The sequence below is a fragment of the Bradyrhizobium sp. SPXBL-02 genome, from assembly GCF_051853065.1.
GTDB lineage: Bacteria > Pseudomonadota > Alphaproteobacteria > Rhizobiales > Xanthobacteraceae > Bradyrhizobium.
This window is the reverse complement of the sequence record NZ_CP182474.1, coordinates 2553941-2609852: the sequence shown is the minus strand read 5'-3', so window position 1 is coordinate 2609852 and position 55912 is coordinate 2553941. Positions and strand designations below refer to the sequence as shown.

The window sequence follows — 55912 nt, the reverse complement described above, 5'->3', positions numbered from 1 at the left end:
CAGCATCGTCGGCACGGTGGTGCAGCAGCCGTTCGAGTGGGGCTATCAGGGCATGAAGCTGATGGCGAACTACATCGGCGGCAACAAGTCCGGCATTCCGGCCAACGGCATCATCATCGTGCCCGGCAAGGTCATCGAAAAGGCGAATGTCGACGAGTTCATGGCCTCGATGAAGCAGATGCTGAAAAAGTAGGAGATATCCGCGCTGCCCGCCGCGCAGCCTACCATGCCAGAACCGTTCCTCGAGCTGGTCGACATCAGCAAGAGCTATCCAGGCGTGGTCGCCCTCGACCACGTCGGTCTCCAGGTGTCGCCCGGCGAGGTCGTTGCGCTGATCGGCGAGAACGGCGCCGGCAAGTCGACGCTGATGCGCGTGCTCGGCGGGGTCGTGGAGCCGAGCGGCGGCGTCATCCTTGTCGACGGCGTCGCGCGAGGCTCGCTCACCGTGGCGGACGCGATCAAGGCGGGCATCGCCTTCGTCCATCAGGAACTGAACCTCTTCGACAATCTTGACGTCGCCGGCAACGTCTTCATCGGCCGCGAGCCTGTGCACGGCGGGCCCTTGCGGCTTATCGACCGCAAACGGATGTATGCCGGTGTCGCGCCGCTGCTGGAGCGGCTCGGCTGCGATTTCGCGGCCGATGCGCCGCTCGCCGAGCTGTCGCTGGCGCAGCGCCAGCTCGTCGAGATCATGAAGGCGCTTTCGCTCGATGCTCGTCTCGTCATCATGGACGAGCCGACCTCGAGCCTGACGCTCGCCGAGACGGACCGCCTGATGCGGACCGTGGCCGGCCTGAGAGCCCACGGAGTCAGCGTCATCTTCATCACGCATCGGCTCAACGAAGTGATGCAGTGCGCCGACCGCGCGGTCGTGCTGCGCGACGGGCGCGTGGTCGGCGCACTGACACGTGCGGAACTCTCTCCGGCGGCGATGATCCGCCTGATGATCGGCCGCGACCTGAAATCGCTCTACGTTCCGCCGGCCGCGCCACCCGGCGACAGCGTGCTCGATATCGTCGATGCGGTCACCGACACCTATCCCGGCCGCGCCGTGAGCCTGTCGGTCCGCCGCGGCGAGATCCTCGGACTTGCCGGTCTCGTCGGGTCCGGCCGCACGGAGCTCGCGCGCGCCCTCTTCGGCATCGACCGATTGCGCGGCGGCGCGATACGACTCGATGGCGAGCCGATCCGGATCGCAAGCCCGCGGGCCGCCATCGAGCAAGGCATCTATCTTGTTCCGGAGGACCGCAAGGGCGCGGGCCTGCTGCTCGACGTCTCGATCACCGAAAACATCTCGCTGCCAGATCTGGCGTCCTATATGCGCTTCTGGCTGGTGGATAGCGCGCGCGAGAACGAGAATGCGGTGCGTCAGCGCGAGCGCCTCAAGATCCGCGCGCCCGACGTCAAGACCGCCGTCGGCTCTTTGTCGGGCGGCAACCAGCAGAAGGTCGTGCTCGCCAAATGGCTATCGATGCAGCCGAAGGTGCTGATTGTCGACGAGCCGACGCGCGGGGTCGATGTCGGAGCCAAGCAGGAGATCTACGGCATGCTGCGCCGCCTGACCGATGCCGGCGTGGCGATCCTGATGATCTCCAGCGACATGGAGGAGGTGATCGGCGTCAGCGACCGCCTCGCGGTCATGCATGAGGGCGCGATCTCGGGCTTCCTTGATCGCAGCCAGTTCAGTGAGCACAATGTGCTGCAGCTTGCCGTTGGCCACACAATCGCGGCGGAGGGACCTTGAGCAAGAAAGACCTGAGCCTTCTCGTTCTGATTCTGGTGGTCGGGACCGTCGTCGCCCTGATCAATCCGAGATTCCTGTTCGTGGGCAATCTCTCCAACACCGCCAACCAGATCGGGCTGTTCGGCATCTTCTCCATCGCGGAAGCCTTCATCATCATCATCGGCGGGATCGAGCTGTCGGTCGGTTCGGTGATCGCACTGCTGGGCGTCCTGTTCATCGACCTCATCGTCAATCACGACGTCAACTGGGTGGTAGCCCTCGCGATGATCGTCGCGGCCGGGCTCGTGATCGGCCTCGTCCATGGCACGCTGGCGACCCGGATGCGGATCCAGCCTTTCGTGGTAACCCTGTGCGGCCTCCTGATCTATCGCGGCGCGGCGCGCTATTACACCGAGGACGCGACGGCGGGCTTCGGCTTCGGCGCGAGCTTTCCGATGCTGGAATGGCTCGCCGCGGGCCGCACCAACGTGCTCGGATTCCCGCTGCCGCACAGCGTGGTGGCGCTCGCCGTGGTGGCGGTGATCGCCTGGGTGGTGCTTCACCGCTCGGTGTTCGGCCGCTATCTCTTTGCCGTCGGCAAGAACGAGGAAGCGGCACGCTATTCCGGCATTCGCACCAGCCGCGTGATCGTCTCGGCCTATGTCATCTGTGGCGGGCTGACAGCGTTTTCGGCAATCCTGATCGCGATGTATACCCGTTCGATTTCCCCCGCCGTGCACGGCTCGTTCTACGAGCTCTACGCCATCGCAGCCGCCGTGCTCGGCGGCTGCTCCTTGCGCGGCGGCGAAGGCTCGATCATCGGTGTCGTGCTCGGCACCGTGCTGCTCCAGGTGCTGCAGAATCTGGTCAACCTGCTGGGCATTCCGAGCTCGCTCAATTTCGCGGTGATGGGAACGGTCATCCTGATCGGCGTGCTCGGAGATCAGTATCTCGTGCACCGACGCCAACGCGTGGGAGTGGCCAAAGGCCGGGAGCAGGCGAGCGTCGCTGCGGCGCCGCTCGAGCGAGTGAAGGTGGAGTGAAGGCGAGGGTTTCGCGGGCCTGTCGTCGACATAGACGGCCATCCAAGAGAGGACGCTCCAAAATATCTAGAACGTCACCCGCATCCCCGCGTAGAACGCGCGCGGCCGTGCCGGGCTGAGCGAGCGCGGGTCGGTGAAGGCATTGCCGCCGTTGGTGAAGTTGGGCAAGGCCCCGGTATCGAAGAATTGTCCGTAGGTCGCGTAGCGCTTGTCGAAGATGTTGTCGACACGGCCATAGAGCTGGATGTTCTTCGTCACCTGGTAGGAGGTGTTGAGATTGAACACCGTGTAGGACGGCAGTTTCGCGAACTGGTTCGACTCGTCGCCGACGAGATATTGGCTGGAGACGAACAGCGCGTTGCCGCCGACCTTCCAGACGTCGGTCACGGCGTAGTCGACACCGACCTTGACGCGGTGGCGCGGGATCGCGGGGATCTGGTTGCCGGGCCTGACCTGGATGGTGTCGGTGGCAGGGTCTCTGAACGGGCTCTCCGAGCCGAGCTCGAGCGGATCAAGGAAGCGCGCATCGACGAACGCATAGCTCGCCTGGACCTGCAGCGTGGGCGACTTGATGCTGACTTCGGCTTCGAGCCCCTGCCGCCGGGTGCGGCCGACATTGGAGAAATAGCCGAAGCCGGTCCGCCCGACGACAGGCACCGCTACGATGTCGTCATAATTGGTGGCACGGAAGCCGCCGACCTTCCATCCGAGCGTGCCGATGTTCAGCTCCTTGGTGCCGCGAAAACCGGCTTCCACGGTCTTGGAGACGACCTGCTTCAACGGCGGATCCGCGACCAGAAACGCCGCGAGCAGGCAGGGCCTGGCGGGATCGGCGCAGCCGAGCTCGAGCGGCGTCGGCACGCGGTTGGCCTCGGAATAGCCGGCATAGGCGGTCAGCTCGGGCGTGATCTTGTAGGTGCCGCCGATGATCGGGTTGAAGCGGGTGTAGGTGTGATCGCCGTTGAGCGCGGTGCCGAGCTGGTCCTCCAGCGAGATCCGCGCCACGTTGAAGCGACCGCCGCCCGTGATGGCGAAAGCATCCGTGACGTTGAACGTGTCCATCGCATAGAGGCCGTTGTACTGGTTGACGGTCCGCAGCGAGACGGGGCCGGCGACCGGGTTTGCCGTGGGAGTCGGGCCCAGGAAGACGCCGCTGCCGCTGACGACGTAGTTCTCTCCGATCGAGCCGATCTCGGCGGTGGCGTTGTAGCGCGTGACACTGGCATCGTAGGTGGCGCCGATCACGAAGCGGTTGTCGTGCCCGAACAGCTGATCGGTGTTGGTCGCCTGCCCCGACACGCCGAGGGTGGTCGAACGGATCGAGCCCCGGTCGATCTCGCCGAGGATGGTTCCCGGCGCGAAGGGATTGGCGAGTTGCGCGCCACCCGCGTCGTTCGCCGCGGTGGTGTCATCGCCGAAGCACAGCAGCGCCGGATCCGCACCGCACTCCTGCACGTCGGTCGGGTTGCCGTCGACCACCTTCTGCTCGTACCTGCGCACGTGAGCGGTGCCTTCGAACGTCCAGGTCGGCGTCGCCTCGACCTTGCCGGTCAGGTTGAGATAGCCGACGCGATTGGAGGTGGTCTGCGGGGTGGTGTAGGTCGCGCCCCAATATTTGTCGAGCAGCTCGGCCGGGACAGTGGCGCTGGCCCCGAAATCGTTCTTGGCGACGCCCATGTTGGCGTGGAATTCGCTGTCGCCGGCCTTGTAACCGACATCGCCGTAGAAGCGCCGCACCGTCGATTGGGAGAAATTGCGGAAGCCGTTGTCGCGCAGTCCTTCGAGCGCGGCATAGACGGCGTAGTTCTGATCGACCTGCTTGCCCCATTGCGCCGAGCCCTGGATGCGGCCGAACGAGCCGCCCATGAGGTCGAGCTCGGCGCCCTGATAGCTGAAGCCGTCCTTCATTTGCAAGTTGATCGCGCCGCCGAGCGCATTGAGACCGAAGGCCGGGTTGTTGGTCACCAGCGTCACCGACCTGATCGCGGCGGTGGGGATCAGGTCCCAATTGACGGCATCCGAGAATGCCTCGTTGATGCGGACGCCGTTCTGATACACCGCCAGACCTTGCGGCGTGCCGGTCACGGGCGATGCGACAAAGCCGCGGAATTCGACGTCGGGCTGGAACGGATTGCCGGTGACTTCGCTGATGTTGACGCCGGCGATGTTGTCGCGCAGCGCGTCCGTGACGTTCAGCGAGCCCGTGCGCCTGATCTGGTTGGCATCGACGGCATTGATCGCCGACGGGACCTTGTCGACGTCGAGACCGCGGCCGATGCCCGGCGAGGTCGGATAGACGTAGATCCGTGTCCTCGGCGCGGCGGATGCCGGCGCCCCCACGCGCGCAACCGGTCGCGACGGCGCCGCGCGCCGCGTTGCAGGAGGTGGTGCGGAGATCTCGACCGGCGGCAGGTTCTGGACGTTGGTCTCCTCGTCCGGCGCGGCCCCGGCAGGGCTCGCAAACACCAAGCCCGATGCCAGCCCGGTCGACACCGAGGCCATCAACAAACCACGCTTGAACGAATCAACCTTGCCCATCCCCGCCTTCCCATCCGCGACCACCGGCTGTTTTGATTTCCGCCGATTGGTCGAGGCGAGTTTATTCGGCCGCATTGGGGACGCCAGCCACAAAAGGTCGGGTCCAATCCGCACCCATTTTCCCGACCAAATCGGGAATTTTTCCCGATCGCTTCGGGTGCGATCACGTTACCGCCGTCGGCACCAGCGCTTCCACGGTCACACCGCCGTCACCGGAGACCACATTGAGCGTGCCGCCCAGCGCCAGGATCCGCTCGCGCATGCCGACGAGGCCGAAGCCGAGCTTCTGGCCCGGCTCCATGCCGCGACCGTTGTCGCTGACCCGCACCCGGGCGCAGCCGCGGCCACCGGCCTGCTCGACCGGCTCGATGACGACGCTGACCGAGGTCGCGCCGGCGTGGCGGAACACATTGGTGAGCGCCTCCTGCACGATGCGGTAGATGGTGAGATCGGCGGTCTCGCCGGTTGCGCCCAGCGCCGGCGAGATCGAGGTCTCGATCGCGACGTCGGGACGCGACTCCCGCCAGAGCCGCGACAGGGATTCGAGCGCCTGACGCAGGCCGAGCTCGGCAAGACCCACGGGCCGAAGCCGCTCCAGCACGCGACGATTGAACTGCTGAAGTGCATTGATCTGCTCCAGCATGGCGCTGCCGTGTTTTCGCACGGCATCCGCACTCGGCTCGCGTCCGTCCGCCTGCTTCGCCAGCGCGCTCGCATGTGCGCGCAGCGAGAACAGATAGGGCCCGAACTCGTCGTGCAGCTCGCGCGCGATCTCCTTGCGCTCGATGTCCTGCAGCGACACGGCACGCTCGGCAAGGCGCCGCTTCTCCTCGACCGCTTCACCGAGTGTCGCGGCAAGATGGTTGAGCCTGGTGCAGATCGCGGCAAGCTCCGGCGCGCCGCCCGGCGCGACACGGGCCTCGTAATGTCCGCTTTCGAGCTTGCCCATGGCCTCCGCCAGCGACTGCAGCGGTGCCAGGGCACGGCCGACCACCTTCATCATCAGGAAAAACAGCGCGAGCGCGACCACCGAGCCGACCTCGAGCTGGGTCACGATGCCGTCCCAGATCTCGGCGATCTCGTCGTCGGGGTGCGAGGTGATCACGAGCGAGCCGGGCTTGCCGCGGATCGAGACCGGCACGCTGACCGCGGTCTGCTCGGGATGAACCAGGCTGACGAACCAGGCCGGCGGGCCGCGCGCGTCGCCATCGGCGCCAAGCCGGGGCGCCGTCAGCGGGTTCCCACCGGAATCGTGCAGCGCGATGCTGACATGGCGCAGGCGGCTGAGATCGCGGGCGATCTGGTTCAGCCTGGCATCCGGATCGGGCGCCTCGTTGAGATCGGCAACGATCATCTCGATGAATTCGCGCGCGAGGCGGATTACGCTCTGGTCCTCGGCCTGCACGCGCGGGCCGGCCTCGGCGACCTGGCGGCCGATATTGACCGCGAGCCCCAGCGCCAGCAGCAACGCCAGCAAGAGATTGATGCGCCCGCGCAAGGAAAGATTTTGCCACATTGGTCTCGCTCGTGCCTCGCGAAGGGTTGGCCGCGCCTGTCCGATGACGTTGACAGAGCCGAACCGCCCGATATCTAATCGGAAGCGTACAGCAATCCCGGCCGGGTTGCATGAGGCGACACGAGACGCGCGTCTTGTCCGGTCAGCCTCGTGCGGCGCAGAACAGGCAAGCTCCAGGGGACGTGGCTGTCGCGAGGAACGCCCATGCGCATTCTGATCGTCGACGATCATCCCATCGTCGCCTCCGGCTGCCGTGCCGTGCTGGCCGACGAAGGCGAGATCGAGATTCTGGAGGCCGCCGACGCCGAGGACGGCGAGTGCGTCTTCATCGTCGAACGTCCAGACCTCTGCATCATCGACATCAATCTGCCGACCGTCTCCGGATTCGAGCTCGCGCGCCGCATCCTCGAGCGTGCGCCCGAGGCTCGCATCATCATGTTCAGCATGAATGACGACCCCGCCTTCGCCGCGCGCGCGATCGAGTGCGGCGCCAAGGGCTACGTCTCCAAGACCGGCGACCCCGACGACCTCGTCGAGGCGATCCGCGCCGTCGGAAGCGGCGGCACCTACCTTCCGACCGCGATCGCGCGCAGCATCGCCTTTGCGGGGCCGACGCTGGCGCAAAACCCGCTGTTGAAGCTGAACGCGCGCGAGATGGAGATCCTGCGGCTGCTCAGCGCCGGCAAGAGCCTGTCCGAGATCGCCTGGCTGGTGCAATCGTCCTACAAGACGGTCGCCAATACCTCGTCCATCATGCGCCAGAAGCTCGGGGTGAAGACCTCGGTCGAACTGGTGCGGCTGGCGATCGACAGCGGCGTCGCCTGACGACGCCACAAATTCGGTCACACAAGCGTTGCAATCTTGATGTGGTGAGATGCCACGGAGTCTTTCGGCATGACGATTCAGACTGTCTCGACCAACAAATCCCATGGCGGCGTGCAGGGCGTCTATCGCCATGCCAGCCAGGCGACCGGAACCGACATGGTGTTCTCGGTCTATATCCCGCCGCATGCGGACGGCGCCAAGCTGCCCGTGGTCTGGTACCTCTCGGGCCTCACCTGTACGCATGCCAACGTCACCGAGAAGGGCGAATTCCGCAAGGCCTGCGCCGAGCTCGGCCTGATCTTCGTCGCGCCCGACACCTCCCCGCGCGGGCCCGACGTGCCTGGCGATGCCAACAACGCCTATGATTTCGGCCTCGGGGCCGGCTTCTATGTGGACGCCACGCAAGAGCCGTTCGCGCGCAACTATCGCATGTGGAGCTACGTCACGGACGAGCTGCCGAAGCTCGTGGCGGAGAACTTCCCGGTCGATGCCAGGCGGCAATCGGTGATGGGGCACTCGATGGGCGGCCACGGCGCGTTGACGGTGGCGCTACGCAACCCGCACCGCTTTCGCGCAGCCAGCGCGTTTGCCCCGATCGTGGCGCCCTCGCTCGTGCCTTGGGGCATCAAGGCGCTCTCCGGCTATCTCGGGCCGAACAAGGATTCCTGGCGCAACCACGACACGGTGGCGCTGATCGAGGACGGCGCCAAGTTCTCCGGCTTCCTGGTCGACGTCGGCGAGGCCGACAATTTCCTGAAGGAGCAGCTCAAGCCAGAGCTGCTCGAGGCCGCCTGCGCCAAGGCCGGCATCCCGCTGACGCTGCGGCGCCAGGCGGGCTACGACCACAGCTATTATTTCATCTCGACCTTCATGAGCGATCACCTGCACTGGCATGCGGCAAGATTGACGGCGTGATCTTGCTCTCTCCTCCCCCTCTCCCCGTTCTTACGGGGAGAGGCGAAGACCTCATGGCTTACCGTAATTCGGCGCCAGCAGGCGGTTGCGGATGAGGTAGCTCATGGTGCGCGACCAGGATTCATCCGTGTTGCCGCGCATGTCGGCGCTGGCGGCGGTGATCATGTTGCCGGTCTTCACGTCGCGCAGATAGACGTTGAGATTGATGATCAGGTTCGAGACCTTTTGCACGAGCCCGGTGATCTCCAAATCGGCACCGAGCTGCCCGGCGAGCTTGAGGTCGCAGCCGCCGCAGGCCTGCAGGTTGGCGTGACGGGCAGCCTCCCGTACCGGCGCGATATCGAGCACCTGGAACTTGCCCGACTCTGCCAATTCCTTGCGCAGCTGCTCGCTGATGCGCACGAGTCGCGCCTCTTCCGGCTTGGAGCCGTAGAACTCGCCCGGCAGGCTGGTGTCGATCAGCTCGAAATCGAACACCGCGAGTTTCGGCGGGTCGGCGAGCGCGGCCGCGCCCGTCAACAGCAAAGCCGCGATCGCCAACAATGCTCGCATGATCGTGATTCCCGGCCGTGCGCGCGCGGGGACGAAATGCGGGGTTGCATGGCCTGACAATTTGGTCATGCTTGAAGCAGAGACAATTCTTCACCGGCGGTCAAGCCGGGGAGATCGTCTGGAGGAAACATGATCCGATGGTTGGCCGGCCTGATCGGCTTTGGTCTTGCGGCGACGAGCGCGCTTGCGGCCGATCCCGTCACGGTCGGCGTCGGCTATCTCGGAATCGCCGGCACCCGATCGACGCTGTCGCTGGTCGAGCAGCCCGCCGAGAATGACGGCGTCGCCGGCGCGCGCCTTGCCATCGAGGACAACAACACCACCGGGAAATTCACCGGCCAGCGCTTCACGCTGGAGGAGCGCCGCATCAGGGAAGGCGAGGACGTGGCGCAGGCTGCGACCGCGCTCGCCGAGAAGAACGGCTTCATCATCGCCGACCTCCCCGCCGATGCGCTTCTGAAGGTCGCGGACGCCCTGCGCGACCGCGGCACGTTGCTGTTCAACGCCGGCGCGATCGACGAGCGGCTGCGCGAGGCCGATTGCCGTGCCAACGTCATCCACACCGCGCCGACGCGCGCGATGCTGGCGGATGCACTCGGCCAATATCTGGTGTGGAAGAAGTGGTCGCGCTGGCTGCTGGTGGTCGGCTCGCACGACGAGGACAGGCTGTTCGCCGATGCGCTCCGGCGAACCGCGGCGCGGTTCGGCGCCAAGATCGTGCAGGAGCGGATCTTCGAGGACAAGGGCGGCGCGCGGCGCACCGATAGCGGCGTGACGCAGATCCAGCGCCAGATTCCTGTCTTCACGCAACAGGCGCCGGCCTATGACGTGCTGGTCGCCGCAGACGAGAGTGAAGTGTTCGGCGCCTATCTGCCCTATCGCACCTGGGATCCGCGCCCGGTCGCCGGCTCGGCCGGCCTCGTGCCGCGCAGCTGGGACGCATCGCAGGACCAATGGGGCGCGATCCAGATGCAGAACCGCTTCATCAAGCTGAATGCGCGGCGGATGACCGCGCTCGACATGCAGGCCTGGACCGCGGTGCGCATGATCGGCGAAGCCACCTCGCGCACCAATTCCGGCGAGGTCAAGAAGGTCACCGATTTCATCAAGGGCCCGGATTTCTCCGTCGCCGCCTTCAAGGGCACGCGGCTGACCTTGCGCGACTGGAATTGGCAGCTGCGCCAGCCGATCCTCCTGGTCGACGGCCGCATGGTGGTATCGGTGTCGCCGCAGGAAGGATTCCTGCACCAGGTCTCCGAGCTCGACACGCTCGGCTACGATCGCCCGGAGAGCAAATGCAAGTTGAAATGAGGACGCAGATGTTGCGCATGTGGCGTGTGGGGCTTCTGTCCGGGCTGGCGCTCGTCGCATTGCCCGCGCATGCTTTCATCGCCTATGTCTCGAACGAGAAGAGCAACACGGTCTCGGTGATCGATACCGACAGCTGGACCGTGACCAAGACCATCAAGGTCGGCCAGCGTCCGCGCGGCATCGATTTCACCCGCGACGGCAAGTTCGTGATGGTCGCGGTCGGTGACGACGACACCATCCAGGTGATCGACACCAAGACGCAAAGCGTGGTGGACAGCCTGCCCTCCGGACCCGACCCCGAGCTGTTCGCACAGGATGCGGCCGGCAAGATCCTCTATGTCGCGAACGAGAACGACAACACGGTGACGGTGATCGACCTCGAGAAGCGCACCCGGCTCGGCGATATCCAGGTCGGCGTCGAGCCCGAGGGCATGACCATCAGCCCGGACGGCAAGACGCTGATCAACACGTCCGAGACAACCAACATGGCGCATTTCATCGACACGTCGTCGCGCCAGATCGTCGCCAACGTGCTGGTCGACGCGCGGCCGCGCTTTGCCGAGTACAAGCACGATTCTTCGGAGGTCTGGGTGTCCTCGGAGATCGGCGGCACCGTCTCGATCATCGACCCCAAAAAGCACGAGGTGATCGGCAAGGTCACGTTCGAGATCCCGGGCCTGCGGAAGGAGGCGATCCAGCCGGTCGGGATCGGCATGACCAAGGACGACAAGACCGCCTTCGTCGCGCTCGGCCCCGCCAACCGCATCGCCGTGGTCGACGTCGCCTCGCGCAAGGTGACGAAATATCTCCTGGTCGGGCAGCGGGTCTGGCACATGGCGTTCACGCCGGACGAGAAATATTTGCTCACCACCAACGGCGTGTCGAACGATGTCTCCGTCATCGACGTTGCCGCGCAAAAAGTGATCAAGACCATTCAGGTGGGCGAACTGCCCTGGGGCATTGCGATCGCGCCATGACCAGCCCTGCCCCGATCGCCGAACCGCAGCAGACGCCGAGACCGGGAGCGGCCACGGTGCCGGCGTTGTCGATCGAGGGCGTCAGCCATGCCTATGGTCCGCGGCGCGCCTTGACGGACGTGTCCTTCAATGTGCAGCCCGCGAGTTTCACGGCGCTGCTGGGACTCAACGGCGCCGGCAAGAGCACGCTGTTCTCGCTGATCACGCGCCTGTTCGGCATCCAGTCCGGCCGCGTCGGCATTTTCGGGCACGACGTCAGCAAGAGCCCCGGCGAGGCGCTGCGGCTGCTCGGGGTCGTGTTCCAGCCGCGCACGCTCGATCTCGACCTGTCGCTAACGCAGAACCTGCTCTATCACGCCGCGCTGCATGGCATCGGCCGCCGCGACGCCTCGGCGCGCAGCGCCGAGCTGCTCGGGCGCATCGGCCTTGCCGATCGCGCCGCGAGCAAGGTGCGCGACCTCTCGGGCGGACAGATGCGGCGGCTGGAGATCGCGCGGGCGCTGCTGCATCGGCCGCGCCTCTTGCTGCTCGACGAGCCGACCGTCGGCCTCGACGTCAAGGCGCGCGCCGACATCATCAGCCATGTCCGCCAGCTCGTGACCGAGCAGGGCATCGGCGTGCTCTGGGCCACGCACCTGTTCGACGAGATCATGCCCAGCGACGATCTCGTGGTGCTGCACCAGGGAAAGGTGCTGGCGCAGGGGCCGATGAGCCGCGTCGCCGCGGAGGCCGGTGCGCAGGACGTCAACACCGCCTTCATGCGCCTGACCGGCGCGCAAACCATGCCTGGAGGCGGCGCATGAGCAGCATCACAACGCGCGAGGCGCCGCGGGGATTTTCGCTCTCCGAGTACATGACCTGCCTCACTGGCATCGTCTGGCGCGAGGGGCTGCGCTTCCTGCATCAGCGCGAGCGCTTCGTCTCGGCACTGGTGCGTCCCCTGGTGTGGCTGTTCATCTTTGCCGCCGGCTTCCGCCAGGTGCTCGGCATCTCCATCATCCCGCCCTACGAGACCTACATCCTCTACGAGGTCTATATCGCCCCCGGGCTGATGGCGATGATCCAGCTCTTCAACGGCATGCAGTCCTCGCTGTCGATGGTCTATGACCGCGAGATGGGCAACATGCGAACGCTCCTGGTGAGCCCATTGCCGCGGGGCTTCCTGTTGTTTTGCAAGCTGCTTGCGGGCACCGCGGTATCGCTGCTCCAGGTCTATGCGTTCCTGCTGATCGCTTGGCTCTGGGACATCACCCCACCGCCCCAGGGCTATCTCACCGTGCTGCCGGCGCTGATCCTCTCGGGGCTGATGCTGGGCTCGCTCGGCATGCTGATCTCGTCGGGCATCAAGCAGCTGGAGAACTTCGCCGGTGTCATGAACTTCGTGATCTTCCCGATGTTCTTCGCCTCCTCCGCGCTCTACCCGCTCTGGCGGGTGCAGGAGGGCAGCCCCTATCTCTACTATCTGTGCGAGGCCAATCCGTTCACCCATGCGGTTGAGCTGATCCGCTTCGCGCTGTATGGCCAGGTCAACTGGATCTCGCTGGCGGTGGTCGCGACCTGCACAATCGTCTTCATGATCGGCGCGATCCTGGCCTATGATCCCTCGCGCGGGCTGGCGCGACGCGGGCCTGCGGGAGGCGAAGGATGATTGTTCGAGTTCTGGCCAGTGCTGTTCTGGTGCTCGCTGTTGCGAGCACGGCGGCGCACGCCGCCGATCCCCGCTATCCGGACTGGCCGTGCACCCAGGCCAAGGTGCCGGAGATCTCGCTGGCCGCCGTGTGGGCCGGTCCGCCGCTCGACGACGTCCAGAACAGATGGAAGGACGACGCCAGGATCAGCGCGCTCGTCGCAAAGCTGGCGGCGCGCAAGACGCCGCTGGATGAGGCGGAAAAGCTGGTGAAGGAGTTTCTCGCAGGTTCCGCCGCCGACAAGAGTGCGAACGCCAGGCTGCTGTTCGCCGGCCTGTTCGACACGCTCAACGCCCAGCGCTCCCAGGTCATGAACGGGCTCGAACGCGTCAGCCGCAAGCAGCGCGATGCCGCCGACAAGATCCGCGAAGAGACGATTCAGCTCCAGGCCCTGCAAGGGGCCACACCGCGTGACGAGGCGAAGGTCGAGGCGCTCAGCAACGAGCTGATCTGGAAGACCCGGATCTTCGAGGACCGCCACAAGGTGGTGCGCTTCGTCTGCGAGGTTCCAACCTCGATCGACCAGCGCCTGTTCGCGCTCGGACGCGTGATCCAGCAGGAAATGGAATAGCGTCAGCTGGGCTGACGGCTCACGGAAAGTTCCCGCAATCGCCTCAGCAACGTTAACCTTTCGCCGCGCTATCTGCCGGAACCAAATCGATTTATGATGGCTTGTCGAAGTGAACTCCAGACGTCGGGAGGCCTCGATGGGAACCACAAGATTCATGTTCGCGGGCGCCGCGGTCCTCGGCATGCTCGCAACCAGCGCCTTCGCTGACGACATGACCGGGATGATCACGCGGATCGATCGGCTCAACGGCACGATCTCGATCCAGCAGACGCAGAAGGGCACGGTCGGCGCCAGCACCGGCAGCGCCGGCGCGCTGCAGGAGTACAAGGCCAAGGATGCCGCGATGCTGGACGCCGTCCATGCCGGCGACAGGGTGAGCTATTCTGCGACCGAGACCAACGGTACGGGCACGTTGACGAAGTTGCAGAAGCAGAAGCCGTAACACGTCTTTCGTCTCCCGCTTGCAGGGACAGGCAGAGCACTTCGCCCAAACCGTTACTGGTCCGGGCGGGGGTCCGGCTGGGCTTCCTCGGTCGGAAGTTTTGCTCCCTCCCAGCCGTCGGTGCCGTCGGGATACCAGGCGATGTTGGAATAGCCGTAAGCCAATGCGCGCCTGGCTGCGTTCCAGGACATCCAGCAATCGGCGAGGCAATAGATGACCAGCAGCGCGGCCTTGTCGCCGCGCGAGGCGCGCACAAGGCCACGCTGGAGATAATCGTCCACGGCGCGCGGCAGATTGCCGTAGCCGGTGTCCGGCAGCCAGAGGCTGCCCGGAATGTTCCTGCGCGGCGCATCACGCCACACCGTGCCCGCAGGCAGGTTCTTCGGCTTCGGCGGGCGCGGCATCACATCGACGAAAGTGCCGCTGCTCGCGCGCCAGATCGCCTCCGCCTCTCCGGTCGTGAGCACGCGCGCGCCAGCGAGCGTCGCCGGCACCGGCGCGCGATAATTGTCGGTGCGATAGCCCTCGGGCTCGAACGGCTCCTGCTGCTGCGCCAACGCCGGGACCACGAGCAGGGCAACGACGAACGCCGCAGCAAGCGGCCGGCTCATGGCGCCTTCTTGGCAGTCTCCGCGCCGAGCGGCCGATTGCTCTCGTCCAGCAGCGGCACGCCGAAATCGAGCAGGATCTTGTTGATCTCGCCCTGGTTCTCCTGGATGACCCGGTTGAGCTGCCGCTTCCAGTTCTGGTCGGCGGGACGCACGCCCATGCCGATGCGATAGACCAGCTTCGGCCCGGTGGTCTCCTTCACCAGCGGCGTGACGTGCAGCGAGGAGCCGGCCTTCTTCGCATAATAGCCGGCCATCGGTCCCCAGAGCACGCCGGCGTCGATCTTGCCGGCAGTGAGGTCCTCGATCATCGCCTGCGCCGAATTGTCGAAGCGCGTGTCGATCATCAGCGGATAGGGTTTGGCGTCGCCCATCAGGCCTGCCAACGCCATATTCGTCGCCGGCGGCGTGCCGGCGACGATGCCGATATGCTTGCCCTTCAGGCGTGCGTCCTCCAGCGTATCGACGTCCTCGAGCCCGCTGCCGGTCTTCGCGACCAGCGCATAGGTCGTGCGGTAATAGGGATTGGTGCCCTGCACGAGGTCGTCGCCCTGCGGGAAGCCCATGATGACGTCGCAGCGATGTGCGCCCAGCGTCATCCGCACGAAACCGGTCGCTTGCGGAAAGAAGACGTAGTCGAGCTTCTTCTGCAGCTTGTCCGCCAGGAACTCGGCGAGCTTGTTCTCGAACCCCTCGCCCTTCTCGTTGGAGAAAGGCAGGTTGCGCGGGTCGGCGCAGACGCGCAGCACCTTCGGGTCAACCAGCTCGAACGAGAGATCGCCGGTCTCGTTGGTCTGCGCGAAGGCGATATCGCCGAACGCACAGGATGCGATCACGATGCAGAGTGAAAACCACCAGCGACGATGTCGTCCGGCCTGCGTCATCGCGCTTCCTCCTCGTTTTGTTTGAATGTTATCCATGCAACGCATGACGCGCCACGTGTGCCAACTTTTGCTGGCTTTGCTTTGTTGCAGTGCAATGAGGCCGATCCTTTGAACTGAGGCGGAAAAGTGTCTCGCATCGCTCTCGTGATCGCAGCCTTGTCCCTGGTAGTAGCGACGCTAGCACGCGCCGGAGCGGCCGAATTGCCTGTGAGCGAAGTCGCGCCGGGAATCTTCCTACACTCCGGGACCATCGCGCTGATGAGCCGCGAGAATGAGGGCGACATCGCCAATGTCGGCTTCATCGTGGGAGATGACGCGGTGGCCGTGATCGATACCGGCGGCAGCCTGCGCGAAGGCGAGGCGCTGCTGGCGGCGGTGCGCGCGCGCACGCAGAAGCCGATCCGCTATGTCATCAACACCCATGGCCATCCCGACCACGTCTTCGGCAATGCTGCCTTCGTGGCGGAGGGAGCCAGCTTCGTCGGCCACAGCAAGCTGCCGCAGGCGCTGGCGAGCCGCGGACCGTTCTATCTCGACAATTTCAGACGCATCATGGGCGCCGAGTTGATCGATCCCGTGAAGATCGTGCCACCGACCCTGCTCGTGACGGACACGCTGACGCTCGATCTCGGATCGCGCCGCTTGACCCTGAGGGCATGGCCGGCCGGGCACAGCGACAACGATCTGACCGTGTTCGACGAGACCACCAAGACCCTGCTTGCCGGCGATCTCGTCTTTCTCCGCCACATTCCGGTGATGGACGGCAGCATTCGCGGCTGGCTCGCTACGCTGAAGGCGTTGGAGACGATCCCGGCGCTGCGCGTTGTTCCCGGTCACGGCCCCGTGAGCGACTGGCCTGCGGCGCTGAGCGATCAACGGCGTTACCTGTCAACGCTGCTGTCCGACGTCCGCGCCCTGAACAAGAAGGGCGCGCCGATCCGCGCCGCTGCGGACAAGGCGGCCACCGAAGAGCGGCCGCACTGGCAGCTGTTCGAGGACTACAACGCCCGCAACGCAACTGCAGCATTTTCGGAAATTGAATGGGAGTAGCGGGCGCGCTACCCTGGCAGAGATCAGCTTCGCTTGATCCAAGGAGCATGACCATGACGGGATGCACACGCCGCCTGCCCCTGATCGCCCTGCTCCTCGGCATCGCCTTCGCCGTGCCGACGCAAGCGGAAGAGGCCTACGATCCCTGGCCGGGCCTGGTGCAGGACATCTTCAGCAACCGGCCGATGAACGACGGCGCCGAGGTGATCGGCATCGAGATGCCCTATCGCGCCGAGGACGCCGCCATCGTGCCGGTGACGCTGCGCAGCAAGCTGTCGCCCGCAGATAGCCGCCGCATCCGCTCGATCACGCTGGTGATCGACCGCAACCCCGCGCCGATGGCCGCGAAGTTCGAGCTCGGCCCGGACGCCAATGTCACGGAAATCTCGACCCGCGTGCGCGTCAACAATTACACCGACGTGCACGCCGTGGCCGAGCTCAGCGACGGCCAGCTCTACGTCTCGAAAGTCTATGTGAAGGCCTCCGGCGGCTGCTCGGCCCCGGCAGCAAAGAACGTGGAAGAAGCCAAGAACCGGCTCGGCCAGATGCGCTACCGGCAATTCGCCCGTGAGGACGGTCCGGCCAGCCGGTTGCGTGAAGCGCAGATCATGATCGGCCATCCCAACAATTCCGGATTGCAGATGGACCAGGTCACCCAGCTCTATATCCCCGCCTTCTTCATCAACCAGCTCAAGCTGACGCAGGACGACAGCCCCGTGCTGTCGATGGAAGGCGGCATCTCGATCTCGGAAGATCCCAACCTGCGCTTCACCTATGTCTCCAACGGCGCCAAGCGTTTCCGCGCGGAAGCGAAGGACACGGACGGGCACGTGTTCCGCAATGAATGGGACGTGGAGAAGCCGGGGACATAGCTGCGTTTCTCGCTGTCATTCCGGGGCGGTCCGCAGGACCGAACCCGGAATCTCGAGATTCTCAGGTGCGCAATTGCGCACCGTAGTTCGATGCTTCGCATCGTCCCGGAATGACGGTGCTGGGATCAAAAACACCTCACCTCGGCTTCCGCTTGCGCGCGCCTCAGGTCATTCACCGCCGAATTGGCCTGCTCCGAGGTGCGAAACTGCACGCCGAGATTGCCGCGCACTTGCGACATGCTGAGCGCGGTCTCGGCGGTAACATAGCGCTCGTAGGGCATGATCGAGGCGACCACGTCGATCGAGCAGGAACATTGCTCGATCGCGGACCGCGTCTCGCCATTGGCCTTCATGCAGCCATAGACGTATTCGGCGCGCGCCGCGGTGGGATAATCATTGGCCTCTTCGGCCCCTGCCGCGCATAGGCTCGCAGCGAGCGCCGTCAATGCGGCGACAATCGGTCGTAGCCGTCCGGCCAGATTCATGCGCGTCCTCCCGCTGGTTGCGAGCCAAGCTATGCTATGCGTATTGTGCTGAAAAGCACTCTGTCAGAGGAAACGGCTCACAAGGTGATGAGAGTTTTGGCACGAATATTGGCGCTCGCAACGGCGCTGGCGCTAGCCGCGCCGGCCGGCGCCGCGGACACGATCCGCCTTGCGGTGCAGAAGACCGGAACATTCTCGTGGGAGCTGGCCGCGATCCGCAGCGCCGGCCTCGACAAGGAGGCCGGCCTGTCGCTGGAGGTCACCGAGCTCGCGAGCACCGAGGCCGGCAAGATCGCGATGCGCGCCGGCAGCGCCGACATCATCCTGTCGGATTGGCTGTGGGTGTCACGCGAGCGCGCGCTCGGTGCCAAGCTCGCCTTCTATCCCTATTCCAGTGCGCTCGGCGCCGTGATGGTGCCGGCCAATTCGCCGATCAAGACGCTTGCCGACCTCAAGGGCCGCAAGCTCGCGGTCGCCGGCGGGGCGATCGACAAGAGCTGGCTGCTGCTGCAGGCGCGCATGAAGCAGGACGGCATCGACCTGAAGTCGGACGCAACCATCGTCTATGGCGCCCCGCCCTTGATCGCCGCCAAGTCGCTGGACGGCGAGATGGATGCGAGCCTCAACTTCTGGAATTTCTGCGCCCAGCTTGAAGCCAAGGGTTTTCGCCGCCTCGCCGGGATCGAGGAGATCTTGCCGAAGCTGGGCGCCAAAGGCGCGGTCGCCGCAGTCGGCTATGTCTTCGACGAGAGCTGGGCCGCGAGCCATAAGGAGGCGGTCGCGCGGTTCATCGCGATGACCCGCAAGGCCAAGGAGCTGCTGACGACCTCGGATGCGGCCTGGGACAAGGTCGCGCCGCTCACCGGCACGACCGATCCTGCCCTGCTCAAGACCTACCGCGACCGCTACCGCGACGGCATTCCGCGCCGGAGCATCGATGATGAGGAAACGGACGCGCGCGTGCTGTACCGCGTGCTGGCCGAGATCGGCGGACGCGAGCTCGTCGGCCCCGCAGCCGAGCTCGACCCCGGCACCTTCTATCACGCGGTCCCCGGAGACTGAGGTGCTGCGCCTGCTCTCGTTCGCCCTGTTCCTCGCGATCTGGTGGATTGCCGCGCTCCTCGTCGGCGGCGCAAAGCTGCCCTCCCCGCCGGCGGTGCTTCAGGTGATGATCGCGGAAGCATCGAGCGGCGCGTTGTTCCTGCATCTCGGCGCCACGCTGGCGCGCGTCGCGCTCGCCTTCACGCTGGCGATGTCGCTCGGCAGCGCGATCGGCTATTTGATGGGCCGGGTCAAGCTCGCCGACCGGCTCGGCGATCCCTGGCTGATCCTGCTGCTCAACCTGCCCGCATTGGTCGTGATCGTGCTGGCCTATATCTGGGCTGGCCTCACCGAGGCCGCCGCGATCGCGGCGATCGCGATCAACAAGCTGCCGACCGCCATCGTCACCTTGCGCGAGGGCACGCGCGCACTCGACCGTTCGCTCGACGAGATGGCGAGCGTGTTCGCGATGCCGCGCTGGCGCGCCTTCCGCCACGTCGTGCTGCCGCAGCTTGCGCCCTATATCGCGGCCTCTGCCCGCTCCGGCCTGTCGCTGGTGTGGAAGATCGTGCTGGTCGCCGAGCTGCTGGGACGGCCCAACGGCGTCGGCTTCGAGATCGGCGTCGCCTTCCAGCTGTTCGACACGCCGCGGCTGCTGGCCTATTCCCTGACATTCGCCGCCGTCGTACTCGTCATCGAAACCTTGCTGGTGCAGCCGTTCGAAGCCCGCGCAAACAGGTGGCGGCCCCGTGCGGCTTGAGGTCGACATCACGGGCAAGACCTTCCGGAGTGCCGCGGGCGGAACGCACGAGGTGCTGGCACCGGTCAAATTCGCGCTGCAATCCGGTGAGGTCGGCGTGCTGATCGGCCCGTCCGGCTGCGGCAAGAGCACGATGCTGCGCATCATCCTCGGACTGGACCACGACTTTGCAGGCCACGTCGCGCGACCGCCGCAGGCGCGGATCGGCATGGTGTTCCAGGAGCCGCGCCTGTTGCCGTGGCGCTCGGTCGAGCAGAATGTAAGGCTGGCTGCACCCGGTGTCGCCGATGCCAAGCTCGCCGAGCTGTTCAAAATCCTGGAGCTGGAAGCGCATCGCAACCATTATCCCGGTGAACTCTCGTTGGGTTTGGCCAGGCGCGTGGCGCTCGCCCGCGCCTTTGCCGTCGAGCCGGATATTCTCGTGCTCGACGAACCGCTGGCATCGCTCGATGACGCTCTCGCCGGACGCCTGCGCGATGAGATTGCAACGCTCGTCGCGAGCCGGCCAGTGATGACGCTTTTGGTGACACACAGCCTGGACGATGCAGTGCGCCTGGGCGACCGGCTGTTCTTCCTGTCGCCGCGACCGGCGCGGATCGTGGCCGAGGTGCCTATCGGCATCCCGCGCGGCACACGCGGCGAGGCCGAGATTGCGGCGATCAGGGCCAGCCTCGCCCAACGAACTCAAGGCGACCGCACTGAGCGAGATGCCTCATAGCCGCTCGCCTGGCGGACGTGCTAGATTAGGCCGGCGGCGGAGCTGATGATGACACGGACAGTCGCCTTCGCAACGCTTGGTCTTGCAGCGCTTAGCCTCGCACTGGTTGCGATGACGGCGGGCGCGCAGGACATGATGCGTGGCGTCGACCTCACCTCCCCCGCGATGGTCTCGGCTGAAATGACGAGGCCGGAGGTCGAGGCCATGTTGGCCAAAGCGAGCCCAAAGCAGCCTGCCGATTTCACCGGCAAACGCCTGTCGGGTCTCGATCTCTCCGGGCTGGACCTGTCCAACACGGTTCTCCGCGCCGCGCGGCTCAACAAGACAATACTTCGAGACGCCAGGCTGGACGGTGCGATCCTCGATCAGGCGTGGCTGCTGGATGCGGATCTTACCGGCGCAAGCCTGAAGGGCGCCAATCTGTTCGCCTCGCAAATGGCCCGCGCGCGTCTCGACGGCGCGAACCTGTCAGGAGCGCGCATCGCTGCCGACCTCACCGGCGCAAGCCTGGTCGGCGCCTCGATCGCGGACGCGCATCTTGGCGCCGATATGCGCAACCAGTCGATGGGGCTGATGCGCGCGGTGCTGAGATCCGCCAAGCTGGAACGGCTGAACGCGCGCAACGCCGATTTGTCGCGCGTCGACCTCGAATTCGCAGTCCTCAGGGGCGCCGATCTGAGCGGCGCATCACTGAAAAACGCCCAACTCGGCGGAGCCGATCTGACCGGTGCCATCGTCATCGACGCCGATTTCGACGGCGCCGACCTCGTCTCGGCGAAGCTGATCGCACCGAACGGCCTTGACCGCGCCAAGAATTTCGACAAGGCAAAGAACCGCGAGCGCCTGATCAGGGAATGACGGCGCCCTTTGGGAGGACTGGCTGATGCGTGGGGTTCTTGCTTTGATCGCGTTGTTGACGCTTGCCGGCGAAGCCGCCGCGCAGACCAAGAGCAAGGGCATAAGGCTCTGGAATCTCACGACGGAGACGATCTCCGGCTTCCAGCTCTCGCCCGCTGGCAGGACCGACTGGGGTCCGAACCAGTGCCTGAACGACAAGGATAAGGAGGTCGACCACGACGAGCGGCTGCGCATCACCGGCATCGAGCCCGGCCGCTACGACGCCAAGGTCAGCTATCCCAATGCCCGGCAGTGCATCGTCCGCGACATCGAGATCAAGGCCGACGCGGTGTTCTCGATTGCCGACAAGGATTTGAAGGACTGCAGCAAGTAGCGCTTGAATCGATTCTTGCAGCTCACGCCTTGTCGTTCGGGTGCGGATATTCGCAGCGCCACCGCACGGCCTGCCATTTCGGATGCTCGCCGATCCATTGCGCGATATAGGGCGGCGCGGCCATGACGCATTGGCGGGGCGACCCGGAATAGTTGAACACCAGATGCTGCTCTTCGCAGGTCGCAGGCGAGAGCACCGCACACACAGTCACCACCAGGTCAATCGGGTTCATGCCGGAATCCTCTCGCAACGGGCGATGCAGAGATTAGCACATGGAGCTACGCCCCAAGGAGGGGGAAGTTTCAAAGCGCCGAAGCCTCGTCATGGCCGGGCTTGTCCCGGCCCTCCACGCCTTGCCTCGTGGAACAAAGAACGTCGATGCCCGGGCCTTCGCCTCGCCGAAGCGGCTTCGGCGCGCAGGCGGGACAAGCCCGGGTATGACGACCTTCCGCGCTAGAAGTTCACGCCGAACACCAATCGCGCCTGATGCCGCTCGAAATTGACGAGATCGAGATTGCCGCCTAAGCCGGCCGGGCGCCCCCAGGCCTGCATGCTCCAGCTCATGGTGAGCCGGGAGCGCTCGGAGAGCTGGAAATAGGCGGTGGGGCCGACAAACAGGGCCTGGCCCGAGAACTCGCCGAGGCCGATGCCCTCATATTGCCGGAAGTAGCGCATCTCGCCGCCGAGCAGCACATCGGGGCGCACCCGCACCAGGCCGGCAAACGCGGCGCCGATCGTCGAGCTCTTCTCGGATGCCCCTCCAATCTCGAAGCGCGCCCATTCCGGCTGGTAGATCAGGTTGAGGGCGCCGATGGCGAAGTTCGGGATCAGTTCGCGGTCGAAGGCGAGCGTGAATTCGGTACCGTACATCCGCCCTTTCGCGCCGCTGGTCTCGTCGATGCGGTCGCCGTGGAGCTCGGCCGCAATCGTGAGGCCGAATGGCGCGCGCTCGCGGTTGAGCAGGCGATAGCGCAGGTCGAGCGAGACGCCCTGGAAGTTGAACTGGCGGCGATCGTCGATATCAGGGACGCCGGTGATGTCGTGCAAGCTGGCGGTGCCGCCGACTTCGATACGAAAATTCGGCAGCGGCACCACCTCGATCTCGAGCTCCTGCGCGAGGGCGCGATAGGCCACCCCGCCTTTGCCGAAGCGCCCCGTCGTCTGGCTCTGGAATTCGCGCTCGCCGACATTGCCGACATCGGTGCCGATCATGAAGCCGAAGATGTGCTCGGTATCAAAGCCTTCCTCGGCGCTGGTGCGTGCCGGCGCCAGCACGATCGCGCACGCGATCACCAACCAGAACTTGCAGGCTCTGCCGCCCATGCCGTGCCCCAAAGGCGCGCTCCGCTCTGATGCGGCAGCAGCGCTGACCGAGCACCAGCGTAACACACTGCCGCGGAGCATGGTCGAGATTTTGCGGGAGAGAATTGAAGCTCCTGCACATGCGGCTTGGTGTCGATCCGCAAAGCACAGAGCACGGCGAGGCGGTGATCCGACACTGCCACGGCGACGACGGCGTTCGCCATCGAAGCCGCAGCAGGTCGTCGGTCTTACTTGCGCGAAGCGCAGGCGTACATGTTGATTTCCATGCCGACCGGCACTTCCACGATCTTCGGAGCTTTCCAAGCCATTCGGGTCTCCCAAGGTATTGAGCGCGACATCGCGCGGCGAAAAACCTAGGGCTGCCTCAAGGGCAGTTCAAGCCTCGATTCGTCTGCCGAGCGCGTCTGTGCCGATTCTTCGCGGCCACACTTCTCTCTCGGACAAAGCAAGTTCCCTCTTGGTCAAGCACGACCAGCGAGACACTGCTTTGTGCAACGCACCGCGCGTCGAATCGACAAGGGTGTCGTCAGCAGCCCTTGTCGGCCATTTCCGCATTCGGCTTGGCGCCTGCGGCGCGCTGAGCCGCCGTCGGCTCGCTCTGCATTTGCCGCTGTGCATCCTCTGACGATGCCGGCGATTCACCGCTGGCACGATTCATCGTGCTGGTCGGCGGATGCTGGCTGGTATCGCTCGCCGAGCCGGACGTGTGCGATTGTGCGGAGCCCACGGTGACTGGACCAGAACCCGCATCCTTGTCAGTGCTGGCGCTGCCGGTGTTGCACGGGCCGGCGACCGCAATCCCGGCGCTCAGCGTCAGGATTGCGCAGGCAGCAAGAATGGAACGCTTCGTGTTCATCTGCATCTCCTCTTCTCCCGCCGCGCAGCCCCGGCGACGGCAGGACATCCGGAGAAACAGGCCGAGCAGCCCGATGTTCCCGAGCGTCAGACCGGAATGGTCGCAAACATTGCGCCCGTCATGTCCGTTCCATCGCGGCGTTCACCGGAGCAATCGCACGAGCGCGCGACCGGCGCGCGAGTTCAGCTCCTTCGCGTCCAGCGTTCCGTCCTTGTCGGGATTCGCTGCGTTGAAGCGCTGCTCGACCACCGACAAATATTCGTCGAGGGTGAGGGTCCCGTCGCGGTCCGGATCGGCGACGGCGAGTTCTTTCGCGCTCAACCGTCCACGCAATTCGCGTGCATCGAGCGTGCCGTCATGATCGGGATCGAGCTTTGCGAACGTGGCGGCGGCGGCCTTCTTCACCTCGGGAAGATCAAGCGTGCCGTCATTGTCGGTGTCGAACATCTTGACCGCATTGGCGGAGGCCGACCAAGCCGGACCGGCGGACAGTGCAATCACAAGTGCAAGGGCAATTGAGCGAGCCGAAATCATCGAGACCTCCCTGACCTAGAGCCCCCGGATCGATGGGGGCAGAGCCGACATAAATCCACAAGCCGACCTCGGTTCAAGTCCCGACCTGCAACTTGCGCGCGCCACAACCTTCGCGTCGCGGAATTTCTCAGCGTCTGCGCACAAGTTCGAGTTGTCTTTGTCAGGTTTCCGTCAGGTGACCGCCAACGATATCGGCACGCCACGTACGACTTTCGTATTGACGCGTTTTGGTTTCCGACGGAGTGTTGCAGTCGCAGCGTCAAAAGGCGCGCATATTGGGAGGAACGGATGAAACGCTTTGCGATGGCCGCGGGCCTCGTCATGCTTGCGTCAACCTGTGCAAATGCACAAACCACCGAGCAGCTCGTCAAGGGTGCGACCGACACATCGAACGTTCTCAATTACGGGATGGGCTACAATCTGCAGCGCTTCTCGTCGCTGAAGCAGATCAACAAGGACACCGTCAAGAACCTCGTCCCGGTCTGGAACTATTCATTCAACGACGACCGCAGCGAGGAATCGCAGCCGCTGGTGTACCAGGGCGTGATCTACGTGACCTCGCACAACGCGACGATGGCGGTCGATGCCAAGACCGGCAAGCAGATCTGGAAGACCAAGGTCGAGTACCCCGCCGAGACCCCGCGCATCGTCTGCTGCGGCATCATCAACCGCGGCGCCGCGCTCTTCGACGGCAAGGTGTTCCGCACCACGCTCGACGCCCACGTGATCGCGCTCGACGCCAAGAACGGCAAGGAGCTGTGGCGGCAGAAAGCGGCCGACATCAAGGAAGGCTATTCGATGACGGTGGCCCCGCTCGTTGCCGACGGCGTCGTCATCACCGGCATCTCCGGGGCCGAATTCGGCACAAGGGGCTTCATCGACGGCTGGGATCCGGCAACGGGCAAGCACCTCTGGCGGACCCACTCGATCCCCTCGCCGGACGAGCCCGGCGGCGATACCTGGAAGGGCGACACCTGGAAGCTCGGCGGCGGCTCGACCTGGATCACGGGTTCTTATGACACCGAGCTGAACACGGTGTATTGGGGCATCGGCAATCCCGGCCCGTTCAACTCGGCCGTGCGCCCCGGCGACAATCTCTATACCTGCTCCGTGCTGGCGATGGATCCCAAGACCGGCAAGATCAAGTGGCATTACCAATTCTCGCCGAACAACCCGTTCGACTACGACGCCGTGGCCGAGATGGTGCTCGCCGACGTGAACGTCGAGGGCAAGCCGACCAAGGCGCTGATGAATGCCAACCGCAACGGCTTCTTCTACGTGCTCGACCGCACCAACGGGAAGCTGCTCGCCGCCAATCCTTACGTGAAGGTGAATTGGGCGACCGGCATCGACATGAAGACCGGACGTCCGATCGAGACCGACGTTTCCAAGGACGCGCGCGAGGGCAAGAAGGTCACGGTCTATCCGTCGATCCTCGGCGGCAAGAATTGGGAGCCGATGTCGTTCAATCCGCAGACCGGCCTCGCCTATGCCAACACGCTCAATTTCGGCGGCAAGTACAAGGCGGAGCCCGTCACCTTCAAGCAGGGTGAATGGTATCTCGGCATGGACCTGTCCGATCCCTGGCAGTTCGACGATGGTCCGCGCGGCTACCTCAAGGCCATCGACCCCATGACCGGCAAGGCCAAGTGGGAGGCGCCGAGCGACATTCCGCGCTTCTCGGGCGTGCTGTCGACGGCCGGGGGCGTCGTGTTCTCGGGTCAGCTGACCGGCGAGTTCGAGGCCTTCGACGCCGACACCGGCAAGAAGCTCTGGCAGTTCCAGACCGGGTCCGGCATCGAGGGTCAGCCGGTGACCTGGCAACAGGACGGCGTGCAATACGTCGCGGTGACCAGCGGTTATGGCGGCGTCTACTCGTTGTTCTCCGGCGACGAGCGGCTTGCCAACGTGCCGCCCGGCGGCTCGCTGTGGGTCTTTGCGGTCAAGCAGTAACTACGGCACGATGCTGATCGACGTATCACACAAGACGGTGGCGACGATCGCCACCGTCGCGGCGATGACGGTCGCGCTTGCGGCGACCGTCCGCGCCGCGGATGACGCAACCGGCAATCCCTTGCAGGCGCAGATCGACCACGGCAAGTCGACCTATGCCGAGAAATGCTCGCACTGCCACGGCCCCAACCTGATGAACTCCGGCACCATCACGCCGGACCTGCGCGCCATCCCAGACGACAAGACGCGCTTCGTGACCACCGTGAAGAACGGCAAGAACAACAAGATGCCGCCCTGGGGCGACATTCTCAGCGACGACGAGATCGGCAACCTCTGGGCCTTCGTCTCCAGCCGGAGAAAGCCATGAGGAGCCGGCGTGTTGCCTGGAGCGTGGCAGCCTTTCTGTCCACGATGGCGTCGGCCGCTCTGGCGGCCGACGATCCCCTGAAGGTCTGTCTCGACGAGGACCGGCCGCCGCTCTCGGTGCATCACCGCGGCAAGCCGGATGCCGGCTTCGACGTGCTGCTGGCGCAGGCGATCGCCGAGCGGCTGGGACGCCCGCTGAAGATCCAGTGGTTCGAGAGCAAGCTCGACGAGGATTCGAGCCCGCCGCTCGAGGCCAACGCGCTGCTCTCGGACGGGCGCTGCTCGCTCGTCGGCGGCTACGCGCTGACGCAGGATTCGCTCGTCGCACCCGGCATGAAGACGGCGCGCTTGCCGGATTTCGCCGGAGCCACGCGCGACGATCGGCGGCGTCGCGTCCCGCTCGGCGTGCTCGCGCCGAGCCAGCCCTACATCTATTCGCCGATGACGGTGGTGCTGGGGCCGAAGGCGCAGCGGCGCAAGGTCGGCGACATCGGCGATCTCGCCGGCCTTCGTCTCGTCATCGAAAGCGGGTCGCTCGGCGACGCGATCCTGATGACCTTCGACAAGGGGCGCCTGATCGACAATATCACCCACCTCGTCCCCGGCCGCGACGATCTCCTCGGCGCCCTCGAGCGCGGCGACCATGACGCGACGCTGATCGATCTTGCCCGCTTCGACGCGCATCGCGCCGCACACCCGGACACGGCGATCACGGCGTCCGGCTACTATTACCCGATCGGCGCCAATCGCGGCTATGTCGGGCTCGCCAGCGACGGCGCGCTGATCGAGGCCGTCAACAAGGCGCTGACGGAGCTCACGGCTTCGGGCAGGATCGCGGAATTCGGCAAGCAGGCCGGCCTCACCTATCTGCCGCCGCGCGAGCCCGCCATCCTCGGCGATGTCTGGACGAAGATCATCCAGCGGTGACGGTAAGGGCTTTCGTGCCCGGCTGCATCCTCAGTTTTGGAGCATGCATAGCTACATCAACACCGTCGTTGCGAGCGCAGCGAAGCAATCCAGAGTCCCTCCACGGAAAGATTCTGGATTGCTTCGCTGCGCTCGCAATGACGGAGTGTGGAGTAGCGGCAGCGTACCTCTTGCGGGAGTCCGACGGCATCGACTCGCCTAGTGGCGGCCCGAACCGTATGATGCTCGCATTTCATTCGCCATCGGTGCCCCGTGAATTCCCCGGCCATCGCCAGCAATCTGCGCGACCTCCTCGCCCGCGAGATCAAGACCCGCGAGCTCTTGCGCGCGCTGATCGTCGTCGGCCCGATCGTCGCCGCCTATTTCATCGCGCGCGAAACGGCGTTGCTCAATCTCGGACTGGTCGCGGTTTCGTTGCTCATTCCGGCGCTGCGGCTGCGTCTGGCGCCAAAAATCGTTGCGTGGCACTACCTAGCCATTCTCGTCACCTTTGCCGCGCTGTTTCTGGCCGCTCCGATCAAGCCGCTCTTCGTAGCGCTGACGGCGCTCGCCGGCTTCCTTGCGGTGGCGGGGACGCGCCATGGCGAGCATTTCCGCACACTCGGCAATTGGGTGTTCATCCCCGCCGTCTATCTCGCCTGCGAGGTGCGGGAGGGTCTCAGTCCGTCCGAGGCGCTACGCCACGCCGGCGTCATCATCGTCTCCTCTCCGGTCGCGCTGGCGCTGGTCTGTGCCATCCAGATCTATGACCAGCGGCGGCGCGGCGGCACCGGAGCGGCTTCGTTCGGGCCAGCCGCCGCCGAGTGGTTTCTGCCCGCGCTCGCGACCGCCATGGCGGTGTTCGCATCAGCAGCGCTGGTCGAGATCCTCAACCTCGCGCAGGGGCAATGGGTGATGTGGTCGGCTGCAAGCGTCGTCGTCGGCGATCTCGCCGCTTCCACCGACAAGCTGAAGCAGCGCGCGATCGGCGCTTTTGTTGGCGTGCCGCTGGGCTTTGTCACAGGCCTTGCCCTGCCGCAAAGCCGCATCGGCTACGCAGTGGCGGTTCTCGCGGCCACCCTCACGCTGATCTCGTTCTCCCGCTATGTCGTCGGCTTCGGCCTGCGCTGCTTCTTTATCGCGCTGGCGGCGTCCTTTGCCGGCGGCGCCAGCGGGATCGCCGAGGAGCGCATTGTCAACGTGCTGATCGGCGGCACGTTCGGTCTTATCGCAGTAGCCCTGACGGAGATCGTTTGGCCGCGGCTGATACGGAAGGCACGAACCTCCGGGTGATCAGCGAATAGGCACCGCGCAAGCCAATCGAATGCGCCAATCTGTCTCGCCTGCGGCGCATGGCAGCGACGGCCTGATGCAGTAGGTTCGGCAAAAATCCGGGAGAGAATCATGTCCGCCAAGCTCGATCGCCGCCACTTCATCGCCGCCGGCACCAGCGCATTCGCAATGCCTTTCGTTTCGCGCGGCGCCTCCGCGCAAGGCAGCTGGCCGGCGCGGCAGATTCGCATGGTTTGCAGCTATCCGGCCGGCGGCCAGACCGACCTGCTCGCGCGCGCCTATGGCGAGTTCATCTCCAAGCAGGTCGGCAAGACCGTCGTCATCGAGAACAAGCCCGGCGCCGCCGGCGCGATCGGCACGGCGGAGGTCGCCCGCGCCGAACCCGACGGCCACACCATCCTGTGCTCGATTTCGACCACCTACATCATGAACCGGGTGGTGATGAAGAATCCCGGCTACGACATGGACAAGGATCTGACACTCGTCAGCGTCATTCCGGGCGCGGGCCTGTTGCTGGTCGCGAACCCCAAGACCGGGGTCAAGACGCTGGAGGATTTCGTCGCCTTCGCGCGCAAGAGCGGCAAGGTGAACTTCGGCACCTACAGCGCGGGCTCGGCCCCGCACATGACGATCAACGAACTCAACAAGCAGTACGGCCTCAACATCGAGCCGGTGCACTACCGCGGCGAGGCGCCGATGTGGACGGGAATGCTGGAAGGCACCCTCGATGCCGCGATGGGCAGCTACACGGCCGCGCAATCGGTGCTGCAAAGCGACCGCGGCACGGTGTTCGCCGTGCATTCGAAGAAGGTCGACGCGATCCCGAACGTCAAGACGCTGCCGGAACAGGGCGCGACGTCGAAATTCTTCACCGTGAGCGGGTTCACCGGCTGGGTTGTGCCCAAGGCGACGCCGCAGCCGGTGGTCGATCGCATCGCCGAGCTCTGCGTCGCCGCCAACAACGATCCGAAGGTGAAGGAGGTTCTCGCGACCTTCGTGCTCGAACCCGCGATCGGATTCAAGGAAACAAACGCGCTGTACCAGCGCGAGCTGCCGATCTGGATCGAGAGCGCGCAGGCGCTCGGCCTCGAGCCGGCCTGAACTTGGAGACATGGCCAGCACGCCGGCTGCTCCCTCCCCGACCGGAGTCCGACCAAAGCCTAGTGTCGGAGGCGCATTTTCCCGCTATGATTGTGCGCCTCTGCGGACAAGGAAGGTCGATCGCATGACACCGGATGCAGTCGCCGTCGCCGTTATGATCATCCTGCTGTTTCCGATGGGCTATTTCACGCTGGCATCGCCCGCTTTCCTGCTGGTGAGGCTCGATATTCAACCCGTCGCTCAGCTGCTGCGCGGAATGTTCAACGCCCATTTTCTGGTGATGCGCGTCGCCGGCGCCATTGGAACGGTGGCGCTGCTGCTCGACGGCCGCCTGCTTGCCGCCTTCGGCGTCGGCATGATCACGGCCCTGGCGATCTGGGGCCGCCCCTGGTTCATGCAACGGTTCGACGACCAGCTCAGCGCGCGGGACGCCGGTGACGCCGAGGCAGCGCGTCGGTTACGCCGGCTGCATTGGAGCGGAATGCTGGGGAACGCGGTGCTGCTGGTCGCGCTCGTGGCCGGCATTCCCTATGTCGCCATGCCGGCCTGACAGGCGCGACACCATGCGAGCGTTCGCGTGGAGCATTCGCTTGAGAACGTCTAATGCTCGCCCGAGCTCGCCGCGCCCTGCTGGGCCTTGTGGATCGAGGACGGCACCACGCCGAAGTATTTTCGGAACACCCGGCTGAAATGCGATGAGCTGGAGAACCCCCAGGAGAAGGCGACGTCGGTGATGGTCTTGCCGGCGTGGGCCTCGAGCTCCTGGCGGCAGTTCTGCAGCCGCGCCTGCCAGATGTAGTCGCTCACCGTGGTGCCGCGCTCGGAGAACAGCATGTGCAGATAGCGCTTGGAGCAACCGAGCTCGGCCGAGATCTGGTCGATGCACAAATCCGGGTCGCGCAAGTGTTCGCGGATGAAGAACTGCGCGCGCACATACATCGCTTCGGGCCCGACACGATCGAACATCGTGTCGGCCTCGCGCAGCGGCAGCAGCAACAGGTCGATCAGCGAATCGGCGACGCCGACCGCGCTGTTGGCCGACAGCTTTGCCGCCTCGTCGAAGGCGGCATGGACGAAATCGTGGGCGATCCGCCCGGTCCCCGTCTTCGCGGTCAACTTGCAGGCCGGCATCCGCTGCGACGGGAATCCGCGGTCTCGCAGCAGCGCCTTCGGCACGATCACCACGTCGTGACGGGTAAAGGCGGGACTGATGATCGAATGCGGACAGGAGACGTCATAGGCGATGATGTCGCCGGGGTTGATCTCGATGTGCCGGCCTTCTTGCTCGAAATAAGACACGCCGTAGGTCTGGAAGTGGATTTTTATGTACGGGTGTTCATTGGCTTTGGCGCGCGCCAGCGTGTGCGCGATGCGATGCTGGCTGACCTCGATCTGGCAGAGCTTCAGGCGCGAGACCGTGGTGTAATCGATGCGACCTTCGAGCGAGGACGCCTCCAGCGGATCGACGTCGAAATGCCCGCACAGGCTCGTGAGCCCGTCGATCCAGCTCTGGATCTGCCGCTTCGGCGTCATTCCGGTCGTCGAGAGCGTGTGAATGGTGTCGGACATTAATCCAGCCACTGATTTGATCCGGAGATTCGGCGCGAATCGCAACCAGCGCTGCCGGAGCCCTCAGCCGTGATTGCGTGACGTTTACCTCGCATTTGAGCGGTCTCTTGCAACGAGCGCCATCGTTCCATTGCCACTCTTGAAACTTAATCCTCCGCCTTAGTTGCAGCGCCGTCAAGGGGAACCTGAGCGCAGAGGCGGTCTCAAGGACGCACCGAAGCCGCTGAATTCGCTACTGCAAAATCAAAATCTTCACCTCCGTGCGCTGTCGAGCAAACCGCCTTCTCTCTTGGGCAAGTTTCCCGATGGCGAAGCCGTTAGGGATTGCGGCAGGAACAACAAGAACGGGCCGCTCCTGCACGTGGACCCGTGGCTCTCATCAGGAGGAGGAAACAGCACAGCATCGTTTCTGGTCCCAACGTGACCGCCCTGCACGAGCAGACGCCGGACGAGAAGCCCGGTGATTGAGCAATGCTTCGGAAACAATAAACGAGACCAACGGAGGAATAACCTATGCGCAAGGTGCTACTGGCGACCTATCTCGGCTCCGCGGCGGCTCTCGCCGTCGGCAGCGCCTCAGCCAATGACGAGCTGATCAAGATGTCGCAGAACCCGAAGGACTGGGTGATGCCGGCGGGGGACTATGCCAACACCCGCTATTCCAAGCTGAACCAGATCAACGCTCAGAACGTCGGCAAGCTTCAGGTCGCCTGGACGTTCTCGACCGGCGTGCTGCGCGGCCATGAAGGCGGCCCGCTGATCATCGGCAACGTCATGTACGTCCACACGCCATTCCCGAACAAGGTCTACGCCATTGACCTTTCCAACGAGAACAAGATCATCTGGAAGTACGAGCCGAAGCAGGATCCGAACGTCATCCCCGTGATGTGCTGCGACACCGTCAACCGCGGCCTGTCCTACGGCGACGGCAAGATCATCCTGCATCAGGCCGACACTAACCTCGTCGCACTCGACGCCAAGACCGGCCAGGTGGCCTGGTCGGCGACCAACGGCAATCCTGCGAAGGGCGAGACCGGCACGTCGGCCGCGCTGGTCGTCAAGGACAAGGTCCTGGTCGGCATCTCCGGCGGCGAGTTCGGCGTGCAGTGCCACGTCACCGCATACGACCTCAAGAGCGGCAAGCAGGTCTGGCGCGCCTATTCCGAAGGCCCGGATGACCAGATCAAGTTCGATCCGGCCAAGACCACCGCGCTCGGCAAGCCGGTCGGAGCCGACTCCAGCCTGAAGACCTGGCAGGGCGATCAGTGGAAGATCGGCGGCGGCTGCACCTGGGGCTGGATCTCCTACGATCCCGCTTTGAACATGGTCTATTACGGCTCGGGCAATCCCTCGACCTGGAATCCGAAGCAGCGTCCGGGCGACAACAAATGGTCGATGACCATCTTCGCGCGCGATGCGGACTCCGGCATGGCCAAGTGGGTCTACCAGATGACGCCCCACGACGAGTGGGACTATGACGGCGTCAACGAGATGATCCTCACGGATCAGCAGATCAACGGCCAGCCGCGCAAGCTCCTGACCCATTTCGACCGCAACGGCCTCGCCTACACGATCGATCGCGAGAACGGCGAGCTGCTGGTCGCCGAAAAATACGACCCGAAGGTGAACTGGACCTCCGGCGTCGACATGGACAAGAACTCGCCGACCTACGGCCGCCCGAAGGTGCTCGACGCGGCCTCGACCGACAAGGCCGGCGAGGACGTCAACGTGAAGGGCATCTGCCCGGCCGCGCTCGGTACCAAGGACGAGCAGCCGGCAGCCTACTCGCCGGACACGCAGCTGTTCTACGTTCCGACCAACCACGTCTGCATGGACTACGAGCCGTTCAAGGTGAGCTACACCGCGGGCCAGCCCTATGTGGGTGCGACGCTCTCGATGTATCCGCCGCAGGGTGAAAGCCACATGGGCAACTTCATCGCCTGGGACGGCAAGACCGGCAAGATCGTCTGGTCGAACAAGGAGCAGTTCTCGGTCTGGTCGGGTGCGCTCGCAACCGCCGGCGGCGTGGTGTTCTACGGCACGCTCGAAGGCTACCTGAAGGCGGTCGATGCCAAGTCCGGCAAGGAGCTCTACAAGTTCAAGACTCCCTCCGGCATCATCGGCAACGTCACCACCTATGAGAACAACGGCAAGCAGTACGTTGCCGTGCTCTCCGGCGTGGGTGGCTGGGCCGGCATCGGTCTGGCGGCAGGTCTGACCGATCCGACCGCAGGCCTCGGTGCCGTCGGCGGCTACGCGGCCCTCAGCAACTACACGGCGCTCGGCGGTACGCTGACCGTGTTCTCGCTGCCGAACTAAATCCGTCAGCATCGCTCCGGCGCGTGGATCGCTCCACGCGCCGGCTCGTCTCCACCGAATGCCGGCCGAGGGAAAAACTCTTGCGTAAAATCTGCTTTGTCATTGCTGCGACGATCTTGGTTGCGTCCGGAGGAATTGCGGTCGCGGACGGTCCGGGCGATCCGGCTGCCGTGAAGAAGGAAGACGACGGAAAGTGGCTCGATAAGGAGGGCAATCCCACCTACAAGATTTCGGCCGACGGCACCGTGGACTGGTTCACCTATTCCGGATACCGCCGCTATCACTCGGACTGTCACGTGTGCCACGGCCCCGACGGCATGGGATCGACCTACGCGCCGGCGCTGAAGGATTCCGTCAAGTCGATGAGCTACGGCGACTTCCTCGGCGTGGTCGCCTCTGGCCGCAAGAACATCTCGACCGCGCAGGAGAACGTCATGCCGGCGTTCGGCGACAACCCGAACGTCGCCTGCTACATGGACGACCTCTATGTCTATCTCCGCGCGCGCTCCACCGAAGCCTGGGGCCGGCAGCGCCCTTCGAAAAAGGAGGAGAAGACGGAGGCCTACACCAAGGCTGAAGACGCCTGCATGGGCAAGAAATGAACGTTACGAAGGCTGCCAAGACTACTTCTTGGCGTCCGATGCGAATTTGAGGAGCTACCGATGAAGACACGTGCCGCCGTTGCTTTCGAAGCCAAGAAGCCGCTCGAGATCGTCGAGGTCGATCTGGAAGGCCCGAAGGCCGGCGAAGTCCTGGTCGAGATCAAGGCGACGGGCATCTGCCATACCGACGCCTACACGCTCGACGGCTTCGACAGCGAGGGAATCTTCCCGTCGATCCTGGGACATGAGGGGGCCGGCATCATCCGCGAGATCGGCCCGGGCGTGACCTCGGTGAAACCGGGCGATCACGTCATCCCGCTCTACACGCCGGAATGCCGGCAGTGCAAAAGCTGCCTCAGCCAGAAGACCAATCTCTGCACCGCGATCCGCGCGACGCAGGGCAAGGGCGTGATGCCCGACGGCACCAGCCGCTTCTCCTACAAGGGCAAGCCGATCTACCACTATATGGGCTGCTCGACCTTCTCGAACTTCACCGTGCTGCCCGAGATCGCCGTTGCCAAGATCCGCGAGGACGCGCCGTTCGACAAGAGCTGCTACATCGGTTGCGGCGTCACCACCGGCGTCGGCGCCGTCGTCAATACCGCCAAGGTCACGCCGGGCTCCAACGTGGTCGTGTTCGGCCTCGGCGGCATCGGCCTCAACGTCATCCAGGGCGCCAAGATGGCCGGCGCCGACAAGATCATCGGCGTCGACATCAACGATTCCAAGGAGGAATGGGGTCGCAGGTTCGGCATGACCGACTTCGTCAACCCGAAGAAGATCACCGGTGACATCGTTCAGCACCTCGTCGGCCTCACCGACGGCGGCGCCGACTACACCTTCGACTGCACCGGCAACACCACCGTGATGCGCCAGGCACTGGAAGCCTGCCATCGCGGCTGGGGCACCTCGATCATCATCGGAGTCGCCGAGGCCGGCAAGGAGATCGCCACCCGCCCGTTCCAGCTCGTCACCGGCCGCAACTGGCGCGGCACGGCCTTCGGCGGCGCGCGCGGGCGCACCGACGTGCCGAAGATCGTCGACTGGTACATGAACGGAAAGATCCAGATCGATCCGATGATCACCCACGTGCTCAAGCTCGAGGAGATCAACAAGGGATTTGACCTCATGCACGAGGGCAAATCCATCCGTTCAGTCGTCGTGTTCTAGCTCGAAAACGTCACACCAAGGAGGATCGACCATGACTGTTGCACTCCATCCCTCGATCGACAACGGCATCAAGCAAGGCAGCGGCAGCTTCGCCGGCGGCACGCTGGTCTGCAAATGCAGCGACCACCCGGTGAAGGTCAGCGTCAAGGGCGACGTCGCCCACAACCATGCCTGCGGCTGCACCAAGTGCTGGAAGCCGCAGGGCGCGACCTTCTCCGTCGTCGCCGTGGTGCCGCGCCAGAACGTCACCGTGCTCGAGAACGGCGACAAGCTCCAGATTGTCGATCCCTCGGCGGTGATCCAGCGCTACGCCTGCAGGGCGTGCGGCACGCACATGTACGGCCGGATCGAGAACAAGAACCATCCGTTCTACGGCCTCGATTTCATCCATCCCGAACTGTTCCAGGAGCAGGGCTCGCAGGCGCCGCAATTCGCCGCTTTCGTCTCCTCCGTGATCGAATCGGGCGTGAAGCCCGAGCAGATGGCCGGCATCCGTTCGCGGCTGAAGGAGATCGGCCTCGAGCCCTATGACTGCCTGTCGCCGGCCCTGATGGACGCGATCGCAACCCATGTGGCGAAAGCCAAGGCCGCCTGAGAGGGCTGCCCGAGCTGGCCGGCCGCCAGACCTCGGCCACACCATCTGCGGCTCGCTGGCGCCCGTCGCCGCCAGCGAGCCGGACCGGACCCGCGGCGCAATGCCGCCGCTTCTGCACCACGCGTGAGTAAGGGCCATCGGCTCCTCAGTCCTGGTCTCTGAATGACTGCGCAGGACCGTCCGCTTCCTGCTTGAAGTTCGCGGTGTCCTGCGTTCTCCCTCCCTCGACTGAGGCCTACTGCTTCGTCCGTTCGGTCTTGCTGGCGGACGAAGCTTTTTTCGTTGCGCCCATTCGATGAGCAGGCGGCGGGATGACGCGCCCTGCTTTTGACAAACCGTCGATGCAATCTTTTCCCGGTGAGAACACCCGGCTGTGAACGCCGGGTCGGAGCGATCTCTGCTAGGGTCGCGCCGTCACGATGCCGCGCGAAGACAATCAATTAAGAAGAAAACGGGAGGTATCGAGCACATCCAGACATCGCCATCCGCGTTCCTGCCTCCCTCCGGGATTTGCCCGCGCGGGACCACGGCGGGACGTGGCGAGACGACGCACGAACCGTCGCCGACCGGCGGCGGAATTTTGAATTTGGCATGCTTATGAAGAGCGAGGCACGATCATGATCAAGGTGAAGATCAACGGCCAGGAACAGAGCTGGGACGGCGACCCGGATCTCCCGCTACTCTGGTTCCTGCGTGACGAGGCCGGACTGACCGGCACCAAATACGGCTGCGGCCAGGCGCTGTGCGGCGCATGCACGGTCATCGTCGACAAGCAAGCGGTGCGCGCCTGCATCACGTCCGTCAACGATGTCGCCGGACGCGAGGTCACCACGATCGAGGGTCTGCATCCGAATGGCGATCACCCGGTGCAGAAGGCGTGGCGCCAGCTCAACGTGCCCCAATGCGGCTTCTGCCAGGCCGGCCAGATCATGCAGGCTGCGGCCCTCCTGATGGATAACCCGAAACCCTCGCACGACCAGATCCGCGAAGGGATGGCCGGCAACATCTGCCGCTGCGGCTGCTACCAGCGCATCGAGAACGCCGTCCATCTCGCATCGACGGGGGTGTGACATGAACTTCATCGACAATCCCGGCAAGCTGCGCGGCTTCGAAAAGCACAGCAAGGTCGAGAAGGTCACGCGCCGAAGCATCCTGAAGGGGCTCGGCGTCACCGGCGGCTTCGTGCTCGCCGCCCCCGTGATGTCGCGCCAGGCGCTCGCTTATGAGACCGGCGCCGGCAAGATGCCGCATGGCGTCGTGGTCGATCCGCGCGTGTTCGTTTCGGTAGGCGCGGATGGCATCGTCACAATCGTCGGGCACCGTTCGGAAATGGGCACCGGCGTGCGCACCAGCCTGCCGCTGATCGTGGCCGAGGAGATGGAGGCCGACTGGTCCAGGGTCAAGGTGCAGCAGGCCCATGGCGACGAGGTCAAATTCGGCAACCAGGACACCGACGGCTCGCGCAGCACGCGGCATTATCTGATCCCGATGCGCCAGATCGGCGCCTCCGCCCGCACCATGCTGGAGCAGGCCGCAGCCAAGCGCTGGGGCGTGCCGGCGACCGAGGTCAAGGCGGTCAACCATGAGGTCGTGCACAGCGCCAGCGGGCGCAAGCTCGGCTTCGGCGAGCTCGCTGCCGACGCCGCAAAGGAATCGGTGCCGAGCATCGAGGGCCTCAAGCTGAAGGACCCCAAGAACTTCCGCTATCTCGGCAAGGGCCAGATCGGCATCGTCGATCTCCATGACATCACCACCGGCAAGGCGCGCTATGGAGCCGACGTGCGGCTGCCGGGCATGAAATATGCCGTGATCGCCCGCCCGCCGGTGACCGGCGGCAAGCTGGTCAAGTTCGAGCCGGAAGAGGCCTTGAAGATCCCCGGCGTCGAGAAGGTGATGCAGGTTCGCGGCTGGCCGTGGCCGTCGAAGTTCCAGCCGCTCGGGGGCGTTGCGGTGATCGCGCGCAACACCGGCGCGGCGATCAAGGGCCGCGACGCCTTGAAGCTGGTCTGGGACGACGGCCCCAACGGCAAATACGACTCGGTCGCCTACCGCAAGGAGCTCGAGGAAGCCTCGCGCAAACCCGGCCTCGTGCTGCGCAAGGAGGGCGATGCGGACGCTGCCTTGAAGAGCGCCGACAAGGTGGTCGTCGGCGAGTACTACCTCCCGCATCTCGCCCATGTCTCCATGGAGCCGCCGGTGGCGGTCGCGGACGTCAAGGGCGACAAGGCGGAGATCTGGGCGCCGGTGCAAAGCCCCGGCGGCACCCGCGAGGACGTCGCCAAGACGCTCGACATTCCCGAGGCCAACGTCACCGTCAACGTGACCCTGCTCGGCGGCGGGTTCGGACGCAAGTCGAAATGCGACTTTGCGCTCGAAGCCGCGCTGCTCTCGAAAGAGCTCGGCGCGCCGGTGAAGGTGCAATGGACGCGGGAGGACGACATCCACAACGGCTTCCTGCACACTGTCTCAGTCGAACGGATCGAGGCCGGCCTCGACAAGAGCGGCAAGGTGATCGCCTGGCGCCACCGCAGCGTGGCTCCCAGCATCGCCTCGACCTTTGCCGCCGGCACGGTGCATCAGGCGCCGTTCGAGATCGGCATGGGCCTGGTCGATATGCCGTTCGAGATCGCGAACATCTCTTGTGAGAACCCGGAAGCCGCGGCGTTCACCCGCATCGGCTGGTTCCGCTCGGTCTCGAACATCCCGCGCGCCTTCGCCGTCCAGTCGATGGTCGGCGAGATCGCGCAGGCAACAGGGCGCGACCAGAAGGACATGCTGCTCGAGCTGATCGGCTCGCCTCGCATCGTCAAGCCCAACGTGAAGGACCTCTGGAATTACGGCGAGCCCCAGGACAGCTACCCGATCGATACCGCGCGCCTGCGCAAGGTGGTCGAACTGGTCGCCGAGAAGGGTGAATGGGGCCGAAAGGTGCCGAAGGGCCACGGTCTCGGCATCGCCGTGCACCGCAGCTTCGTCAGCTACATCGCGACCATCGTCGAGGTGACCGTCGACGACAAGGGCAAGCTGACGGTGCCGCGGGTCGACACCGCGATCGATTGCGGCACCTACGTCAACCCCGAGCGCATCGCTTCGCAGATCGAGGGCGCGGCGATCATGGGGCTGAGCCTTGCCAAATACGGCGAGATCACCTTCAAGGACGGCAAGGTGCAGCAGAAGAATTTTGACGACTTCCAGGTCGTCAGGATGGACGACTCGCCTGTGGTGACCAACGTCTACGTCGTGCCGCCCGGACCCGACACGCCACCGAGCGGCGTCGGCGAGCCCGGTGTTCCCCCGTTCGCGCCGGCCCTGATCAACGCGATCTTCGCGGCGACGGGAAAACGCATCCGCTCGCTTCCGATCGGCAAGCAATTGGAGGCGTAGCCGCGGAACAGAAGCGGCCTCGCGCCGTTTGCATCGATCTGACAGGAGCAGATCGATGACCAACATCTCAAAGGCGCTCGCAGTCTCGCTGTCGGGCGCCTTTCTTTTGACTGCCGCGGGCGCATTCGCTCAGAGCAGCACGACGCCGCCGACCACGGCCACGCGGCCCACCGGGCCCGACCAGAATTCGCTGCCCAACGCCAACGCCCCGCCCGCCTCCACCACCCAGACCACCGGGCAGCACAACCCCGATCCCAAGATTCGCGAGATGAACCAGAAGGAAAAGGACAAGGTCGAGCGCGAGGGAAAGTAGTGGTTTAGCGCCTGCGCATTGATGCGCCCTCTCCGGTTTTGTCCGCCGAAGCCTTGGCGAAGGCGGATGTGGGAGAGGGCAGCGACGCTGGTCGATGCGCACTCACTTGGGTGAGGGGTCTGCCTCTGCGCGTCAATCTCCCGATGAAAGCGCGCGGATAGAACCCCTCGTCCGGCGCTTCGGGCCACCTTCTCCCACAAGGGGAGAAGGAAGAGCCACACAAAATGCGGCGGACGTTGCCGTCCGCCGCATTCGCCACCCCCCTGCTGCTCCGCTTCTGTCGATCCGCCCGCGGAGCTATTTCTTCAGCGCGAAGACCCAGATGACGCCGCCCTGCGGCACGTTGGCTTCGATGCCGATGTTGTTGGTCACGAGCGCATCCTGGATGCGCTGCGCGTCGACGCCCCATCCCGACTGGATCGCGATGTATTGCGTGCCGTCGATTTCGTAGGACACCGGCATGCCGACGATGCCGGAGTTGGTCTTCTGCTCCCACAACAGTTCGCCCGTCTTGGCGTGGAAGGCGCGGAAATAGCGGTCGTTGGTCCCCCCAACGAAGACGAGATCGCCCGCGGTCGCCGTGACCGATCCGAACAGTTGCGACTTTGGGAAGTTGTGTTGCCAGACCTTCTTGCCGGTTGCGGGATCCCAGGCCTGGAGCTCGCCAAAATGATCCGCACCCGGCTTCGTCTTCAGGCCGATATCTTCCGGCTTGGTGCCGAGCCAGAGCTCGCCCGGCTTGAGCGGTACTTTCTCGCCGGTAAAGCCGCCGCAGAAATTCTCGTTGGCGGGCACGTAGACGAGGCCGGTCTTCTGGCTGTAAGCCGCCGATGGCCAGTCCTTGCCGCCCCACAGCGACGGGCAGAACTCCACGCGCTTGCCCATGACCGGCTTGTGCGCGGGGTCGACGATCGGCTTGCCGGTCTCGGGTTCGATGCCCTTCCAGACGTCGGTGAAGACGAACGGCCAGCCGGCGACGTAATTGATCTTGGTCGGCGTGCGCTCGAGCACCCAGAAGATCGCGTCGCGTCCCGGATGGACCAGGCTCTTGATGTTGCGGCCATCGCGTTGCAGGTCGATCAGCATCGGTGCTTCGACCTCGTCCCAATCCCAGGAATCGTTCTGGTGATACTGGTGATAGGTCTTGATCTTCCCGGTGTTGGGATCGAGCGCGAGCACTGATGACGTGTAGAGATTGTCGCCGGGATGCGAGTCGCCCGGCCACGGCGCGGCGTTGCCGACACCCCAATAGATCGTCTTGGTCTCTTTGTCGTAATTGCCTGTCATCCAGGCCGACCCACCGCCGTTCTTCCAGTCGTCGCCTTGCCAGGTGTCGTGACCGGGCTCGCCTTCACCGGGGATGGTGTAGGTCCGCCACAGCTCCTTGCCGTCCTTGGCATCATAAGCCACGATATAGCCACGCACGCCGAACTCGCCGCCGGAGCCGCCGACGATGACCTTACCGTCAACGATCAATGGCATCAGGGTCAGGTACTGGCCCTTCCTGTAGTCCTGCACCTTCGTGTCCCACAGCACCTTGCCGGTCTTGGCATCGAGCGCGACCACGTGGTCGTCCGTGGTGGCGAGGTAGAGCTTGTCCTCCCAGAGGCCGACGCCGCGGTTGGTCGGATGCAGCTGGAACAGATCGTCAGGAAGCTGCCGCTTGTAGCGCCAGTATTCGTCGCCGGTCTTCGCATTCAGCGCGATCACCTGCCCCATCGGGGTCGTCACGAACATCGCGCCATTGTTGACGATCGGCGGTGCCTGATGGCCTTCGACCACGCCGGTGGCGAAGGTCCAGACCGGTGTGAGGTTCTTCACGTTGGAGGTGTTGATCTGGTCGAGCGGGCTAAAGCCGTGCCCGTCATAGGTGCGCCGGTAGAGCATCCAATTGCCTGGCTCCGGATTTTCGAGCCGCTGCGAAGTGACGGGCGAATAATTCTCGATCGGGCCAGCCAGCGCGGCGGTCGAAACGAGGCAGGTGAAGGCGACGAAGCCGGACAGGTAGAATTGCTTCCTGGTCATGGAGAGTTTCATGGACGTTCCCCTTTTTCATCCGCTTGAATTCTTGTTGTGAATTCTTGTCGTTCGTCCCGTCGTCCGCCGCGTCGGCGGAGGCGGCCGTTCGTGACGCGGGCCCAGCCCGCAACCGTCCATCATCCTGGCTGTGTGCCACCTACCTTTCCCATGAAATTGCCGGCGACGCTGAGCGAACCGTCAGCCAGCGCCAGCGGCAGCGCTGCAAGCCGCCGCGGTGCCGGCCCGAACACGACCTGCGCGCCCGCGCGGGGATCGAATTCGGAGTTGTGGCACATGCACTTGAACACCTCCTTGTCGCCGACATCGCTCTTCACCCAGGCAGTGACGGGACAGCCCGCATGCGAGCAGATCGCCGAATAGGCGATGATGCCGTCGACGGCCCGCGCGCGGGTCTTCTCGTCGAGGTCGGCGGGATCAAGCTTGATGATCAGGATCTCGTTGAGCCGTGAGGCGCTGCGCACCACCGCTGAGGTGGGGTCCTTCGGCCAGGCATGGACCGGCGGTCCGCCGACCTTGAGATCGGCCGCGGTGATGAGCTTTCCCTCCTGGTCACCTTCGGAGAAAACGAGCAGGTCGCCTTTCTGCGGCCGCTCATCCGAGCCGGGCGGATCCTCACCTGCGCCGGCCTCGGTGGAACAGCCGAGGCACGCTGTCGTCGCGAGCGCACCGAGCAGCAAGGATCGCCGCGTCTGCTCGGCACCCGCATCGACGTCGGGTTCCGCAGCACTCTCTGAGGATTGTGAATTATCGAACGATGCGCGAGCCATGCCCGTTAGCAGGCGCTGGAACTCTGCCGAAAACAAGGCGAAGACTTGGCGCCGCAGTGCATCAATGTGGCTTTGCTCGCGTTGATTGAGCAAGACTAAATGCGTTCCAGCGCGTTTTCGCGAATTCTACATCGCATTGCGCGAACGGCATGATGATTTTGCAGATCAGATCGATGCTGCGGGAATTGGTGCGGCGCGCCATCACGCAACGCGAGCTGCACCTTTCTCAGGCAGGCATTTTGTATTCACGACCTGAGCACGTGACGCGGCGAAGCGATGCGGCCCGCAAGTGTTGCCGACGCCATTTCAAAACTGTCGGCGATACGACGCGCCTTGTCGATGAACAGCGCAGCCGCCGCCGGCGGGCAGACCTCGCGCGCGGTCTGCTCGAACAGCTCGAGCCAGCGATCGAAATGGCCTCTGGCCAGGCTCAGCGGCAGGTGTGCCCGCATCGGCGAGCCGTGATAGCGGCCACTCATCAACACGACTGACGACCAGAAATCCCTGAGCTTGGCGAGATGCTCGTCCCAGTTCTGCACGACGGCGAAGACGGGCCCGAGCAGCGTGTCCTCACGCACGCGTCCGTAGAAGCGGGTGACGAGTTCTGCGATCATCTCTTCGGTGATCCCGGTGCGCTCGATCGCATCCTGGGTCAACAGGTTCCGCCGCGCGGCCGCAGCTTCCCGCTCGGCCTTCAGTCGATCCGACATGTCCTTTGTTATCCGTTCCGTTGTTCCCGCAGGCTGCCCGTTCGACATTGTCGGGCCCATTGCGCGCGGCGTCTTTGTCGCAGCGCAAATTGCGGGGATCTGGCGGCGGACGCTAGGTGCCCGCCGCCAATGCCTTCATCAGGCGGTATAGGTGTAAAAGCCCTGCCCGGTCTTGCGGCCGAGATGGCCGGCATCGACCATCTCTTTCAGCAGCGGGGCTGGCCGATATTTAGGATCGTTGAAGCCCTTGTAAAAGACCTCCATCACCGAAAGCATGGTGTCGAGCCCGACGAGATCGGCAAGTGCGAGCGGCCCGATCGGATGGTTGCAGCCGAGCTTCATGCCGGCGTCGATCTCCTCCGCCGTCGCGATGCCCTCCTGCAGCGCGAAGATCGCCTCGTTGATCATCGGACACAGGATGCGGTTGACGGCGAAGCCCGGGCTGTTCTTGGCCGTGATCGCCACCTTGCCGACGCGCTTGGCGAAATCCAGCGCCTTCGCATGAGTGTCGTCCGAGGTCTGCAGCCCACGGATGAGTTCGAGCAGCGCCATCACCGGCACCGGGTTGAAGAAGTGCATGCCGATGAAGCGGTCGGGACGGTCGGTCGCCGCCGCGAGCTTCGTGATCGAGATCGAAGAGGTGTTGGTTGCGACCAGCGTGCGCGGCGACAGCGTGGCGCAGAGATCCTTCAGGATCTTGACCTTGAGCTCCTCGTTCTCGGTAGCGGCCTCGATGACGAGGTCGCAATCCGACAGCTTCGCCCGGTCGGTGGTGCCGGTGATGCGCTTGAGCGTCGCCTCGCGGTCGGCCGCCGACATCTTCTCTTTCTTGACCAGCCGCTCGAGGCTTCCGCCGACGGTCGACAGGCCGCGGTTCACCGCCGCGTCGGAAATATCGACCATCACGACCGACAGGCCCGCGGCGGCGCAGACCTGCGCGATGCCGTTCCCCATGGTCCCTGCCCCGATGATGCCAACGGTCTGGATCATTGCGTCACATCCTTCATCCTTGCGGGCGAGCCAGTTGCAGCCCGGCCCCATTGTTCCTGCATCAGGGTCTAGCACCGCCGTTCGGCTGGCGCGACCCGATCCTGTTCCTTAGCGCATCCGAGGCCGGAATAAAGCCGCCCGCGGGGGCGGCCAGTTGCCTCGATTGTAGGTCACTGGCCGCGTTTTCCGGTCATCCTGAGCCTTGCTCCAACCCCCCGTGGGGCTGCCCAACCGTTGGGGGCTACCGCGGGCCTTGATTATGGCAGCGGCAGCAGCGAGAAGGGCGGCGCGGGGCTGCCGCGGAACAGGAGCTTGGCCCGAGACGGATGAACGATTTCGCACGATCCATCGGTGCCGCCTTTGCGCTGATCGGCGAGGCCGACACCGAGCTATTGGGCATCGTCGCCTTGTCCGTAAGGGTCAGCCTGACCGCCAGCATCCTCGCACTTCTGATCGGCGCCCCCTTTGGAGCCCTGCTTGCGATCACCCGCTTCCGGGGACGCCAAGTCATCGTCATTCTGACCAATGCGCTGCTCGGCCTTCCACCGGTCGTGGTCGGGCTCGCCCTCTATCTCCTGCTGTCGCGGTCCGGCCCGTTCGGGGCGGCGGGCTTGCTGTTCACGCCAGCCGCCATGGTGATCGCGCAGACGCTGCTGGCGACGCCCATCGTGGTGGCGCTGGTGCACCGGCCGGCAAGCCTGCTGTGGGCGGAGTATGGCGACCTGGCGCGGATCGACGGACTGTCGGCCCTGCGCAGCATGGCCCTGCTGTTCGCGCTCGGCCGGACCTCGCTGCTGACGGCCTTTCTCGCCGCGTTTGGGCGCGCCATCGCGGAAGTCGGCGCCATCATCATCGTCGGCGGCAATATCCGCGGCTTCACCCGCACGATGACGACGGCGATCGCACTGGAAACCAGCAAAGGCGACCTGCCGCTCGCGCTCGGACTCGGGCTGATCCTGCTCGCACTCAGCGTCGCGGTGTCGACCATAGCCTTCGTCCTAGTGGGACGCGTTGGGGAAAAATAGCTGCTCGCCGCCGACCTTGTACCCGGCGATCGCGTCCTGCCCTTGCGGCGAAATCAGCCAGTCGATGAAGGCCTGTCCCTCCTTCGCCTTCACGTTCGGATGCTTTTCAGGATTCACCAGCATGACGCCGTACTGGTTGAAGAGCCGCTTGTCACCCTCGGTCAGGATGGCGAGTTCGCCGCGGTTCTTGAACGACAGCCAGGTGCCGCGGTCCGACAGGAGGTAGGCGTTCCACGACGAGGCCATGTTCAGCGCCGGGCCCATGCCCTGGCCGATCTCCCGATACCAAGTGTCCTTGCCGGCACTGAGGTCGACGCCCGCCTCCTTCCATAGCCTCAGCTCGGCCGCATGCGTGCCGGACTTGTCGCCGCGCGAGATGAACGGCGCTTTCGCGGTCGCAATCCTGCGCAGCGCCTCGACCACGTCCTTGCTGCCCGAGATCTGCGCTGCATCGCTCTTGGGGCCGACGATGACGAAGTCGTTGTACATGACGTCGAAGCGCTTCACGCCCTGCCCTTCGGACATGAACTTGTCCTCGGCGGGCCTGTCGTGGACGAACACCACGTCGGCATCGCCGCGCCGCCCGATATCCAGAGCCTGGCCGGTGCCGACGGCGACGACCTTCACGCCGATGCCTTCGGCCTTCGTGAACAGCGGCAGCAGATGGCCGAACAGCCCCGACTGTTCCGTCGAGGTGGTCGACGCCACGGTGATGGTGCGATCCTGTGCGGATGCGATGGTGGACCAGAGCAGAACCGCTCCGATGGTGGCAAGCTTCCTCATGCGCCGTCCCCGACCAGACAATGACGGTTCTGAATAGCGGCTCGCGACGACGACGGGAACCCCGACTTGGACCGCAACGAGAGCAAAGGCTGCCGCGCCTCGGCAGGAACGCGGTCAGCGCATGCGAGTTGACCGGGATGCAAGGCCCGGAGAATCCGATGAAGAAGATCATCCTGGCATCCGCATGCATGATGGCGCTGGCGACAGGAGGCGCTTTGGCGCAAACACAACCCGCACCCGGCGCATCCGGTCAGGGCGATGTCGGCCCCTCATCGCGAGGCCCGGCAACCAAGGGAATGACGACAGGACGTTCATCGAACATGCAGAACGAGGCCAGCGACGGCAAGGGCGCGCAGTCGCATTCGGCCGGCGGCAGCAACACCAACAACATGAGCAGCCAGGCCGGCGGCAGTGCGGGTACCGGCGGCACCGGCTCCGGCAAGTGACCTGAGGTTCGAATATCCCGAGAGAGGCGAGTCAATTGATGCAATCCGGAACGGCACTCAACTCCGCGGGGTGCCGTTCGCCCCGCAGAGTGGATGCGCGGATGTTCTGCAATTGGTCCTGCCTACGTTGACACGGGTGTGACGGCCGGGGCAGGTTTTCACATTGCTGACGAATCAGCGATTGCCTCACGCCGAGCACCTCTTGGACAACTCCCAGTGCTTTCGAGACTGATATCGTTGCTGCGCCGCATTCCAGCGGTGAACTGGGCGTTTTCCCGACTCCGGCCTGTGCCGCACAGCGGCAACCTCGACGTCGCGCCGACTGCAGAGGCTTCATCTGCCATCGCCGAAGGCGTTGCCGGCACGGCTCCAGCGCCCATCGCCGAGATCAGCGCTGATCCCATGCGCGATGAGGCTGATCTCGCCGCCACCGCTCCGGTCGCGGAGAACGATGCGGCTGTGTCGGTCGTCGCGGAGATTCCGTCCGACGATATCTGCATCGGCGACTCATCTTCAGAGTTGGCAACGGCAATCGAGGCGCCCGTGACGCCGCCAGCGACCGAAGGGGCGTTGGCTGCATCGGCCGGTGCGGAGAGCGAGCCAGTTGCAGCCTCCGATCTCGCCGTCGTGGACGATGATGCATCGCCTGCTGGAATCTCTGCAGAGATCGACTCTGCCACCGCAGAAGAGATTGTGGCTTCATCAGCAGACGTCGCGACCGCTTCGGCCGATCTCCCTGCCCTCATCATCGAGGCTGCCCCCTCGCCCGACGTATCCCTCGATGTCGTACCCGACGCCGCCGAAGCAATCCCGGTCGACGTCGAGAACGTGGCGGCTGTTGTCTCTGAAGCCAGCGCCGAGATCGATCCGGCGCCCGTTGTCGCAATCGCGCCGACGCCCGCAAATGATGTTCCGCTCGCCACGGCCATTGCGGCGGTAGCCAACGAGTCATCCAGCGACGTCGCGGAAGCTGAACCGGCTCCGGCTCTCACGTCTCCTTCGCCAGAGATCCGCAGCGCACCGAAAGTTCGCGCGCGAGCCGTAGAGCCCGCCGACCGCGCCGCGCTGATCCGGCAGCGCTGGGCCGAGAGCGGAATCAGGATGTGGAATCCGCAGCTTCACGGCACCGGCGAGGCCGCGCTGAACATCCAGGGAAGCGTCGGGCTGCTGCCGCCGGCGGCCGGCGAGACAATGCCGCGCTACGACAAGCTGGAATTCAGGATGCTCGGCGGACAGATCGTCTGTGAGGGCGTCATCGTCGAGGCCCCCGTGCAGGCGAGCCATCGGAGCTTCACGCGGCTCGCCGAGCCGCGGAGCATCGAGCGGATCCGCGAACCGGCGCGCGAGCGCCAGGCCGTTCTCGCCTGATCCTTTCGTCTGCGCCCACCGTGGCAATGTGCTAGGCTGATGTCCCGATATGGGAGATCCCAGATGTGCGCAAGACCATTGGTCTTCGTCGTGATCGCGCTTGCTGTCTCGCAGCCGGCGCTCGCCGCGGGCAAGCGGCCGCATCACATGACTGGGCCCGCCACCGATCCGGCCGCTCCCTACAAGGCCGATCGGCTCTCCTCCTCGCGCGGCGAGTCGATCCTCGACACGCCTGGCCAGACCACCGTGCTGACGCGGCAGGTTCTCGACGACAAGAGGGCGACCAGCCTGCGGGACGCCATGCGCTCGACCGCAGGTGTGACGATCGGACGCTAGGCCGCTTGCACCGCTCCCGGTCGCCCGCACCGAGCACTCGCTGACACCCATGGCGAGCAGGGCGTAGCTGCGGCGATTTCGGGCGACTTGTGCCTGAGACGCACGCCCCTTGCCGCCGGCTATCCTTAACGGGAGCTCACCAATGCACGCGACCGGAAAATCCTGAGGCAGCGCGCAACCAGTGCTGGCCGAGCCCGGCTAGCATCGATCTAACGGGCCCTTTACCCGTGCCGTGCAAGATTGCCCCGTTTTTCAGGGATCTGGGGCTCGTATTTCAATGCCTGTTGCCGAATTGAAATCTCGTCTTGCTGCCGCGATGCGATTGTTTCGCGTTCCCGCCGACAATCCGGATCTCACACGCGCGCAGTTCGACGCCTTCTCCAAGCAGATCCCACTGCTCTACTTCATCCTCATCAGCAACACGATTGCGGTCGCCTACACCTATGTGAACGTGGCGCCGGACTGGCTGACGACGATCGTGCCGGCCGTGCTGACGGTGCTCGCAGGCTCACGGACCTTCTGGTGGCTACGCCAGCGCCGGCTCGTTCGCAGCGATGCCGACATCCTGCGCAATCTGCGCGCCACCAATTGGCTGACCCTGCCGATCGGTGCCGGCTTCACCGCCTGGTCGTTCGCGCTGTACCCCTACGGCGATCCCTTCGCCAAGAGCCAGGTCGCCTTCTACATGGCGGTCACCGTGATCGGCTGCATCTTCTCGCTGATGCATCTGCGCTCGGCGGCGCTGATCGTGACGCTGATCGTCGACGTGCCCTATGTGCTGTTCTTCTTTGCCACGGGCGAGCCGACGCTGAAGGCGATCGCGGTCAACAACCTCCTGGTTTCCGGCGCGATGGTGACGGTGTTGTTCATCTACTATCGCGACTTCGCCGATCTCGTCGCCAGCCGCAAGTCGCTGCTCGCGCAACAGGCGGCGACGCAGGCGCTCTCTGACGAGAACTTCCGCCTTGCCAATCTCGATTCACTCACCGAGCTGCCGAACCGCCGCCGCTTCTTCGCCGAGCTGTCGAGCGCCTTCACCGATGCCGAACGCAGGAAAGTCCGGGTCGCAGTCGGCATCATCGATCTCGACGGCTTCAAGCCGATCAACGACAATTACGGCCACTCAGTCGGCGACCGCGTCCTGATCGAGGCCGGCCGGCGCATCCGCGAGGTCTGCGAGGGTTTTGGTCCGCACCGGGTCGAATTCGCCCGACTCGGCGGTGACGAGTTCGGCCTCGTCGTGTGCGGCGACCCCAATGATGCGGATCTGCTACGGCTGGGCCAGCGCATCGGCGCCCAGGTCAAGCTTCCCTATCAGCTCGATACCGCTCATACGGGGCTGTCCTGCTCGATCGGCTTTGCGTTGTTTCCGCAATCGGCCACGACCGCGGAAGCACTGTATGAATGCGCCGATTATTCGCTCTACCATGCCAAGCGCCATCTGCGCGGCCGCACCGTGATCTTCTCGAGCGAGCTCGAGGCCGAGATCCGCAGTCGCGGGGTCATCGAGAACCTGCTGCGCACCGCTGATTTCGCCACCGAAATGGACCTGGTGTTCCAGCCGATCGTCGATGCCATGAGCGAGCACACCGCCGGCTTCGAGGTGCTGGCGCGCTGGCGCAGCGCCCGCCTCGGCCTGGTCTCGCCGGCCGATTTCATTCCGGCTGCCGAGCGCATCGGTCTGATCCGGCCGCTGACGCAAGCGCTGCTGGTGCGCGCACTCGCCGTCGCCAGGACATGGCCCGATCACATCCGCCTGTCGTTCAACCTCTCCGCACACGATGTCTGTGCGGCGGAGGGCATCTTGCCGCTGATCGCCATCATCGAGAAGAGCGGGCTGCCGCCACAGCGGATCGATTTCGAGATCACCGAAACCGCCGTCACCTTCGACTTCGTCCGCGCGCAGCAATCGATCGCAACGCTGAAGGCAATGGGCTGCGGCATTTCGCTGGACGATTTCGGCACCGGCTATTCGTCGTTGAGCCACGTGCACCGGCTGCCGCTCGACAAGATCAAGGTCGACCGCAGCTTCGTTTCCGACATCAACGAGAATCCGGTCAGCCACAAGATCATCAAATCGCTCACCGGCCTCTGCGACGACATGGAAATCGCCTGCGTCGTCGAGGGCGTCGAGACCCGTGCTCAGCTCGACACCTTGCGCCGCCTGGGGTGCGACTTCATCCAGGGCTATTATTTCGCCAAGCCCATGCCGGCCGATGCGATTGGCGACCATCTGGCCGAGGAGAGCCGGCGCCTCGACGGCACCGGCGCCAAGGTCGTGGCCTAGAGCCTCGTCTACTTCGGCAGGCTCGGCAGATCGAGCCCCTTGTCGCGGGCGCAGTCGATCGCGATGTCGTAGCCGGCATCGGCATGACGCATGACGCCGCTGGCGGGATCGTTCCACAGCACGCGCTCGATCCGCTTCGCCGCCTCGGGCGTGCCGTCGGCGACGATCACCATGCCGGCATGCTGCGAATAGCCGATGCCGACGCCGCCGCCATGATGCAGCGACACCCAGGTCGCCCCGCTGGCACAGTTGAGCAGCGCATTGAGCAGCGGCCAGTCGGAGACCGCATCCGATCCGTCCTTCATCGCCTCAGTCTCGCGGTTGGGGCTCGCCACCGAGCCGCTGTCGAGATGATCGCGGCCGATCACGATCGGCGCTTTCAATTCGCCGCGCGCCACCATCTCGTTGAAGGCAAGGCCGAGGCGATGGCGATCGCCGAGGCCGACCCAGCAGATCCGCGCCGGCAGGCCCTGGAACTTGATGCGCTCCTTGGCCATATCGAGCCAATTGTGCAGATGCTTATCGTCGGGCATCAGCTCCTTGACCTTGGCGTCGGTCTTGAAGATGTCCTCGGGATCGCCCGACAGCGCGGCCCAGCGGAAGGGCCCGATACCGCGGCAGAACAGGGGACGGATATAGGCGGGCACGAAGCCGGGGAAATCGAACGCGTTCTTCAGGCCCATGTCCTGCGCCATCTGGCGGATATTGTTACCGTAGTCGAGCGTCGGAATGCCCTGGGCATGGAAGTCCAGCATGGCCTGGACATGCTCGACCATCGACGTCTTGGAGGCGCGCTCCACCGTCTTCGGATCGGACGCACGCTTGGCTTCCCACTCAGCGAGCGTCCAGCCCTTCGGCAAGTAGCCGTTGATCGGATCATGGGCGCTGGTCTGGTCGGTGACGATATCAGGCTTGACGCCGCGGCGGACCAGTTCGGGGAAAATCTCGGCGGCATTGCCGAGCAGGCCGACCGAGACCGCCTTCTTCGTCTTCCCGGCGTCCGCCATGATCGCGAGCGCTTCGTCGAGCGTTGCGGCCTGCCGGTCGAGATAGCCGGTCCGTAGGCGCATCTCGATGCGGCTCGGCTGGCATTCGACTGCAAGCATCGAAGCGCCGGCCATGGTCGCGGCCAGCGGCTGCGCACCGCCCATGCCTCCCAAGCCGGCCGTGAGAATCCATTTGCCGGCGAGGCTGCCGCCATAATGGCGACGGCCGACCTCGACGAAGGTTTCATAGGTGCCCTGCACGATGCCCTGGCTGCCGATATAGATCCAGGAGCCCGCCGTCATCTGGCCGTACATCATAAGACCCTGGCGATCGAGCTCGTTGAAATGATCGAGCGTGGCCCAATGCGGCACGATGTTGGAGTTCGCGATCAGTACGCGCGGCGCGTCGGCATGGGTCCGGAAGACACCGACCGGCTTACCGGACTGCACCAGCAACGTCTGGTCGCTCTCGAGCTTGCGCAAGGCCGCAACGATCCGGTCAAAACTTTCCCAGTCGCGTGCCGCGCGCCCGATGCCACCATAGACGACGAGCTCGCTCGGGCGCTCCGCAACGTCTGGGTCGAGATTGTTCATCAGCATGCGCAACGGCGCTTCCGTGAGCCAGCTCTTGGCGCTGATGTCGCTGCCGCGGGGAGCGCGGATGGTGCGGTCATTGTCCAGTCGGCGGTTCATGTGGACCTCTTCAGACGAGTCTCGGAAACGGATCGGAACGAAGCTGGGCGACCGCGGCAGCCGGAAGCGCATCGGCTTCGATCAATGCAGCGGCCTTGGCGAGATCGCCGGCCATGTAGCGATCGGCAGCGAGCGCAGGCACCTGCTCACGCAACGCGGCAATGACTGCGACCAGCGGCGCGCTGGTCGCATGTGGCGCGCGCAGCGTGATGCCTTGGGCGGCGACCAGAAGCTCGATGCCGAGAATGGCGGCGAGATTGTCGGCCATGTCGGACAGGCGCCGCGCGGCATGCGCGGCCATCGAGACATGGTCCTCCTGGTTGGCGCTGGTCGGCGTCGAATCGATCGAGCAGGCGAGCGCACGCTGCTTGTTCTCGGCATAGAGCGCGGCCGCCGTCACCTCGGCGATCATGAAGCCGGAATTGAGGCCGGGATCGGGGGTGAGGAATGGCGGCAGGCCGAAATTGAGCGCGGGATCGACCAGCGTCGCGATGCGCCGCTCGCTGATCGCGCCGATCTCCGACAGCGCCAGTGCGAGTGCATCGGCGGCGAAGGCCACCGGCTCGGCGTGGAAATTGCCGCCGGAGACGATCTCCGCGGTCTCGACCAGCACCAGCGGGTTGTCGGTGACCGCGTTGGCCTCGACGATCAGCGTGCGTGCGGCCTGCGTGATCAGATCGAGGGCTGCGCCTGCGACCTGTGGCTGGCAGCGCAGGCAATAAGGATCCTGGACACGCTCGTCGCCTTCGAGGTGAGAGAGGCGGATGTCGCTGCCGTCGAGCAGCGCGGTCAACGTCGCGGCCGCCGCGATCTGGCCGGCATGGCCGCGCAGCGCCTGGATTTCGGGACGGAACGGTGCCGTCGAGGCCATCGCCGCATCCACCGACAGCGCACCGGTCACGAGTGCGGCGCGGGCGAGGCGATATGCACGCAGCACGCCTGATATGGCGTAGGCCGTCGAGAATTGCGTGCCGTTGATCAGCGCGAGGCCTTCCTTCGGCCCGAGGGTCAGCGGCTTGACGCCGGCCGCCGCGAGAGCGTCGGCGCCGGATACGGTTTTCCCGTCAACGATCGCCTGCCCTTCGCCGATCATCACGGCCGTCATGTGCGCGAGCGGTGCCAGATCGCCGGAGGCGCCGACCGAGCCCTGCTGCGGCACCAGCGGACAGACGCCACGGGCCAGCATGTCCTGCAACTGCTCGATCACCGCGCGGCGCACGCCGGAGGCGCCACGTCCGAGCGAGACGATCTTCAACGCCATCATCAACCGCACGATCGGCTCCGGCGTTGCCGGGCCGACGCCGCAGCAATGCGAGACGATGAGGTTGCGCTGGAGCAGCGCGGTCTGGTCCGGCGGAATGCGCTTGGAGGCCAGCTTTCCAAAACCGGTGTTGATGCCGTAGACGGGGACGTCCGCCTGCGCAGCTCGCGTAACGATTTGCGCAGCCGCCTCGACACGCGGCCAGAACGAAGGATCGAGCACGACCGGGGCGCCTTCGAGCACGCGCGCGAGATCGTCGAGGCTCACTGTTCCCGGCTTGACGAGGATCGCTGTTTCCTGCTCCGTCACTGCCCCCTCCATACCCGCTTGTGCAGCGGATTGAAGCCGATGCGGTAGACCAGCTCGGCGGGGCGCTCGATGTCCCAGATCGCAAGGTCGCAGCACTTGCCGGCTTCCAGTGTGCCGGTCTCATTCAACAGGCCGAGCGCCCGCGCGCCTTCACGGGTGACGCCGGCAAGGCACTCGGCCACATTCATCCGGAACAGGGTCGCACCCATGTTCATCGCGAGCAGCAGCGAGGTCAGCGGCGAACTGCCGGGATTGCAGTCGGTCGCCAGCGCCATGGCAACGCCGTGCTTACGGAACGTCTCGACCGGCGGCTTCTGCGTCTCGCGAATGAAGTAGAACGCGCCGGGCAGCAGCACCGCCACCGTGCCGGCGCTCGCCATTGCGACGGCACCGGCCTCATCGGTGTGCTCGAGATGATCGGCCGAGAGCGCCGAGAATCTCGCGGCAAGCGCAGCGCCGCCGAGATTCGAGAGCTGGTCGGCATGGAGCTTAACCGGCAGTCCAAGTCCCCTCGCCGTTTCGAACACTCGCGCGGTCTGCTCGGCGGAGAATGCGATGCCCTCCATGAAGGCGTCGACGGCGTCGGCGAGGCCCGCTTTTGCGACCGCCGGCAGCATCTCCTTGCAGACCAGATTGATGTAACGATCCTTGTCGCCGTCGGCCTCGACCGGCAGCGCATGCGCGCCCAAAAACGACGTGCGGATCGTAACCGGCCGCTCGCGGCCGAGGCTGCGCGCGGCCGCCAGCTGCCGCATCTCGGTCTCGGTATCGAGACCATAGCCGGACTTGATCTCGACCGTGGTGGCGCCCTCAGCCGTCAGCGCGTCGAGCCGCGGCAGCGCGCCTGCGACGAGCTCGGCTTCGCTGGCCTTGCGCGTCGCCGCCACGGTCGAGACGATGCCGCCGCCGGCGCGCGCGATCTCTTCGTAGCTCGCCCCCTTCAGGCGCAGCTCGAATTCATGCGCGCGGTCGCCGCCATAGACCAGATGGGTATGGCAGTCGACGAGACCGGGCGTGATCCAGCGCCCCTCGCAATCGATCCGCTCGATCGCGTCCGCATCGACGGGAAAGTCCGCTATCGCGCCCGCATAGGCGATGTGGCCGCCGCGTGCGGCGATGACACCATGCTCGATCTCGCCAAGATCGGGACGGTCGGCCCGCATCGTCGCGAGGCGGGCATTGTGCCAGATCCGGTCGAAGCGCTCTGCCATGCGGGTATCCATTCGCCCTGGGGATGCTTGACTTATATGTCTAGACATATAATCGTAAGGCGGTTCTGTCCAGCCGGCGTGTAAATCATGACCCGACTGCATTTCGCTTCCGCGCTCCTGCCTTCGGGCTGGGCCAATGACGTGCAGGTGGTCGTCACCGCCGGCGCGATCGCGGCGGTGACACCGGGCGTGGCGCCGGCCGCCGGCGACGAGCGCCACGCCATCGCGCTTCCGGGACTTGCAAGCCTGCACAGTCACGCCTTCCAGCGCGGCATGGCCGGCCTCGCGGAGCTGCGCGGCGATTCCACCGACACGTTCTGGACCTGGCGCGAGACGATGTATCGCTTCGCGCTGGCCATGACGCCCGACGACGTCGCGGCCGTTGCGACGCTGCTCTATGTCGAAATGCTCGAGCAGGGTTTTACCCGCGTCGGCGAATTCCACTATCTGCACCACGACCGCGACGGATCGCCCTACGCTGACCCCGCCGAGATCGCCGAGCGCATTGCCCAGGCGGCCGAAGCCTCCGGCATTGCGCTGACGCTGCTGCCGAGTTTCTATGCGCATGGCTCGTTTGGAGGCGCAGCGCCGCATGCCGGGCAGCGCCGCTTCATCTGCACGGTCGATCGGTTCGCTGCATTGATGACGGCATCGCGCAAGGTGATC

57 protein-coding genes (2 of these 57 cut by a window edge) are annotated in these 55912 nt (G+C 64.9%); 37 read left to right on the top strand and 20 right to left on the bottom strand.

Translation table 11 applies throughout. From position 1 onward, the window contains the following. The 3 genes in view from ACNJYD_RS11780 to ACNJYD_RS11770 are tightly spaced (at most 33 nt apart) and all read left to right on the top strand, a layout consistent with a single transcriptional unit that may run on beyond the window. Positions 1–193: the 3' end of a sugar-binding protein gene (locus ACNJYD_RS11780; RefSeq protein ID WP_172785552.1), read on the top strand. It extends 761 nt beyond the left edge of the window; the window shows 193 of its 954 coding nt (coding positions 762–954); its start codon lies off the left edge, out of view; its stop codon occupies positions 191–193. Positions 194–226: 33 nt separating this feature from the next. Then, on the top strand, positions 227–1744 hold the full coding sequence (locus ACNJYD_RS11775; protein ID WP_439366470.1) for a sugar ABC transporter ATP-binding protein: 1518 nt from the start codon (positions 227–229) through the stop codon (positions 1742–1744). Beyond that, positions 1741–2766 carry an ABC transporter permease gene (locus tag ACNJYD_RS11770; protein ID WP_172785554.1) on the top strand — a complete coding sequence of 342 codons (1026 nt, stop codon included), beginning with the start codon at positions 1741–1743 and terminating at the stop codon, positions 2764–2766. Before ACNJYD_RS11775 ends, ACNJYD_RS11770 begins: the two co-directional genes overlap by 4 nt. 66 nt (positions 2767–2832) lie before the next feature. Here the strand turns inward: ACNJYD_RS11770 and ACNJYD_RS11765 are convergent, their stop codons facing one another. Beyond that, positions 2833–5304, bottom strand: a complete 2472-nt coding sequence (locus ACNJYD_RS11765; protein ID WP_439366469.1) for a TonB-dependent receptor — start codon at positions 5302–5304, stop codon at positions 2833–2835. A gap of 163 nt (positions 5305–5467) precedes the next feature. Continuing rightward, positions 5468–6820, bottom strand: coding sequence for a histidine kinase (locus ACNJYD_RS11760; protein WP_212255284.1), 1353 nt, complete (start codon positions 6818–6820; stop codon positions 5468–5470). 204 nt (positions 6821–7024) lie between these two features. On the opposite strand from ACNJYD_RS11760, the gene ACNJYD_RS11755 reads away from it, so the two are divergent. Together ACNJYD_RS11755 and fghA are read left to right on the top strand one after the other, a co-directional pair. Further along, positions 7025–7645, top strand: coding sequence for a response regulator (locus ACNJYD_RS11755; protein ID WP_439366468.1), 621 nt, complete (start codon positions 7025–7027; stop codon positions 7643–7645). 69 nt (positions 7646–7714) lie between these two features. After that, complete coding sequence (gene fghA, locus ACNJYD_RS11750) at positions 7715–8560, top strand: S-formylglutathione hydrolase (protein WP_172785557.1); 846 nt, start codon at positions 7715–7717, stop codon at positions 8558–8560. A gap of 51 nt (positions 8561–8611) precedes the next feature. On the opposite strand, the gene ACNJYD_RS11745 is transcribed toward fghA, so the two are convergent. Continuing rightward, a complete protein-coding gene (locus ACNJYD_RS11745) occupies positions 8612–9181 on the bottom strand; it encodes a DUF3280 domain-containing protein (RefSeq protein ID WP_172785558.1) in 570 nt (189 codons plus the stop codon). Between the two features lie 60 nt (positions 9182–9241). On the opposite strand from ACNJYD_RS11745, the gene ACNJYD_RS11740 reads away from it, so the two are divergent. From ACNJYD_RS11740 to ACNJYD_RS11715, 6 genes are all read left to right on the top strand, one after another. Then, the gene (locus tag ACNJYD_RS11740; protein WP_439366467.1) at positions 9242–10423 is read left to right on the top strand and encodes an ABC transporter substrate-binding protein; all 1182 of its coding nucleotides are present in this window, start codon (positions 9242–9244) and stop codon (positions 10421–10423) included. Positions 10424–10431: 8 nt separating this feature from the next. Further along, positions 10432–11400 carry a YVTN family beta-propeller repeat protein gene (locus ACNJYD_RS11735; RefSeq protein WP_439367468.1) on the top strand — a complete coding sequence of 323 codons (969 nt, stop codon included), beginning with the start codon at positions 10432–10434 and terminating at the stop codon, positions 11398–11400. After that, positions 11397–12203, top strand: a complete 807-nt coding sequence (locus ACNJYD_RS11730; RefSeq protein WP_439366466.1) for an ABC transporter ATP-binding protein — start codon at positions 11397–11399, stop codon at positions 12201–12203. The genes ACNJYD_RS11735 and ACNJYD_RS11730 overlap by 4 nt, the downstream gene beginning before the upstream one ends. Further along, positions 12200–13048, top strand: a complete 849-nt coding sequence (locus ACNJYD_RS11725) for an ABC transporter permease (RefSeq protein WP_172785561.1) — start codon at positions 12200–12202, stop codon at positions 13046–13048. The genes ACNJYD_RS11730 and ACNJYD_RS11725 overlap by 4 nt, the downstream gene beginning before the upstream one ends. Further along, on the top strand, positions 13045–13659 hold the full coding sequence (locus tag ACNJYD_RS11720) for a hypothetical protein (protein WP_172785562.1): 615 nt from the start codon (positions 13045–13047) through the stop codon (positions 13657–13659). The genes ACNJYD_RS11725 and ACNJYD_RS11720 overlap by 4 nt, the downstream gene beginning before the upstream one ends. A gap of 136 nt (positions 13660–13795) precedes the next feature. Next, complete coding sequence (locus tag ACNJYD_RS11715) at positions 13796–14101, top strand: copper-binding protein (RefSeq protein ID WP_172785563.1); 306 nt, start codon at positions 13796–13798, stop codon at positions 14099–14101. A gap of 53 nt (positions 14102–14154) precedes the next feature. On the opposite strand, the gene ACNJYD_RS11710 is transcribed toward ACNJYD_RS11715, so the two are convergent. Both ACNJYD_RS11710 and ACNJYD_RS11705 read right to left on the bottom strand, forming a co-directional pair. Further along, positions 14155–14712 (bottom strand): PQQ-dependent catabolism-associated CXXCW motif protein, encoded by a 558-nt coding sequence (locus ACNJYD_RS11710; RefSeq protein ID WP_439366465.1) that lies wholly within the window; start codon positions 14710–14712, stop codon positions 14155–14157. Continuing rightward, on the bottom strand, positions 14709–15593 hold the full coding sequence (locus ACNJYD_RS11705; protein WP_172785565.1) for a substrate-binding domain-containing protein: 885 nt from the start codon (positions 15591–15593) through the stop codon (positions 14709–14711). Before ACNJYD_RS11705 ends, ACNJYD_RS11710 begins: the two co-directional genes overlap by 4 nt. Positions 15594–15719: 126 nt before the next feature. Between ACNJYD_RS11705 and ACNJYD_RS11700 the strand changes: the two genes are divergently transcribed. After that, positions 15720–16643, top strand: a complete 924-nt coding sequence (locus ACNJYD_RS11700; protein WP_439366464.1) for a quinoprotein relay system zinc metallohydrolase 2 — start codon at positions 15720–15722, stop codon at positions 16641–16643. A 53-nt stretch (positions 16644–16696) separates the two neighbouring features. After that, the gene (locus ACNJYD_RS11695) at positions 16697–17515 is read left to right on the top strand and encodes a quinoprotein dehydrogenase-associated SoxYZ-like carrier (RefSeq protein ID WP_260380161.1); all 819 of its coding nucleotides are present in this window, start codon (positions 16697–16699) and stop codon (positions 17513–17515) included. Between the two features lie 125 nt (positions 17516–17640). Here ACNJYD_RS11695 and ACNJYD_RS11690 read toward each other — a convergent pair whose 3' ends face one another. Next, positions 17641–18000 (bottom strand): hypothetical protein, encoded by a 360-nt coding sequence (locus ACNJYD_RS11690; RefSeq protein ID WP_172785568.1) that lies wholly within the window; start codon positions 17998–18000, stop codon positions 17641–17643. 87 nt (positions 18001–18087) lie between these two features. On the opposite strand from ACNJYD_RS11690, the gene ACNJYD_RS11685 reads away from it, so the two are divergent. Genes ACNJYD_RS11685 through ACNJYD_RS11665 form a run of 5 tightly spaced genes read left to right on the top strand, consistent with a single transcriptional unit; the run spans position 18088 to position 21750 of the window. After that, positions 18088–19062 carry an ABC transporter substrate-binding protein gene (locus ACNJYD_RS11685; protein WP_439366463.1) on the top strand — a complete coding sequence of 325 codons (975 nt, stop codon included), beginning with the start codon at positions 18088–18090 and terminating at the stop codon, positions 19060–19062. A gap of 1 nt (position 19063) precedes the next feature. Further along, entirely contained in the window at positions 19064–19801 is a 738-nt protein-coding gene (locus ACNJYD_RS11680; RefSeq protein WP_172785569.1) for an ABC transporter permease, read from the top strand. Then, positions 19791–20519, top strand: coding sequence for an ABC transporter ATP-binding protein (locus tag ACNJYD_RS11675; protein ID WP_439366462.1), 729 nt, complete (start codon positions 19791–19793; stop codon positions 20517–20519). The genes ACNJYD_RS11680 and ACNJYD_RS11675 overlap by 11 nt, the downstream gene beginning before the upstream one ends. 48 nt (positions 20520–20567) lie before the next feature. Then, positions 20568–21377, top strand: coding sequence for a pentapeptide repeat-containing protein (locus ACNJYD_RS11670; protein ID WP_271506218.1), 810 nt, complete (start codon positions 20568–20570; stop codon positions 21375–21377). 25 nt (positions 21378–21402) lie between these two features. Further along, on the top strand, positions 21403–21750 hold the full coding sequence (locus ACNJYD_RS11665) for a hypothetical protein (protein WP_172785572.1): 348 nt from the start codon (positions 21403–21405) through the stop codon (positions 21748–21750). 22 nt (positions 21751–21772) lie between these two features. Here the strand turns inward: ACNJYD_RS11665 and ACNJYD_RS11660 are convergent, their stop codons facing one another. The 5 genes from ACNJYD_RS11660 to ACNJYD_RS11640 form a co-directional block, all read right to left on the bottom strand. After that, entirely contained in the window at positions 21773–21982 is a 210-nt protein-coding gene (locus tag ACNJYD_RS11660) for a hypothetical protein (protein ID WP_172785573.1), read from the bottom strand. A 221-nt stretch (positions 21983–22203) separates the two neighbouring features. After that, on the bottom strand, positions 22204–23073 hold the full coding sequence (locus ACNJYD_RS11655) for a hypothetical protein (RefSeq protein ID WP_439366461.1): 870 nt from the start codon (positions 23071–23073) through the stop codon (positions 22204–22206). 227 nt (positions 23074–23300) lie between these two features. Continuing rightward, positions 23301–23381, bottom strand: a complete 81-nt coding sequence (gene pqqA, locus ACNJYD_RS11650) for a pyrroloquinoline quinone precursor peptide PqqA (protein ID WP_008562446.1) — start codon at positions 23379–23381, stop codon at positions 23301–23303. Between the two features lie 218 nt (positions 23382–23599). Next, the gene (locus tag ACNJYD_RS11645) at positions 23600–23935 is read right to left on the bottom strand and encodes a hypothetical protein (protein WP_172785575.1); all 336 of its coding nucleotides are present in this window, start codon (positions 23933–23935) and stop codon (positions 23600–23602) included. Between the two features lie 135 nt (positions 23936–24070). Next, positions 24071–24463, bottom strand: a complete 393-nt coding sequence (locus ACNJYD_RS11640; protein WP_439366460.1) for a calcium-binding protein — start codon at positions 24461–24463, stop codon at positions 24071–24073. A gap of 288 nt (positions 24464–24751) precedes the next feature. Here ACNJYD_RS11640 and ACNJYD_RS11635 point away from each other — a divergent pair, with 288 nt between their 5' ends. From ACNJYD_RS11635 to ACNJYD_RS11610, 6 genes are all read left to right on the top strand, one after another. After that, positions 24752–26416: a methanol/ethanol family PQQ-dependent dehydrogenase gene (locus ACNJYD_RS11635; protein WP_439366459.1), complete on the top strand. Its 1665-nt coding sequence runs from the start codon at positions 24752–24754 to the stop codon at positions 26414–26416. Positions 26417–26426: 10 nt separating this feature from the next. Continuing rightward, positions 26427–26783 (top strand): c-type cytochrome, encoded by a 357-nt coding sequence (locus ACNJYD_RS11630; protein ID WP_172785578.1) that lies wholly within the window; start codon positions 26427–26429, stop codon positions 26781–26783. Beyond that, the gene (locus tag ACNJYD_RS11625; protein WP_212255268.1) at positions 26780–27709 is read left to right on the top strand and encodes a substrate-binding periplasmic protein; all 930 of its coding nucleotides are present in this window, start codon (positions 26780–26782) and stop codon (positions 27707–27709) included. The genes ACNJYD_RS11630 and ACNJYD_RS11625 overlap by 4 nt, the downstream gene beginning before the upstream one ends. Before the next feature lie 252 nt (positions 27710–27961). Continuing rightward, the gene (locus tag ACNJYD_RS11620) at positions 27962–28981 is read left to right on the top strand and encodes an FUSC family protein (protein WP_439366458.1); all 1020 of its coding nucleotides are present in this window, start codon (positions 27962–27964) and stop codon (positions 28979–28981) included. Positions 28982–29092: 111 nt separating this feature from the next. Next, positions 29093–30082, top strand: a complete 990-nt coding sequence (locus ACNJYD_RS11615; RefSeq protein WP_212255264.1) for a Bug family tripartite tricarboxylate transporter substrate binding protein — start codon at positions 29093–29095, stop codon at positions 30080–30082. Positions 30083–30206: 124 nt separating this feature from the next. Beyond that, positions 30207–30632, top strand: coding sequence for a hypothetical protein (locus tag ACNJYD_RS11610; RefSeq protein ID WP_212255262.1), 426 nt, complete (start codon positions 30207–30209; stop codon positions 30630–30632). A 50-nt stretch (positions 30633–30682) separates the two neighbouring features. On the opposite strand, the gene ACNJYD_RS11605 is transcribed toward ACNJYD_RS11610, so the two are convergent. Continuing rightward, positions 30683–31651, bottom strand: coding sequence for a helix-turn-helix domain-containing protein (locus tag ACNJYD_RS11605; protein WP_172785583.1), 969 nt, complete (start codon positions 31649–31651; stop codon positions 30683–30685). Between the two features lie 513 nt (positions 31652–32164). Here ACNJYD_RS11605 and xoxF5 point away from each other — a divergent pair. From xoxF5 to ACNJYD_RS11570, 7 genes are all read left to right on the top strand, one after another. Continuing rightward, a complete protein-coding gene (xoxF5, locus tag ACNJYD_RS11600) occupies positions 32165–33970 on the top strand; it encodes a lanthanide-dependent methanol dehydrogenase XoxF5 (protein WP_439366457.1) in 1806 nt (601 codons plus the stop codon). Positions 33971–34050: 80 nt separating this feature from the next. Beyond that, positions 34051–34572: a c-type cytochrome, methanol metabolism-related gene (locus ACNJYD_RS11595; RefSeq protein ID WP_172785585.1), complete on the top strand. Its 522-nt coding sequence runs from the start codon at positions 34051–34053 to the stop codon at positions 34570–34572. Positions 34573–34632: 60 nt separating this feature from the next. Continuing rightward, a complete protein-coding gene (locus ACNJYD_RS11590) occupies positions 34633–35742 on the top strand; it encodes an S-(hydroxymethyl)glutathione dehydrogenase/class III alcohol dehydrogenase (protein ID WP_027574628.1) in 1110 nt (369 codons plus the stop codon). Positions 35743–35773: 31 nt separating this feature from the next. Then, on the top strand, positions 35774–36337 hold the full coding sequence (gene gfa, locus ACNJYD_RS11585) for an S-(hydroxymethyl)glutathione synthase (protein WP_212255259.1): 564 nt from the start codon (positions 35774–35776) through the stop codon (positions 36335–36337). Positions 36338–36954: 617 nt separating this feature from the next. Then, positions 36955–37407 carry a (2Fe-2S)-binding protein gene (locus tag ACNJYD_RS11580; protein WP_025037743.1) on the top strand — a complete coding sequence of 151 codons (453 nt, stop codon included), beginning with the start codon at positions 36955–36957 and terminating at the stop codon, positions 37405–37407. Between the two features lies 1 nt (position 37408). Then, the gene (locus ACNJYD_RS11575) at positions 37409–39721 is read left to right on the top strand and encodes a molybdopterin cofactor-binding domain-containing protein (protein ID WP_439366456.1); all 2313 of its coding nucleotides are present in this window, start codon (positions 37409–37411) and stop codon (positions 39719–39721) included. 55 nt (positions 39722–39776) lie between these two features. Further along, positions 39777–40034: a hypothetical protein gene (locus ACNJYD_RS11570; RefSeq protein ID WP_172785588.1), complete on the top strand. Its 258-nt coding sequence runs from the start codon at positions 39777–39779 to the stop codon at positions 40032–40034. Positions 40035–40331: 297 nt separating this feature from the next. Here ACNJYD_RS11570 and ACNJYD_RS11565 read toward each other — a convergent pair whose 3' ends face one another. The 4 genes from ACNJYD_RS11565 to ACNJYD_RS11550 form a co-directional block, all read right to left on the bottom strand. Continuing rightward, a complete protein-coding gene (locus ACNJYD_RS11565) occupies positions 40332–42059 on the bottom strand; it encodes a methanol/ethanol family PQQ-dependent dehydrogenase (protein WP_439367467.1) in 1728 nt (575 codons plus the stop codon). A 131-nt stretch (positions 42060–42190) separates the two neighbouring features. Continuing rightward, entirely contained in the window at positions 42191–42841 is a 651-nt protein-coding gene (locus tag ACNJYD_RS11560) for a ubiquinol-cytochrome c reductase iron-sulfur subunit (protein ID WP_439366455.1), read from the bottom strand. A 245-nt stretch (positions 42842–43086) separates the two neighbouring features. Next, positions 43087–43551, bottom strand: a complete 465-nt coding sequence (locus tag ACNJYD_RS11555; protein WP_439366454.1) for a group III truncated hemoglobin — start codon at positions 43549–43551, stop codon at positions 43087–43089. Positions 43552–43689: 138 nt separating this feature from the next. After that, positions 43690–44541 carry a 3-hydroxybutyryl-CoA dehydrogenase gene (locus ACNJYD_RS11550; protein ID WP_157283960.1) on the bottom strand — a complete coding sequence of 284 codons (852 nt, stop codon included), beginning with the start codon at positions 44539–44541 and terminating at the stop codon, positions 43690–43692. Between the two features lie 326 nt (positions 44542–44867). On the opposite strand from ACNJYD_RS11550, the gene ACNJYD_RS11545 reads away from it, so the two are divergent. Continuing rightward, complete coding sequence (locus ACNJYD_RS11545) at positions 44868–45566, top strand: ABC transporter permease (RefSeq protein WP_439366453.1); 699 nt, start codon at positions 44868–44870, stop codon at positions 45564–45566. Here ACNJYD_RS11545 and ACNJYD_RS11540 read toward each other — a convergent pair. Further along, positions 45540–46349, bottom strand: coding sequence for a substrate-binding domain-containing protein (locus ACNJYD_RS11540; RefSeq protein WP_439366452.1), 810 nt, complete (start codon positions 46347–46349; stop codon positions 45540–45542). The genes ACNJYD_RS11545 and ACNJYD_RS11540 overlap by 27 nt on opposite strands. 158 nt (positions 46350–46507) lie before the next feature. Between ACNJYD_RS11540 and ACNJYD_RS11535 the strand changes: the two genes are divergently transcribed. From ACNJYD_RS11535 to ACNJYD_RS11520, 4 genes are all read left to right on the top strand, one after another. Continuing rightward, positions 46508–46795: a hypothetical protein gene (locus ACNJYD_RS11535; protein WP_439366451.1), complete on the top strand. Its 288-nt coding sequence runs from the start codon at positions 46508–46510 to the stop codon at positions 46793–46795. A 237-nt stretch (positions 46796–47032) separates the two neighbouring features. Next, positions 47033–48163: a hypothetical protein gene (locus tag ACNJYD_RS11530; protein ID WP_439366450.1), complete on the top strand. Its 1131-nt coding sequence runs from the start codon at positions 47033–47035 to the stop codon at positions 48161–48163. Between the two features lie 63 nt (positions 48164–48226). Then, positions 48227–48499: a TonB-dependent receptor plug domain-containing protein gene (locus ACNJYD_RS11525; RefSeq protein ID WP_439366449.1), complete on the top strand. Its 273-nt coding sequence runs from the start codon at positions 48227–48229 to the stop codon at positions 48497–48499. 277 nt (positions 48500–48776) lie between these two features. Further along, positions 48777–50786, top strand: coding sequence for a putative bifunctional diguanylate cyclase/phosphodiesterase (locus ACNJYD_RS11520; RefSeq protein ID WP_439366448.1), 2010 nt, complete (start codon positions 48777–48779; stop codon positions 50784–50786). An 8-nt stretch (positions 50787–50794) separates the two neighbouring features. Here ACNJYD_RS11520 and hutU read toward each other — a convergent pair whose 3' ends face one another. Genes hutU through hutI form a run of 3 tightly spaced genes read right to left on the bottom strand, consistent with a single transcriptional unit; the run spans position 50795 to position 55246 of the window. Then, positions 50795–52465 (bottom strand): urocanate hydratase, encoded by a 1671-nt coding sequence (gene hutU / locus ACNJYD_RS11515; RefSeq protein ID WP_439366447.1) that lies wholly within the window; start codon positions 52463–52465, stop codon positions 50795–50797. A gap of 10 nt (positions 52466–52475) precedes the next feature. Beyond that, positions 52476–54035, bottom strand: coding sequence for a histidine ammonia-lyase (gene hutH, locus ACNJYD_RS11510; RefSeq protein ID WP_439366446.1), 1560 nt, complete (start codon positions 54033–54035; stop codon positions 52476–52478). Next, positions 54032–55246, bottom strand: a complete 1215-nt coding sequence (hutI, locus tag ACNJYD_RS11505) for an imidazolonepropionase (protein ID WP_439366445.1) — start codon at positions 55244–55246, stop codon at positions 54032–54034. Before hutI ends, hutH begins: the two co-directional genes overlap by 4 nt. Before the next feature lie 87 nt (positions 55247–55333). Between hutI and ACNJYD_RS11500 the strand changes: the two genes are divergently transcribed. After that, positions 55334–55912, top strand: partial view of a formimidoylglutamate deiminase gene (locus ACNJYD_RS11500; RefSeq protein WP_439366444.1) — the start only. Its footprint extends 780 nt past the window's final position; 579 of the gene's 1359 nt are visible here — the first part of the coding sequence; the start codon lies at positions 55334–55336; the stop codon falls past the right edge of the window.

Coding starts and splice junctions, on each gene's coding strand:
- ACNJYD_RS11760 (WP_212255284.1), bottom strand. CDS start 6,820: ATGTGGCAAAATCTTTCCTTGCGCGGGCGCATCAATCTCTTGCTGGCG.
- ACNJYD_RS11590 (WP_027574628.1), top strand. CDS start 34,633: ATGAAGACACGTGCCGCCGTTGCTTTCGAAGCCAAGAAGCCGCTCGAG.
- ACNJYD_RS11615 (WP_212255264.1), top strand. CDS start 29,093: ATGTCCGCCAAGCTCGATCGCCGCCACTTCATCGCCGCCGGCACCAGC.
- ACNJYD_RS11715 (WP_172785563.1), top strand. CDS start 13,796: ATGGGAACCACAAGATTCATGTTCGCGGGCGCCGCGGTCCTCGGCATG.
- ACNJYD_RS11535 (WP_439366451.1), top strand. CDS start 46,508: ATGAAGAAGATCATCCTGGCATCCGCATGCATGATGGCGCTGGCGACA.
- ACNJYD_RS11695 (WP_260380161.1), top strand. CDS start 16,697: ATGACGGGATGCACACGCCGCCTGCCCCTGATCGCCCTGCTCCTCGGC.
- ACNJYD_RS11665 (WP_172785572.1), top strand. CDS start 21,403: ATGCGTGGGGTTCTTGCTTTGATCGCGTTGTTGACGCTTGCCGGCGAA.
- ACNJYD_RS11740 (WP_439366467.1), top strand. CDS start 9,242: ATGATCCGATGGTTGGCCGGCCTGATCGGCTTTGGTCTTGCGGCGACG.
- ACNJYD_RS11625 (WP_212255268.1), top strand. CDS start 26,780: ATGAGGAGCCGGCGTGTTGCCTGGAGCGTGGCAGCCTTTCTGTCCACG.
- pqqA (WP_008562446.1), bottom strand. CDS start 23,381: ATGGCTTGGAAAGCTCCGAAGATCGTGGAAGTGCCGGTCGGCATGGAA.
- fghA (WP_172785557.1), top strand. CDS start 7,715: ATGACGATTCAGACTGTCTCGACCAACAAATCCCATGGCGGCGTGCAG.
- ACNJYD_RS11670 (WP_271506218.1), top strand. CDS start 20,568: ATGACACGGACAGTCGCCTTCGCAACGCTTGGTCTTGCAGCGCTTAGC.
- ACNJYD_RS11690 (WP_172785568.1), bottom strand. CDS start 18,000: ATGAATCTGGCCGGACGGCTACGACCGATTGTCGCCGCATTGACGGCG.
- ACNJYD_RS11755 (WP_439366468.1), top strand. CDS start 7,025: ATGCGCATTCTGATCGTCGACGATCATCCCATCGTCGCCTCCGGCTGC.
- ACNJYD_RS11635 (WP_439366459.1), top strand. CDS start 24,752: ATGAAACGCTTTGCGATGGCCGCGGGCCTCGTCATGCTTGCGTCAACC.
- ACNJYD_RS11710 (WP_439366465.1), bottom strand. CDS start 14,712: ATGAGCCGGCCGCTTGCTGCGGCGTTCGTCGTTGCCCTGCTCGTGGTC.
- ACNJYD_RS11765 (WP_439366469.1), bottom strand. CDS start 5,304: ATGGGCAAGGTTGATTCGTTCAAGCGTGGTTTGTTGATGGCCTCGGTG.
- gfa (WP_212255259.1), top strand. CDS start 35,774: ATGACTGTTGCACTCCATCCCTCGATCGACAACGGCATCAAGCAAGGC.
- ACNJYD_RS11560 (WP_439366455.1), bottom strand. CDS start 42,841: ATGGCTCGCGCATCGTTCGATAATTCACAATCCTCAGAGAGTGCTGCG.
- ACNJYD_RS11565 (WP_439367467.1), bottom strand. CDS start 42,059: ATGACCAGGAAGCAATTCTACCTGTCCGGCTTCGTCGCCTTCACCTGC.
- ACNJYD_RS11630 (WP_172785578.1), top strand. CDS start 26,427: ATGCTGATCGACGTATCACACAAGACGGTGGCGACGATCGCCACCGTC.
- xoxF5 (WP_439366457.1), top strand. CDS start 32,165: ATGCGCAAGGTGCTACTGGCGACCTATCTCGGCTCCGCGGCGGCTCTC.
- ACNJYD_RS11775 (WP_439366470.1), top strand. CDS start 227: ATGCCAGAACCGTTCCTCGAGCTGGTCGACATCAGCAAGAGCTATCCA.
- ACNJYD_RS11655 (WP_439366461.1), bottom strand. CDS start 23,073: ATGGGCGGCAGAGCCTGCAAGTTCTGGTTGGTGATCGCGTGCGCGATC.
- ACNJYD_RS11730 (WP_439366466.1), top strand. CDS start 11,397: ATGACCAGCCCTGCCCCGATCGCCGAACCGCAGCAGACGCCGAGACCG.
- ACNJYD_RS11640 (WP_439366460.1), bottom strand. CDS start 24,463: ATGATTTCGGCTCGCTCAATTGCCCTTGCACTTGTGATTGCACTGTCC.
- ACNJYD_RS11580 (WP_025037743.1), top strand. CDS start 36,955: ATGATCAAGGTGAAGATCAACGGCCAGGAACAGAGCTGGGACGGCGAC.
- ACNJYD_RS11685 (WP_439366463.1), top strand. CDS start 18,088: ATGAGAGTTTTGGCACGAATATTGGCGCTCGCAACGGCGCTGGCGCTA.
- ACNJYD_RS11570 (WP_172785588.1), top strand. CDS start 39,777: ATGACCAACATCTCAAAGGCGCTCGCAGTCTCGCTGTCGGGCGCCTTT.
- ACNJYD_RS11725 (WP_172785561.1), top strand. CDS start 12,200: ATGAGCAGCATCACAACGCGCGAGGCGCCGCGGGGATTTTCGCTCTCC.
- ACNJYD_RS11745 (WP_172785558.1), bottom strand. CDS start 9,181: ATGACCAAATTGTCAGGCCATGCAACCCCGCATTTCGTCCCCGCGCGC.
- hutU (WP_439366447.1), bottom strand. CDS start 52,465: ATGAACCGCCGACTGGACAATGACCGCACCATCCGCGCTCCCCGCGGC.
- ACNJYD_RS11575 (WP_439366456.1), top strand. CDS start 37,409: ATGAACTTCATCGACAATCCCGGCAAGCTGCGCGGCTTCGAAAAGCAC.
- ACNJYD_RS11540 (WP_439366452.1), bottom strand. CDS start 46,349: ATGAGGAAGCTTGCCACCATCGGAGCGGTTCTGCTCTGGTCCACCATC.
- ACNJYD_RS11735 (WP_439367468.1), top strand. CDS start 10,432: ATGTTGCGCATGTGGCGTGTGGGGCTTCTGTCCGGGCTGGCGCTCGTC.
- ACNJYD_RS11545 (WP_439366453.1), top strand. CDS start 44,868: ATGAACGATTTCGCACGATCCATCGGTGCCGCCTTTGCGCTGATCGGC.
- ACNJYD_RS11550 (WP_157283960.1), bottom strand. CDS start 44,541: ATGATCCAGACCGTTGGCATCATCGGGGCAGGGACCATGGGGAACGGC.
- ACNJYD_RS11555 (WP_439366454.1), bottom strand. CDS start 43,551: ATGTCGGATCGACTGAAGGCCGAGCGGGAAGCTGCGGCCGCGCGGCGG.
- ACNJYD_RS11520 (WP_439366448.1), top strand. CDS start 48,777: ATGCCTGTTGCCGAATTGAAATCTCGTCTTGCTGCCGCGATGCGATTG.
- ACNJYD_RS11525 (WP_439366449.1), top strand. CDS start 48,227: ATGTGCGCAAGACCATTGGTCTTCGTCGTGATCGCGCTTGCTGTCTCG.
- ACNJYD_RS11610 (WP_212255262.1), top strand. CDS start 30,207: ATGACACCGGATGCAGTCGCCGTCGCCGTTATGATCATCCTGCTGTTT.
- ACNJYD_RS11605 (WP_172785583.1), bottom strand. CDS start 31,651: ATGTCCGACACCATTCACACGCTCTCGACGACCGGAATGACGCCGAAG.
- ACNJYD_RS11660 (WP_172785573.1), bottom strand. CDS start 21,982: ATGAACCCGATTGACCTGGTGGTGACTGTGTGTGCGGTGCTCTCGCCT.
- hutI (WP_439366445.1), bottom strand. CDS start 55,246: ATGGCAGAGCGCTTCGACCGGATCTGGCACAATGCCCGCCTCGCGACG.
- ACNJYD_RS11645 (WP_172785575.1), bottom strand. CDS start 23,935: ATGCAGATGAACACGAAGCGTTCCATTCTTGCTGCCTGCGCAATCCTG.
- ACNJYD_RS11720 (WP_172785562.1), top strand. CDS start 13,045: ATGATTGTTCGAGTTCTGGCCAGTGCTGTTCTGGTGCTCGCTGTTGCG.
- ACNJYD_RS11705 (WP_172785565.1), bottom strand. CDS start 15,593: ATGACGCAGGCCGGACGACATCGTCGCTGGTGGTTTTCACTCTGCATC.